This is a genomic window from Rhodococcus sp. MurmanLake-1 (genome assembly GCF_056945715.1).
Map to the genome: position 1 here is coordinate 1 of NZ_JBWZNF010000017.1, position 56,438 is coordinate 56,438.

Sequence of the window (56,438 nt, forward strand, 5' to 3'; positions counted from 1 at the left end):
AGGGTTTTTCCGGTGGCTGCAATGACATCCGCAAGCGCGTCGACGTCGTCTTTGGCGTAGAGGGTATCGACCAGGACTGCCTCCGTCGGTCCAATGATGATTGTTGCTGTCGTGGGCGAGAAAGTTCCACCGAAAGACAGTTCGATCGACTCTGTGACGTAGACCTCTAGCTCAAGGCCGAACTTCTGGGCAGGCACTGTGGCTTCTCCTAAAACTGTCGAGGAAGATGCGCGAAAAAATGGTTATGACGATTGGCATAACGACGCACCTGCAGTTATAACAGTCGTCATAGCGAGTCGTCAATCCCTTCCAGTTAGGGATGGATGCGTGGGTATTCGCCGCCCTTCGACGGGCCGAAGGACATGAGACGGGTGGGCTATTATGACGATGGTCATGACGGAAGCATCGATAGCGAGGCGAGCGTGGAACGAGGCACCCGTGTGCAGGCTTCAGGTGCGCGCGCGAAGATGGTGAAGGGCGCTGCTGACATGCTCAGCCGCCGCGGGCTGAACGCCACGACTGTGCGTGAGCTGGCGAAGCACATCGGCACGCCACTCGGCTCGACATACCATTACTTTCCTGGTGGGAAAGAACAGCTGGTGAGTGAAGCCGTGAAATGGGCGGGCGACGAACTCGCGCGATCGCTGACCGAGTACCTGAAGATGGGCCCGGTAGCCGGCCTTGAAGCCTTCCTCCTCATGTGGCAAGTCGCGGTCGCGGACAGCGACTTTCAGGCAGGGTGTCCGGTCGCTGCTGCCTCTGTGGAGTTCGACGAGAGCACTCCGGGCAGGGGCGCAGCCACCGTGGCCGCCGAAGTCTTCGCTTCATGGGAACGACTGCTGGCCGAGTCTCTGACAAGGGATGCTGGAGTGGAGGTCGAAACCGCGCGACAGCTGGCTACCTTCGTTGTCGCCACGATCGAGGGGGCCGTGATGCTTTGCCGAGCCAATCGGAGCATCGGCCCACTCACGGACTCGTCTGTGCAACTCCTTCGAATGATACGTCTCGCGATTGAAACTTCGGCACTACCTACAGAGACTTCGGCATCCTGAACATCGTGCTCCGATAGCCTTCTCTGAGGGTCGTCGATGCCAATCGTCACGCATGATTGCGATGCTGATGCCACTTGGAGTTCGGTGTCTTCGCAGCACCGTCCGAGTCGAATTACGAGGCCGCGTGATCATGTCAGTGCACCGTTTGGCGGACGACCTTCTGGAGGAATTCCACTGACCCGATCTGGATCCGACGCGACGCGGAAGGACGCCGACTTTGGGCGGGGCTCAGACCGTCGGCGACGCGCGAGCTGCCGCGGCCTTCGTTCGAATGGACGTGCACCTGTCCTTGCTGACCGGTGCTGAACGTGTGCACTGTGGACACTCCGACGGAAGGAGATCACCGTCACCGGCATCAACTACGGTCGAGATGGTGCAATCCTGGTCGGCGTCCGGGGTCGCTGGCCGCACATCCCCGCTTCCAGGGAATACGGCTACGGGCGTGTCCGAACATGTATTCGACCGCGCGGACACCTCGACGTCTCGGGTTCTCTGCGGCGGACCTCGTAACTCGCACAGACGACAACGAGTTGCCTCAGGCGGTTCCACCTCCGGCTAGCGGTAAGGGCCACCAACGGACCACGAAGGGCGGAGTGCGGACACCCCACCGTCAGGCAAGAAAGCCGCCCGACCGCTGGCTCCCGGAGGAGCTCCGTGTCTTGTACTACTGCGCGGTCGAACGCGTAGTGGTGCACCTGGAGGGGCTCGGACAGCTGCACGAGAATGATCCACAATATTTCGGACAACGAACGAGTAGGAACTTTGGTGCATGGCCAGAAAGGTGCCGTTCCGTCGCGCCGGATCGGCGCAGGACGAGACAACGAACGGGAAGAGCGGGAATGGTTGCTCACCCCAAGGCAAGTCGCGGCCCTCTTTCATATCAACCCCAAAACGGTTGCGCGCCGGGCACAGACAGGAAAAATCGACTTCATTACCACTCCGGGTGGGCACCGCCGCTACCGTCGCAACGAAATCCATTCCCTCGTGAGCGCTCTCAGTGTTCCAGTGCTTGCGTGTTCAGATGTCGACGCTGTCAACGAAACGCGCTGATGTCTTCTGCGCCTGTATAGGGCGCGTCGATGACCCTTGAGTGTCGGCGCTGCGGGGAGCCTGATCCCCCGCCGTGACACCTCTGCACGTAGGACGCGACGGATCGCCGCGGACAAGCTCACCTTCGACGTAGACGACGATCCAGACATTCGGTGGTTCCCAGTCAAGTGTTCCCGGTTTGATCGCCCTTCCCAGTCGTCACTTCACGTTGACGTCCGTGGAGCACGTGCCGGCCTGCGCGGGGAACGCATGCCCGGCATGAAGGTATGGAGGGTTCAGTTTACCTGTGCTGGATTGGATTTGATCTTACGTGGGTTCGAGCAAACTGCGTGTGCCCCTCGCGAACTGGGCGTGGGGCGGGGCTGGTGTCAGTTCGCTGGTTCAGGGCGGGGGAACAGTCGTGAGAGAACATCGGAGAGGGTGATGATGCCGACCGTCGTTCGTTCGTCGGTGACCACGGCCAGGTGATTGCGACTTTCCCGCATCGCCGCGAGTGCGAGGTGGACGGGGGTGTCGGACGCAAGGGTGAATGCCGGTCGCATGATGGATTCGGCGTGGGTGTGGTCGGGTTGGAGCAGGGTGTCGCGGACGTGCACGATCCCAAGGGGAACACCGTTGTCGCGAACGAGGATTCGTAGGTGTCCCGATTGTTTCGAGATCGCCCGCACCTGGTCCATGGTCGCGGAGCTGGTTACGGAGGTCGGAGCTTTGCTGCTCCGAAGCAGATCGCGGACGGTCAAGGTCTGCATGTCGAGGGCGCCGGAAAGTTGCGCGGAGTATCCGGCGTCGAGGGCTCCGACGTTGGTGGAGTGTTCGACCAGGTGCCGCAAGGCGTCGGGGTCCTGGCCGCTGCCGACGTGATCGACCGGTTGCACACCGACTTTGACGAGGAACCAGTTGGCCATCGAGTTCAGCGATTGCAGTAGAGGTCGGGTGAGCCACATGAATCCGCGCATCGGGATGGCGAGCAGTGTGGCTGATTTCTCGGGGTGGGCGATCGCCCAGGATTTCGGTGCCATTTCGCCGACGACCAGATGCAGGAAAGTCACGATGATCAATGCGAGAACGAAACCGGCGACGTCCGCGATCCAGAGCGGCATGCCCCAACTCGAGAAGGCAGGGGTGAGCCAGTGATGGACAGCGGGTTTGGTGATTGCACCGAGCGCGAGGGTACATACGGTGATGCCGAGTTGGGAGCCGGCGAGGAGCACGGTCAGTTCGGAGGCGCTGCGTAGAGCGGCTCGGGCGGAGCGGCTGTTGGGGGCGGCATCTTCGAGGCGGTGCCGTTTGGCGGAGATGAGGGCGAATTCGACGGCGACGAAGAAGGCACTCAGGGCTATGAGAGCGACGGTGACGGCGATGACGATCCAGGGGTTGCTCATCGGTTCTCCTCCGCGGTTTCAGTCCCGGCCACTGCGGTTGGGTCGAGGCGTAGTCGTAGTGAGGCGGGGACGTGCCGCTCGACGGACAGGACATCGATGACCAGTGAATATCGAGGTTGTTCGTCGTCGGAAATCAGGTCGGCAGGATCAGGTGGCAGTTCGACGCGGATCCGGGCTCCCTCGGGTGGGAGCTCGCCGTGATGGGCGATGGTGAAGCCGGCGATCGTCTCGTAGTCACCACCCGGGAGGTCGTGTCCGATGGTGCGTTCGACCTCGTCGAGGTGCATGCCACCGTTGACGGTCCAGGATCCGTCTTCGCCGGGGAGTTCGAGTGGGAGGTCAGGGTCGTGTTCGTCGGTGATTTCGCCGACGAGTTCTTCGGCGATGTCTTCGAGGGTGATGACACCGGCGAAGCCGCCGTATTCGTCTATGACGCAGGCAAGTTGGTTTCTGCTGTCGGTGAGTTCGGCCAGGGCCTTCGGCAAGGGAAGTGTGGTCGGGAGGATCAGGGCGGGGCGGGTGAGTGTGCGCGCGGTCAGATCAGTGGTCGGCGTCAGGTCGAGAACATCTTGGAGGTGGATGACACCGACTATGTCCTCGGAATCTTCCCCCACGACGGGATATCTGGAGTGCCCTCGCCCCATGAGGGTGAGGATGTGGTCGAGGGAGTCGTCGGCGTGGACGGTGTCGACATGGGTGCGAGGGATCATCGCATGCTCCACTGGGCGCGTGGGGAAATCGAGAATGCGATCGAGCATCGTCGACAATTCGGCCGGCAGAGTCCCGGTTTCGCGGGACTCGGCGACGATGTGCTCGAGGTCGCGGGCAGAGGCGGAGTGCTCGACGTCGTGCACCGGCTCGATCTTGAGTGCGCGGAGCAGCAGGTTCGATGCTTGGTCGAAGATCCAGATCAGCCAGCCGAAGAGTTTCAGGTAGAGGGTGGTCGAGCGGGCCAGCCACCGGGCCACAGGTTCGGGACGTGCGATGGCGAGGTTCTTCGGGAACAGCTCACCGAAGAGCATCTGGACCAGGGTCGAGAACAGCAGCGCCAGCACGGCACCGATGCCCAACCCCACGGCGGTGGGGATGCCGATGCCGCCGAAGATCGTTCCCAGCGACTGACCGATGAGAGGTTCGGCAACGTAACCGACCAGCAGACCGGTGACGGTGATGCCCAGTTGAGCTCCGGAGAGCATGAACGAGGTGCGGCGGGTCACCGCAAGAGCCCGCTTTGCACCAGAATCGCCCGTCTGGGCGAGAGAATTGAGCCGGGATCGGTCCACGGCCATGTAGGCGAACTCCTGGGCAACGAAGTAGCCGGTGACTGCGGTGATCAACAGAACGACCAGGACGCCCAGCAAGAGTGTCAGGGCGATCATCATGAGCCGGACACCTCGCCATCACATGCGGTGACGTAGTGGGGTGTGTCCGGCCTGGGTCTGTGACTGTCCATTGGTCTCTCTGTCGATGCGGAAGAAGCCTTGTTCTTTAATCTACGTTTACCTTGCCGGAAAAGTTCCCACCGATACCCGTACAGCCGCAAATCGCCCCGAGAGGCCCCAAAAATAATCCGCCCCCAAGGCCGCGACGTTGACGAGAACACCCTCGTTGTGTGCTTCGGTCCATGCTGTGCAGCCGGTCGATTTCCCCTCCTCGTGGCTGACGAGTTGGTCTCGCGGAGCCATCGCCGCATCGATCCGTGCTCCACTACCCCGCAGAAAAATTCCCCAGCAGACAACGTCCGCAACGGTATTCGGTGTGGGCGTACCTGCTTTCGTTTGGATCAATCGACCGTGCGTGAGGGATCCGGGATTTCGTGCGAACGATAGTTGGGGAGTCGCATAGCGGGAATGATGGCAGTTGCGCTGATGGCGGCCAGGACGAGAAGGCCGAGTTTGAGAGTTCTCAGTCGGGCATCCTCGTTGATTGCGATGGCCTCGTCAATCTGCTCCGGGGATGCATCCGTACTGCTGTCGAGGACTTTTCGAAGTTGGTCGTTGCTGGTGAAGTTGACGTTGTCGAGGTCGACCTGCGCGACGAGGGATTCGGGCAGTTGAACATTGTTGACGACTGCTTGACCGACACTGAAGCTCAGAATCGTGACCAGCAGCGCTCCGACGAGTGCGGTGCCCACTGCGGATGCGAGATTCTGGGTCGTGCCGCGGATGGATCCAACGTCTCCTGCGAGTTCTTTGGGAGCAGCTGTGACCAGGACGTTGAAGACGAGAGTCACCAGTGCGCCTTGGCCGATTCCGAACACGATCAACCCCGCGATGGTCGGGACGGTCTCCCAATTATTGGTCACGACATAGGCAAGCCAGACGAGGGCGGTGGTGGTGAGCGTGAATGAGAACACCCCGATGGAGCGGGGGCTGTACCGCTTGTAAAAGCGGACCACCAGTGTTGCCGTCACAAACACGGTGAGGTTGAACGGCATCATCGCAACTGCGGTGGCAAAAGGCGTGCGACCCTGGACGATCTGAATGTAGAGCGGGACGGTGAAGTTCAGCGCTGCTTCGAGAGCGACGACGATGAACATCGCGTACACCGCGGCGCGTTCACGTGAGCTTCCCAACACAGAGAGATCTACCAAGGGAACTTTCCCTTCGCGGATCCTCCGACGAGTCCACATGAAGAATGCCTGACCAAACACAACACCGAGGACGATCATTGCCGGAGCCGGCGAGAGTCCGAGCAGGTTGAAGGGCGCGTCCGGGGATGCGAAGAAAACCCCCACGCATTGAGGTTGTTGAAACCGAGGGTAAGCAGAACGACGCCTGCGCCGACGAGGCTCGCAGCGACCAGGTCGATCTTGATTCCGGCGTGGCCGCGATCGGCGCGGAGCGTGAAGCTGAACCCGAACACGATGACCGCGAGTACCAATACAATCCCGAACACCGGACGCCAACCGATCAGAGTGCCGAGTGCGCCACCGATGAAGAAGGCGCTCATCCCGGAGACTGCACGCGCAGAACCCAGCGAACCGATGGCGGTTGCTTGCTGTGATCCGCGATAGTTTTCTGCAATCAACGCAACCAGTGAGGGCACGATAATTGCCGCCGACGCGCCAGCCACGGCTTGGCCCGCGATGGCCCAGCCGATAGACGGGGCGAGGATCATCATCAGTGCCGAACCCCCGAAAGTCGCGACGACGACACGGAAGACCAGGACCCACCCGAGCCGCTGTCCGAGTTTCGCGCCGACCATGACAAATGCAGCAACGGCAAGGCCGTAGACGACGATCGTCGTACTCGCGGCAGTGGGCGCAACACCGAAGTCCTCGACCATGCCTCCCAGCGAGACAGGGAGTGCCGCCACGTTGAACGACATCAGGATTTGGGCGAAGAACAGGCCCACCATCGGTAACCAGGAACGTCGGCCTTCATCGACCGAATCGGCTTTCAGGTCAGTGGTCATCGGGAACTCTCTCGTTCAGTAGGGTGAACTGCGGAGGCAAAGACGTTGAGCCCGAGAGTGCGTGACAGGTACGCGGTGGCGCGTTACCCCCGCACACTGTTGCCTGCGGTGTCGAGCCGAGGGGAAAAGGTTCCGATGGCACCCTTTCCGGGGGCAATTGCGACGATTCCGCCCGACACACCAGATTTCGCGGGAAGCCCGATCTCGAAGAGCCACTCGCCTGAGCGTTCGTACATCCCGGTTGCCGCTAATACGGAGAGCGTGTCCCGGCACACGTGCGGCGAGACCACCCGCTCGCCGGTGACGGGGTTGACACCTCCGTCTGCAAGGGTCGCGCCCATAATCGCGATATCGCGCGCATTCACGTTCAGCGAACACTGCCTCGTGTAGGTATCAACGACGTCGAGAGGGGCACGATCGATTCGGCCGTAGCTTTCCAGCAGACGGGCGATCGCCTTGTTGCGTTGATTGGTAAGCATTTCCGAGTGGTAGACCTCGCCGTCCAATTCCAGTTGACGGCCCGCGAACTGTGAAAGTCCGGTGCGGATCCGCTCCCACTGCTCAGCGGACGTCGCTCCCGGGACGAGGGCGGTTGTCGCGAGCGCGCCCGCATTCACCATCGGATTCATCGGATGGCCGTCGTTCAATTCGATGGCGATGACCGAGTTGAACGACAAGCCAGTGTTGTTTACCCCCACGCGATCCCGCACAACAGAGTGACCGAGTGCGTCGCACACCATCGCGTAGACGAATGCCTTGGAAATCGATTGAATGGAGAATGCGGCGTCTGCTGCGCCGACGGTATGGACACCGCCTCCGGTCTCGGCCACTGCGATGGCGAACTGGTCGGGATCCGCTTCAGCGAGGGCGGGGATGTAGTCGGCCACCTTCCCCGCGGTTCGCGGCAGATACCGCTCGTAGGCGTCCACGACATGAGTCTCGATGTGATCCCACTCGGGAAGCGCACCCGTATGGACGACCTGCTCAACACCTTCTACATCGGCCTCCACCCGACCTCCTTGTGAGTTCAGCCTGGCAAATCAGTCTGATCGGGACTGTAGCCCCCTCACGCCGTTACGTCCGGGCAGTCGCCCGCCCATGTTTGCAGAGGCGACCGGTCGGGCATTAGTGATTAGGTCCGCTGGAGTGAACCCCCACCTGTTTCCCGGCGGACCGCTGATCTGCGTGTCGAGCTTTCATCGGTCCCGGCACGCATGGGTCCGCCGACTGGATGTTCACAACTGATGTCGGCGGACCGCCAAGACAGCGCGCCCGTCCCCGACAGTTCGTGCGCGCCGCCCACCGAGCCGCGGTCACACTCAGTGTCGGTGGGCGCCCTTGACCTGCGCGTCGGCAATGACACTGCACAGTTCCGATACGACCTCTGAACCTCGTACGTCCACAAGATGATCGCCACGAGACCCGCGCGAGTCCTCCGGCATTCTCGGTTTCCGGTGCACGTGACTTCTCGGCAGATCACTCAGGCTCACTGATGTTCATCGGTGACGCTGCAACGATGGATTCGACTACAGTGCAGACCATCCGTGGCATCCTGATGAGTGAGCTCGGGATTCCCTCGAGTCGAGTAGAAGTCGCCAACTTCGTGACACGTCGTTTCGTTGTGGGAGGGGATACAATGTGTTGGAAGAGTTCTCATTACGCGCATGAAGGATCTCCTGTCACGATCGTGACGGGGAACCGCGCGGCGGTATCGTTCAGTGCCCGTGGGCTGGGTCTCGCGGATGGTACTTATGTTCCTGACCGTGCGACCATCGGCTGGCGGGCGCACTGTTCCTGCGGTTGGGAAGCCTCCGAACTCGTCGAGCGTGTGAGCGACCCGCAGTTGCTCCGCGGCCCGAATCAAGTCCTCGATCAGTATGGTGGGCCCGCATTGCCGGAAATAGAAGACAAGTGCCACGCGCAATGGCTAGGCCATCTTCGCCAGGTTTCTACGGAAATTTCGGTAGCGAGATAGGCCGCTGTCGTACCGATACATGCTGCCGGGTGGCCTGCACTCGGATATGTGGTGTTCCACCGTGGGCCAACAATCGAGGGGCGGGGTTTTCGCTGACACCGCGATTGTCGGAAGTGCCGAGAACGGTCGGAAAGACTCCGAATCGCTTACGCCGAGAGCGGAATGATCTTGGCGAGGGTGTCGCCTAGCTTTGTCGGCCGCGAGGTCGAGTTCGTAGCGATCCTGGATGTTGAGCCAGAGATGGGCATTGTTGCCGAACGCCTGGGCCAGCCGTAGCGCGGTGTCTGCGGTGATCGACCGTTTTCCGAGCACGACCTCGTTGAATAGCCGTTTTCAGAGTTCCTGTTTGGTCATACTTTGGTGCGCTTGAGGTATGACCACAAAATTCACCATAAGTCTCCCTGACGAGGATGTGCACCTACTCGACGAGTATGTGCGTGATCACGGACTTCGTGGCCGGTCGGCAGGAATTCGAGCCGCACTCCGCCTTCTCTCGACGTCCGGACTCGAACGTGACTACGCTGCAGCCTTTGCTGAAGTTGACGTAGATGACGTGTGGGACGCTGTCACGGCAGACACCGAATGATTCGCCGCGCGCACATCCACTGGGTGGATCTGGATCCCGCGCAGGGTGAAGCGGCGAAACGACGACCGGCGGTGGTCGTGAGTAACGACCGCGCCAACGCTACTGCAGAAAACCTTGGGAGAGGCGTGATCACCGTGGTTCCGTTGACGACCAATACTGCGCACGTATTTCCGTTTCAGGTGATTGTCGAGCCCGACGAATCAGGTTTGGCACGAGCGTCGAAAGCGCAAGCGGAGCAAGTCCGATCGGTATCGGTTCGGCGTCTGGATCGTGAACCTGTCGGCAAGGTCGGGATCGAGACTTTTACACTACTCGAGGACGCGCTGAGACTGCACCTCGATCTGCAGTGAGTGCGGTTCCTATGTGCTCGCTGACCGACATCGACGTCCCGGCCGCGAGTCGCCCCACCTAGCACGAGATCGAGCGCGCACCCTCGCCGTGGTGGGCCACCATGACTGCACGCAGGGTTGGATTCGAATCCCGGCGCGGTGGGTCATATGAGTTATGGGCCGTCTCGTTGGTCTGCTGCGGCGCGCAGAGCCTCCGGCATGGCGCAGTAGCTGGGGCCGGCGGTCCACCCACCCTTCGGACGTTGATGGAAGACTCCGAACAGTGACTCATCGAAGCCGCAATTTCCTGGATATCGAAGCAGATTGATCGATTTTGATCGAGTTGATGATGCTTTCGAGCGCTGACCTATGTGAAAAGAGGTACATGCGGGGACGAATACGTCGCAGCTGTGCCGCCCGGGGAGTTTTCTCCGACCGATCGAGGCCCGCTTCGGTGTGAGATCTGACGAGCGTCCGCCCGCCCCGCCCGTTCTCGGGCACGCAGTCAGCGTGGAGGCAGTGATGCCAGGAATGCTGTGGTGTCGCGGGCGATCTCCGGCGACAGAGTGTGGTGCAGGTAGTGCTCACCTGGGAGTGGGATTACTTGTCCGGTATCGACGCTCGTAGCTTGTTGGCGGTGCAGATCGACCCACTCCGGCACATCGGTGTCGTTCGCTATTACGAACAGCAGTACCGGCAACGACTCAGGGTACGTCTTTCCGTTGGCTGACGCGAAGTTCGTCGGCGCTTGCTCCATTTCGCTCAACAGTGTCGGCGCTTGCTCCATTTCGCTCAACAGTGTCGGTGCGGCCGAATTCTTGTTGCTGAGCAGTTTCATCTGCTCCTTGGTCTGCTGGTCGTAGGGAAGGCCGGCGTAGGGGTCGTCGGCGATCGCGGTGATCAGGCGTGTGAGGCCGACATCGTGGGCGATGTCAATGGCCTTGGTAGGCAGTGGCTCGTCCCAGCCAGGTTGACCGGGCACGCTACTGTCGATTCCGACGAACGCGACGAGTTCATCGGGGTATTCGGCGGCGTAGGTGAGTGCGTAGATGCCGGCGATCGAATGACCCATCAGGACATACCGTTCGATTCCCAGATACTGCAGCGCCTCGTGTACTTCGCGAACGATGGTGGCGGACGAGCGGGCGGCGTCGGTTTGGTCGCTCAGACCGGTTCCGAACGGTTCGACAGCGACAACTTTGTACTGCGTGGACAATTCGGCGATGAGTGGTTGATAGTCCAGCCCTGGAGCAGCGGTCCCGAGGCCGGGCAACAGAACGATCGTTTCCGGCCCCTGACCTTTGGTCACCACGTTCATCTTTTTGCCGTCGACGGGTACGAGTTGACCGTAGGACGTGATGTCGGAGGCCTCGGAGCGTGTCGCGAAGAAGTTGTACGTTGCCGTGGTGGCGAGGAGGAGGATCGGAATCGCGATGATGACGGCGACTGTCACCAGGACGATTCTGCGTAGCTTGCGCATCGTGCTCTCATTTCAGAATTTGGCGAAGCCCGTTATGGCGCTTCGTAAGTGAGATCGGCTTGGCAATCTCGAGGCCCACTGGAAGTGCCACGACGTCACTGCCACCCGTGACGCAGGGTCACGGGTGCCTCGTAAACCTATGTCGCCCATGTGGTCCGTCACGTGTCACGTCGGGGTTTATTGGAAGATCACGAATTTCGTGATGCTCGCAGGTGGGGCGGGCGGTGGGCGCGCCCTGACGTCAGTGGCGCTCGTGCGACCGAGATGTAGTCGGCGCTCGGGTTGGGGAGTGTACTAGCTGGTTGCATCTTTCTGGATCAAGAGCATCGCGTCGTCGACTGGATCGAAGTACAGAGCCGGGTCGGCAACCAGCGCAGCCTCGGCACCATGAGTTTGCATGGTGACAACCCAGGCGCGATCCTCGTGTTCGACATAGTAGGCACCTGCAAGGACGCCGATGGAGCTGCCGCCCTTGAATCCGCCGTAGGTGAACCATTTCGCGGACTCCTCACTGAGCGCCGGATCCTCGGCCAGTATGTCTCGAACCGGTGCGCCGGTCTCGGTCTTCGCCATCTCTTGTAGCGAGACCAGCGCGGCACGCAGGTCCGCGGGCGAGGCGAACCAGTCGATGTCGAAAGGCCATGCGGGGGTGGTGAATGCTGACACAGGAATGTCCACCAGGCCGCCGGGTAGTGCCGCCAGTATTGCTCGACGCTCGTCCGGGGTTCCGTCGCGCCAGGCGACACGTTGTGCGCCATCGTTGCCCCAGCCGAGTTGGAATAGTGCGCGGGTCGGCTTCAGCGGAATATTGAGCGAAGGATCCGCCATGCCCATCGGGGTGAACTCGGCTTCGACCTGCTCGCGCCCGACAGCAGCGATCAGCATGTCGGTGGCGGTGTTGTCGCTGATCGAGATCATCTTGCCGGCGGTTTCCCGGACCGTGACTTCGGTTCCGGACGGCAGGTCCTGCATGGTCCCGCCGGGCATCGACTTGAGGTCGTCGGTGACGGTGAGCTTCTGATCCCAGGAGAGTGTCCCGTTCTCGACAGCCGTCGCAACTGCGCCGAGAACGTACAGCTTGATCGTTGACCCTGTGGGCCGCGGTGAGGTGTCGCCGACGCCGAAGACTGCGGCGTTCTTTCCGCCGGTGACTTCGGTGACGGTCAAGTTCGTCGGCGCGGGAAGTGCTTTGACAGCTGTTTCGAGCTCTGGCCACGATGCGGCCGGCACATGATCGTCTTTGGCCGGTGTGATCGCCATTCCCAGGACCAATCCGTTGCCGTCGACGACGACGTTGATGTCGAACGCGCCGCCGGTGGCACTGGTGATGGAAACGGTGCCGTCGGTATCACCTCCCGTGTAATTCACTGGTGTCCAGGGCTGTCCGGCTCGGATGGAGTCGAAGTCCGGAGGCGTCAGGACGACGGGTGCGGTGGGTCCGAAGTGCTCGGCGATTTCTTCCTGGGTCAATGGCGTGCTCGTGTTGAAAGCACCGAGAAGCCAGGTGATCTGCTTGCCGACGGAGCTGTCGGGGATCGTGACTGTCGCAGGTGTATCGGAGGCGGAGCTCGTTGTGCTGTTCTCAGAGGTTTGTGCAGAATCGGACCCGGAGGTACATGCAGCGAGGGCGAATACCGCTGCGGAGGCAAGTGCCACCAGCGTGAGCGGGCGACCCTTCCTACGTGTGTGTTCGAGTTTCATGGATTCATTTCATCAGCGGTCTCGTCGGTGCGCGACGGTCTGGGGTACTGAATCTTCTAGTGCTCGAGTACCGTACTGTCACCGTTTGCTACTGACAAATGTCACGACATGGGTGGGCTTTCGGAATGTGATTCGTCAAGAGCGTTGTAGTGCACTAGTTTTCGATCGATTGCAGGTTGTCTCGCGGAGCCCGGGTTGATGACGATTCGGATTTGGTGTGACCGGACGAAAAGCGGATCGTTTTTCTTGAGGATCGGCTGAGGCGCCGGTCACGGCTCCCGATCCGGTTTTGTGATCAACGCTCAACTGTACTGTCGAAATATGTTCGGAATCAATCACTTTCATAGTCGAGTGTGCTTGCGGGATAGCGTGTTGGGAACCTGCGGGCGTCTCGACGAGGACCCGCACTCCGTCACGTTGTGAGGCATGCCATGAAAGAGTTTCATTCTTATTGTGTTTCGGCCTCGGGGGAGGAAAGTAGGGAAGGCGATTTCAGTGCCGCTTTCCGTACTGGAGTTTCACGAAAACGGCGATGGCGATTTGTGCGTTACGGCTCGGTGAAAGTGGTGTTCTTGATCTGAATTGACGGATTGGCGACGAGGCCTGCTCGCTGCGGCAATTGCTCGGTCATAGTGCGGGGTTTCCGGATTACGGCGGTCTGAAGTCCTATCGCGACGCTGTCGCGGCAGGTGGGTCACCTTCGTCGCGTGGCAGGTTGCTTCCCCTTCTGCGACATTCGAAGTCATACTCGCACAGATCATCACACGCGGCGGAATGCGGAAGTCGGACCCACATTGTCCGATGGGAGAGGAACCGGTTACGAGGAGGTCAGGCCAGGGCGCTACGCAAACAAGAGCAGACAAGGAATCGCAGCCGTTCTTCAACACTATGGCAACCGTCGGTGGCGAGCCGCCTCCGTCCTACAGCGTCGCTCCACCCAGCCTATCCGCGTCATCCTCGGACGAACCCACGCGAGGAACCCGACGCCGAGCGCCAAACTCCGGACCGTGAGCGGAATTCGCGTGTGTTGATGTCACCGGCGGTATGTCTGAGGCCTCGATTAAGTGCTCTGAACGCGGGGGACGGCACGCCCTTAGCGTGGCGACCGCTCATGGATTGATCCCTTACGATTACAGAAGTCCTGTCGTTCGGAAGAAGTTGGTGACGGCATCGGCGTCGGTCATGCCGTAGACATCGACTGTGAGGCCGGTTTCCATGTTGACGTAGCTTCCTGACACCTGCCCGGAAGAACCATCACTGATGTTGACTCCTGCTGTGCGGGAGTCGTTTTCGACGAGGGTGTAGTTCCCGTAGTCGTATTCCCGGTATCCGAGAAGTGTTTTTTTCGCTTGTTTCAGGTCGAGGCTTGCTGTGAAGCGATTGCCGTATTCTGAGAAGCTTTTGGCGAGTTGGTTGGATTTTTTGATATCGCAGCTGATCACGAGGGCACCGTCGGTGGTGAAGGTGGATTGTCGGCAGTTTTCGGAGGCACCGCTCAAGGCTGTGGGGAGGGCGGCTTTGACGGTGTCGGCGTCGGTGACCGGTCCGGCAGTGGTGGTCGGTGCGGTGGTGGTGGTGCCGGCGGCTGCTGGGTTGTTCACGTTCGAGTTGTCCGGTGACGGCCGGAGAGCGATGGCAGCTGCCACGATTGCGCCGATGACGACGAGAGTGCCGGCGGCTGCAAGGTACTTGATTGTCTTGGAGCTGGACGGGCCCGAGGTGTGAGTTCTTTGGGTGGTGGCGTTCAGAGCGAAGGCGGGGTGAATTTGCGCAGGGGTGGGGTGGGCGTTCGGGCTTGCCCCGCTGCCAGGAGTAGCGAGCCGCGAGTTGGTGTAGTCACGTTGAACCCCGGCGCTGATGAGCGCGCCTTGGGCGACCACTGTTTTCGGGTCGTCGAGTGTCGCGATCGGCCCGAGGGCGGCGAGGCGTTGGTGGACGAGCGGGATCCGCGATGAACCACCCGTCAGGTACAGCGCCGAGAGCTGACTCGGATGAGTGATGCCAGCGTCGGTGAGTGTTTGTCGGGTCAACGCGACTGCACGGTCGACGGCTGCGGCGATGAGGGATTCGAATTCCGGACGAGTGATGGACAGAGTTTCCTGATGTCCGTTTCCGTTGACTGTGATCGTTGCGGATGGGCTCGAGGAGAGCAGTTCCTTGGCTCGTTGGATGGAGTCGTCGAGACTTCGGGTGACGTGCAAGGGTGCGGAGGTGCGGATGAAGTGCAGCAGGTCGGGATTGCGGTCATTGAGCATGTGATCGACCCACCCTCGTAGTACCGTGTCGAGGTTCTTGCCGCCGAGGCTGTTGTCGCCGCGAGCGGCGATGATGTCGAACGAATTGGCATCTGTTGCAGTGAGGACTGCGATGTCGAGGGTGCCGCCGCCGAAGTCGAACACCGCGATCTTCGTGCCGGCGGGCATGGTTTCGGTGCGTGAGTAGTAGTGCGCGGCGGCCCGGGGTTCGGAGACGGTACTGACCTGTCCGGATCCGTAGCCGACCCTGGCTGCAGCGTCGAGCAGCACCCCGACCTCGCGTGGTGACCAACCCTCGGGATGGGTCAGGACCAGATGGGAGGGAGCTTGGTCGCGGTGGGCGGCGGTGGCACGCCCGATCACGGTGTGCAGGACTGCGGCGACGGGCAACGAGGCGGGGATGTCGTAGCCGTTGACGTGCACCATGCCTTGGCCGACGACGCGTTTGGGGAAGGGGATGAAGGCAGCTGGGTTCGTTTCGGCCCGGTTCAGGGCGACGTCACCGACATCGATGGTCGCTGGTGATTCCACGAACACGGCCGAACTCATCAGGTTGCCCTGGTGGGTCAGAGGCAGAGTTTCCACTGCTCCGGTGACGATTCCGGTGTGCGCGGCGGCGGTATTCGATGTTCCGAAGTCGACGCTCAGCATCCAACCCGACATGATGTGTCTCTTTCCTGTGATTACTTCTGTGCCGCGCTGCGGTCAGTCTTGACTTGTGGTGTCGGCGTTATTGGTCGGTGACGGAGCAGAACATCCACTGGCTGTCTTCGCGGACGTATTCGACCAGGACTACGCCTTCGTCGGTGGTGCCATTTTTTTCTGTGATGATCCGTAGACGGACGGAGGCGTTGTCGCCGACGACGTTCGAGGAGATGAATTCCTTGACCGTGATCGTCAGAGTGCCTGTTGCGGGGGTGTCCTCGGGGGTCGTTGTCACGGCGATGTAGCCGGCGCATCGCATGGATTCGACGGCGGCTTTGTCCCCGGCACTGACGGCGGCGAGGTATTCGGTGGTCCGGTCCTGGACCGCTGTGATGTCGTCAGCGGTGCCGGGCGCGGTGTTCACCGTGCGGATGGGCGAGGCGTTGTGCGTGGTGGGGTCGTTGTTCGACGAGGTTGACAGCCATACCGCTACTCCAACAGCGCAGAGTACGACGAGTACTCCTGCACCGATGAGGACACCGCGAGAGCGGGACCGCGACGACTGCGACGCGCGGGTGCCCGCGGCCTCGAATGGCGAGGACTGCGAGCTGTGCGAATAGTCGTGAGTGGGAACGCTGCCGGTGCGGGCGGATTCCCCGAACGATGTTCCTCGTGTGTGCGACTGCTCACCTGCACCAGCACCAGCGGAAGTGATCGACGGAAAAGGGCCAGTCGCTGCATCAGACGATCGTGCGGTGGCGATCAGTGCGCCTTGAACGACTACTGTTTTCGGATCGTCGAGAGTGGCGATCGGACCGAGTGCGGCGATTCGGCTCTGCACCAGTGGGATTCGGGACGAGCCGCCGGTCAGGTACAGCGCTGTCAACCCTTGTGATCCGGTCAACCCTGCATCCACCAGAGCGGCATGGGTCAAGGTTGCGGCGCGCTCGATTTCCGGAGCGATGATCGATTCGAACTCGGCGCGGGTCAGGGTGAGGGTTTCGCGGCGGTCGTGTCGGCTGTCCACTACGGAGATTGTCGCGGACTCGGTGGAGGAGAGGAGTTCTTTGGCGCGGCGGATGGAGTCGTCGAGGGTCCGCAGGATGTGGGCCGGTGCGGCGGTCCGCAGAAAGTGCAGCAGCTCGGGGTTCTCGTCCTGGAGTTGAATATCGATCCAGCGGCGCACGAGCGCATCGAGGTTCTTTCCGCCGAGGCTGTTGTCACCGCGTGCAGCGATGACCTCGAAGGTGTCGGCGCTGGTGGCGGTGAGGACGGCGACATCCAGGGTTCCACCGCCGAAGTCGAAGACCGCGATCTTCGCGCCCTTTGTGAGGTGTTCGGTGCGGGTGTAGAAATGGGCGGCCGCACGAGGCTCGGACACTGTTACGACCGAGTCGTTCTGGTAGCCCAGGGCTGCGGCCGCTTCGCGGAGAACCTCGATTTCGCGCGGCGACCATCCTTCGGGATGAGTCAAAACCAGTCTGGCCGGTGGTTGGCCGCGGTGTACTCCGGTCGCTCGATCGAGGGCGAACCGCAGGACTGCAGCGACGGGCAACGAGGCGGGGATGTCGTAGCCGTTGACGTGCACCATGCCTTGGCCGACGACGCGTTTGGGGGAGGGGATGAACGCTGCTGGGTTCGTTTCGGCCCGGTTCAGGGCGACGTCGCCGACGTCGATTGTGGTCGGTGATTCAACGAATACGGCCGAGCTCATCAGGTTGCCCTGGTGCGTCAGGGGCAATGTTTCTGGTGAGCCGGAGCGGATTCCGGTGTGCGCGGCAGCAGTATTGGAGGTTCCGAAGTCGACTGCCAGAACCCACTCTGTCGCCGGGGGTGCCGCCAGTGGGTTGTGGTGGGGTGTGTTCATGCCTGCCTCCGCATGCTCGTGTAGGTGCGCACCAGTTCCGCCAAAGCTGCGTCCTCTGCGGCGGTGCGTGTGGAAATCGCCTGCCGCTGAACGTGAACCAGTCGTTCCCCGGCGTGGTGGGCGAGCTGACTTGGGCTGGTCTCGGGGTGCACGCCTAGGCGTTCGGCATCGGTCCGTCCGGAGAGTAGTCGTGTCAGTTCGGTGACGACGGGCGCGTGCGGGTCAGCGAGCAGCATCCCGCGCAGTGCTCGATACAGCAGCACAGGGTGCATCGCCGGATCGTTGCGTACCCAGTCGGTGATAGTGCGGATGTGTTCGCGGGCAGGGTGATTGACGGCGAGGAGGTCGAGTTCGGCGAGGATCCGATCGGCGCGGTGCAGCGCCGCGAAATCCTGTAGTGCACTCTCGAGCAGATGCTTCACTTGCGTGATCCCTGAATGTTCGGTGAGCCATTGATTCACCGCGTGCGCGCCCTGCCCCGCGACGGTGCGGGCGCCGAGGACGCCGTATTCGCCGAGCAGATCGAGTAGGCGATCGCGCATCACTGGCCCGAGCTGTTCGGGGCTTTCCGATTCGAGGAGGTCCATCAACTCCAAGGTGTTCGCCGATGCGAGGGTGTGCAGGGCGATGGCGTCGGCTTCGGAGACCTGCCCGGTGTGGCTGCTCTCGGCCAGGAGACCCGCGACCGGCACCACGGTGGCCACCGACTGCGCCAGTCGCTGCGCGAGCTTCTGAGCGTGAGTGTGCGCGTGTTCGATCGGGTTACGTTGCCCCAGTGCGCCTTCGCCGAAACTGTCTGCTCGGGAGAGCACACCGAGGGTGTTGAGTGGGGTGAACCCGAGTTCGCGCAGGAATTCGATCTCGTCGGCTCGTGGGGCGCTGTCGAAGAGGAACACGGCACCGTCTGCGTCGACGGACGCGGCGCGGGTTTGGGCGAACCCGTCGATCAACGCGGCCCTGGTGCGGTTTTCGTTCTCCACGGTCAGTGTCGCGAGGCCGGGAGTATCGACAAGGGTGAGGTTGGCCAGTGCTTGTGTGGGCAGGTGCCGGTGCACGTAGGCGATGTCCGCAGCATCGGCATCGAGGCTTACGGAGGTACCGGCTGTGAGTGGGATCGGGCGGTGCTCACCGTCGAGGTCGACGAGTTCGGCACGTGAGGGTGCCCCCGCTTGGTAGACGGTAACGACGTTGGTTGCTTCCAGTGCTGCCGTTTCAGCAACCGGCGCCCCGATCAGGGCGTTGACCAGTGTTGATTTACCTGCCTTGAGGCGGCCAACGATCACCACCCGCGGCGGCGACCACAAGATCGCACCGATGCGGTTGGCGTGATCGACGAGATCCCCACCGAGTCCGGCGAGGGAGTGCAGGCCGCGGTCGAGAGCAGTGCGGACCGCTTGTTGCCGGTCGAACTGCGCGGGATTCGGCGGGTACGACGTACTCATACGGGCATCGGGTCCGTCGGCGCGATGTTGACAGCGACTTCGGCGAACCGGATGATCCCAGCGGGGCCGACCCAGCCGGGCCGGACCAGGGCAGCGACGGTGCCTACCTGCTCCGGGGTGGCCGCGACCGCGCCGGAGACTGCCTTGTGGTGCGCAGAGTCGAAGAGGGCACCAGGGGTGGCGTCGAGCATGTGGACGTCTACCTGCGCGAGGTCTTCGCGGATCCGTTCACGGGCGGAGATGCCGCCGTCGAGGTCGTGGATACCGATCAGAGAGTTGACCAGGCGCCGATCCGCATCTATCGACCTCCCGTGTGGGACCGCAGCAGGTGCGGGCGCGGTGACAACACGTGGGCCATACCCGGCGCCGTTGTCATGGTCGGCGGTGGCGGGTGTTCGGGCGGTGCGCAGCATCCAGCCGGCGGCGACGCCTCCGGCACCCACCAGCACAATCAAGACGAATGCGAGCGTTGAGTTCATGAAATCGTCGCCTTCTCCGAGTCGGACACCGCTGTGGCCGGTGCGGATGCTGATGTGGGCGTGGACAGTCGGGTGATGAGGTTCTCCACTTCCGAGGATCGCGCCGTCACCACTCGCAAGTTGTTGTTGAGGCGCTTGAGCGTCGCATCACGCGTCGCGCCGTCCAGACGTGCAGCTTCCTTCGCGTCGGTCATCTGTTGCTGCACCCCGTCGATGCTGGTGCGCAGGTGCTCGCGGTAGCGGATCACAATTTCTGGCCGCGAGAGCGCCAACGCCCCCTCGAGCATCCGCGAAGTACTGACTTTCGCGGTCGCCACGGTCTCTCGCAGCCATGTCAGCAGGTTCGTCTTTCCTGCTCGCATCGCTTTGTAGCCGAGGTTCACCCCGACCCACACGACGCCGGCGATCGCCCCGACTCCGATCAGAGCGCCGAGCATCGAGGTACCGATCATGCCCATTGTCAGCACACTCGGGTCGAGTAGGCCTTGCTTCTTGCTACCGACCTGACCGGTCGTGAGGGGGTCGGATTGCATGGAGGCGATGACATCGACTTCAATGCTCTGCCATACGGTTTCGGAATCGAAGAGCGGCATCACGATGCCCCGCAGCTGATCGAGGAACACCTGCACCGCCGCGGTCATCGCGGCAAGGAGATCCGCTTCGATCTCACTGGTGAACACCTGCGGATTCTTGCGCAGTACTTCCATGCCGGAGGAGTTGATCCGGTCTGTCCACTTCGATTTCACGCCGTCGAGTTGTTCCTCGAGGCTCGTCAAGGCAGCTTGGCGGGCGAAGACGAGGTCTCGGCCGAGGTACTGCTCCCACTGCGTCGACTGCGCTTTCAGCTCGGTGAGCCGGTCCCGCTGCGCCTCCAATTCCGGTAGCGCGCCGGCGCCTTCTTCGGTGACGGCGATGTCCGCGGTGATCTTCGCGTGCACTTTCCGCAACCCTTCGAGCGCGGTCCGCAGGCCGTCGACCTGGGCGCGGTGGTCCGAATTTAGTGAGCTCTGAATGAGGGTGCGGAGAGCGGTGATCCCGGAGGCGTCCTCGACGGCGTCTCGGCGTATCGGATCTGCAATGTCGGCGGCCGCGAGAGCGCGCACACTCGAGACCCCGACCACGGGGATGGTGCGGCGCAGATGAGTACGAAGCAGGCGGCGGTTTTCTTCCACGATCGGTTTCCACCGGCGCAGATTCTTGTCCGTTTTCGTCACCACCACGATCACCGCTTCCACGGTCGCAGTGCAGGTTCGAATGAACTCCATCTCCGGTGCGGTCAGCGGGGAGGTTGCATCGCAGACGACCACGATGACACCGGCCTGCTGCGCCGACTGCACCGACAGCTGCGCACGGACTGCATCGAGGCCACCGGATCCGGGGGTGTCGACTACGACGAGACCTTGCAGATGAGGGGAGGAAACGGGCACGATCGCCCGGGTCGGGAGCACCTCGCCCTGCGTGTCGGCGACATGGCGCCCACTGGTGCTGACCCAGTCCGCGACCTCATCGAATCCGATGCGGCGCACCGCGCCGGGGAACACCAGATCCGCCGAACCTGGCGGATATTCAGCACCAGCGGGCACCAGCGAGATCGTTGCAGACGTGGTGACATCGACATCGACCGGCGAGACGCCCCGAACTCCGACGAGAGCGTTGACCAGGGAACTCTTACCTCGATTGACCTCGCCGATCACCACCACGGTCCGCTGATCGTGCCCGCCGGAAGTTTTCGCAGCCGCGGCATCGGCTATCGCCGTGAAGCCGTACGTGCGCAGGATTTTCGTCGCACCGGCCAAAGTGGATTCTGTCTGGCTGCTCATGTCGCTGCCAGCATCCGCTGCGGCAACGGAAGATTCGCCGGACTCCGCCACCTTCTGCCCCCTCCATCGCTCGTCCCACCCGATGTGCGACGTGTCATCGCCCAACCGCCCACCATTGGAAGCGAGCGGTCCGCCTCGCGGACAAAACCTTATCCGAGGTGAGCGCACAGTTTGTGCGGTGCATTCACAAAGTCAGATGCGCACAGCGCGCGGAAAGTTCCCACGAAATCCGAACGAACTTCAGCAGCCACGTCCAGGCGAGTGATCAAACACCTGACGAACGCGGATCACACTCGCCGCGCAACGGATCCCCACCTCAATTCAGAAGGCGCTGGGCAGGGCTGTGTTCTCATGCATCCTCCGCGACGGCGTCGATGGCAGATCCCTGCTGCATACTGCCCATATGACTGATCGCTGCGATGAAGAGTTGGCGATGTTGGCTGACATCCGAGCGTATATCCGCACCGCAGAAGGCCCGGATTTCCCCATCTCGACATCTGTGATCGACCGAGTGCTCGACGAACGCAACAACGCCCGCCTCGGACGATCCGCGGAATCCGATATCGGCCTGCCAGTCGACGGGCAGCAAGGATGAGCGCTCTCCACGAGAGACATCATCGAAGCAGATGAACAAATTTCGAGGCTGTGGGAACAAAACCCACCGCCATCCCATCTGATTGTCGAGGTTCCTTACCTGGTCGGTTCGGCCGGTTCAGGTCGATCACGCAGAAATGAGTGGGGACATGACAGTTCTGAGAGAGGGAAAGATGCGCGCGAAAACCTTTGCGCCCTTGGTGGCCACCGTAGCGGCAATCGTGTTGGTGACCGGATGCTCGAGCACCAGCGAAGGCCAGGCGAACGCCGAAAGTGAGAGCGGAGGCAGCGCGACCGTCGCTGCCCAGGGCGCCGCACCTGGGGAGATGGATCCCGGAACGTACCGCACCACTCCTCAAGCAGATTTCGGGACCGTGACCAGCGTCAACTCCGGCCGCTACGTCGAAGGGCAGCGGATGGCCGAATTCGTCGTGCTCCCCACCGAACTCGACCCGCTGCTGACAGGTCCAGTGGGGATGTCGACGTACGTCATCAAATCCGGCAGCGCACTGAGCGTCCTTCTGACAGGTAAGTCGCCGGACATCGCCGAACGCGAAGGCATGTTGACCGGGTTCTCTACCTCCCGCTCCTATGAGGACAAGAAGGCGGACAAGTCCATCGTGCACGCTGTGCTCCGGTTCCCGGACGCCGAATCAGCGCAACGGGCAGCGGTAGATATGTCCGCCGATGACGCGCTTCCCAGCGAGTATTTGCCGGGAGGGGTATCTACGAGCATCGACATCCTGCCGGACACACTGACCACCACTCGCGAGAGTTCCGACGGTACGTTCAGCTCGAATTCGTTCACCCCGCACGGGCAGTACATCATCTACACCTGGGCCAGCGCTCCGATCGCAGAAAAGGACTGGACGGCGCAGATCACCGCGAAAGCTCTCGAACAACAGGGTCCGATGATCGACAAGTTCCCCGCGACCGCAGCCGACAAGTTCGCCGAGCTACCGATGGACATCGACAAGGTGTTGGCGCTGACGATCCCGGAGGACGACGGCAACCGCACTACCAGCTCCGATGCCGTCTACGGGCCCCGTGGGTCGGCGCACTTCTCAACGAATCCGACATTGACGCTGGACTTCATGGACAAATCAGACACGACGTTAATGGCACGTTCGGGAAGTAATGTCTATCGGTCCGAAAGCGCTGAGGGTGCAGCGACACTGTTCGATTTGTTCAAAGGAGACATCGTCGACTCCGAAGGATTCTCTCCATCCGCCAACCCGCCCGGTGTCCCGAACGCGGCCTGCTTCACCAAGGACAGTCCGCAAGGAACGTACAACTACTGCATCGTCCACCAAGGACGGTACCTCGGTGAAATGAGTGCTCTCGACGACGAGACGAAGGTCCACCAGATGACCACTGCGCAGTACAAGATCCTCGAATCCGCGAAATAGCATCTACAGCAACAATATCCGGTGTACACCTTGAGAGGTGTGCGCCGGATATTGTTTTCGAGGTGACGGGGCACAGACCCACTTGGGGGGTGACGAATGGGAGTCGACCTCCGCCACGACACAGCCTCAACTATTCGGGGGGAGGGCTCTGCGTTGCCGCCGGGCACCATGGGTGCCGAGAAAAAGTTACACAGTCACAGCTGCTCCGGATGAGGCGTGAGGCTGCCTCAGTGACACGGTGATGCACGCGGGGTGTGGGCAAAAGACCCTACCGTCCTTCAGATTTCGCGGCAGCTGAGATGCTGTGGTGTGCCAAAAGTGCAATGGCATCGCCTTCAACGGTTGATCAGTGAACGAAGATAGAGGGAAACCTCATTAGTCATCGATGCCGTCGACCCGTTTGTTTGTCCTAGCCAGAACACCCGAAAGGCCCGGACACAGATCGACATGACGATCATCGCGGTGCCGCTGCTCCGAGCTAGTCGGGTACATCCGACCCGGGCGCGAGGATTCTTCGGGCAGGGACAGCCCTCGTCGCGAAATGGCGGTCAGCGGGTGGGCGCGAGCGCGGTGATGAGTTGTTTCCGGGCGCGGTTGATGCGGCTTTTCACTGTCTGGATGCCGACACCCTGGTGTTCGGCGATGTCCGCGTAGGAAAGTTCAGCGAATTCGCGGAGCACGATCGCGACCCTGAAATCTTCCGGAAGCTCAGCAAGGGCCGTACGGACAGCGTCGACGTCGGCGACGCGGTCTGCAGTCAGCGAGGCGGGGTCGTGCAGCTCGACGAGATCGTCCGGTGCAGTCGGGTCTGGGGTACGCCGTCGAATTGTTGCCAGGGCGGCGTTCGCGGCGATGCGGTGCAGCCAGGTGCTGAATCTCGCATCTCCCCGGAAGCGGTGCAGGTTCTGCCAGGCCGCGGTGATGGCGTCCTGGAACGCGTCCTCGGCGTCGTGATGATTGCCGGTGATCTGCAGGCATACAGCCCACGCGTGGGTGCGATGTCTGCCGACCAATTCACCGAAGGCACGGCTGTCGCCTTCGCGGCACAGCTGCAGTAACGCAGTGTCGTCCATCGGTCCCCTCGGTTGGTCAGCGGTCAGAATATATGCCCCAGGTTGCCCAGGCATGACACGGCCGATCACCTGTCCTTTTTGTGAGGATTCAGTCGGCGTGAGAGACGTCCGGGTGGCTGACACCGTGGGCGGCGCTGATGTCACATGCCGTCTCCGAGATCGATGTCATCGTTGATGTCCTCGTCGTCGCTGTCGTCGGGGACATCGACGTCTCCGAAGTACTCGAGGTCCGGATGAGCACCACCGCTGTCGCTGCTCACGGTGTCGTCGTCGAACGTCCCGATGTAGTCAACATCGTTTCCGGGGCTCACGGTGTCGTCCATCGGTGGGGCGAGTGTGTCGTCGGTAGGGGCGCTGTCAGGGTCGAGCGCATGCACGAGAGCCGCGGACCACACGTCTTCGGGCGGTTCCGGCAGCAACGACTCGCGTGGAATGCCGAGATCGTCGAACAGACTGCCTTCGTCACCGGACATTGTGGATCTCACTTTCTCTGATCATTCGGCCGCGGCCTGCGTGCGGTGAGTCATCGATGCGTCAGGGTAATGATCGCCCACGGCCTCGGAGCCAACGCAGCGACGGTCGGATCGACCGCGGAATCGGCAAGGTCGGCATCCGGCGCATCGGCGACGAGCATCTCATGCCCGGAGTCTGACCACGCATCCTCGAACCTGTCGATGGGGACCTCGAGTTGATTCCCATCCGGATGGCCAGGATCGGAGAGGATGACCACGCCACGTTCGGTATCGATTCCGGCGACTACAAGCGCATGATCCGGGGTGTCGTCTTCGACGGTTTCCTCACCGGGATACCAGATCTCACCGGAGTCGACCATCGCAACCACCCCATACCCGTCGGACAACTTCTCTTCCAGATCGCTGATCGAACTGGTTTCGAGATGGCACGGCACCCCTTGGTCCTCCATGAGGATTTCCATGCTCTTCGACGTCATCCCCTGCGACGGATCACCGTTCGGGAACAAACCGAGCTCGAGCGCACGGTCGACGAGCTGCTGCGGGTCGCTGATGTCGAGACCCGTGTATTCGGAAACGATCTGAGCGACGGACGACGGGCCGCAGTATCCGTCGACCTCCTGGTAAAACCAATCCGCCGTCCATGCGGTGGGCGTTCCGTATGTTCCGTCGTCAGGGCTCGGGGTTCCGTCGGTCTCTGGTGCCGGTGCCTCGGCGGGATCGGGAAGTGAGGCATCGTCACGAGGCGGGGGAGCGGGTGGCTCGGGCGACGGTTCGATGTCTATGTCGAGTTCGGGGACAGTCATCGTAGGCATGGCTGGCATCTCATTCGGACTAGGTACCGCGTCCGGAGCGTCGTCCCACATGGTGGGCATCGCAGGCATGTCGATCCCGGCGCTGTCCCCGAGGACATCGGCCCCGTCATCGGTCGGCGTCGGGTCGCCGGCGTAATCGGTGTCGGCGAGGTCGGTGCCGAAATTCTCGTCCATGTCTTTCCCATCAGATGTCGGCACCGAAGTGCGAATAACGAATTGCCCTGCAGAACAGCGAAACCGAAATCAGACTTCAGTCAGAGATCTATCGCGTCGGGAGCTGGTGGCGCGGTGTCAGGGGTCTCGGCGGGATCAGTGAAATCGGGTACCGGATTCCACTGACCGGTCTGACCTGGATCGGTGACGAACTCGTCGGCGAAGCCGTCGCCGTCCACGTCGATGCCCGCGAAGTCGAGAATTCCGTCATCGTTGGTGTCCACGATGACGGTGTCGACTCGGCCGTCGCCATCGGAATCGAAGTCCGCCTCGTCTGCGAGACCATCGAAGTTGGCGTCGAGGACGACACCGTCGATGCGGCCGTCGTTGTCGACGTCGATCTGGGTGACATCGGCGTATCCGTCGCTGTTGCTGTCGATATCGATCACGTCGAAACGTCCATCTCCTGCAGTGGATGTTTCCACGACATCTGCGACTCCATCACCGTCGACGTCGTGCGTGATCTGATCGACGTCACCGTCACCGTCCAGATCGATCTCGATGGTGTCGACGATGCCGTCGCCGTCGAGGTCGCGCGCCGAGCCGAAGCCACCTTCGGCGCCGGAACCCGATCCCGGAACTGTTGAAGGGGCCGCCGTGTCCGCGCCGCTGTCAGTGAAATGGGCGTCCTCAGGATTGCCCGTGATCTGAGGATTCGAGGAGGTGCCGCTCGGAGTAGCCATCGCAGAAGTCCCTTTCGCTGTGGTGTGACGCAGCGACCCTTTCGCTGATGTCGACAATCAGATGCACCACAACCACAGAAAGTTCCCGAGTGGATGAAATTGGTTGGTTCTGTAGGTTTTGCCCACCACTGAAGCAGGAGGTTCTCCTTAGCCGGAGGATCGTTGTCGGCTCCAGCATGTCGAGCAGTTCGGCCGCGATCATTCTTCGCTCGGTCGCGGCCGACCTTCGCCAGTGCGCCTCCCTGCACATTCGACACATGATCGGTGCCACCACCCCACAGGTAATACACATAACTGCGCTCGGGATGACTGTCAGAAACGCAGACACGCTCCGATGGAGAGATAAAGGGTGAGCCAGGTTTCTGGGACCCATCACAGTTCGGCAACCGGAGGAAGGATCTAGGTCCGGCCACCCAAGAGAACGCCGAAGCCCCTGCGGGACCTTCCGATATCGGTTCGTGCTGGGGGGAGTGGCGTTGTCTCATCCGTCGATGCCTCAGAAACGGCGTTGGCCCCGACACCTCAATGCATCACCGACGTTAACGGACCAACCCCAGAAGGGCTTTGGTGGCCGAAAAGCCGCCCGCGTTACTCGGCCAGGCTGCGGCCGGTCGATGGTGAGATCGGATGCGTCGAGGTTTTCGGCGTTGGATCGTTTTCTCGGAGGCTATGTCGTCGTATTGCCGTCGTACACGGTTCTCTGCAGCAGTGCATGATTGCCGACCAAGCGGCTGCTGTGTGTGAACGGGCGTTATTGGTCCAGCTTGCGCCCGGAATTCGATCTAGACATTCTCGTAAAGGTGGGGTGGGTAAGAAATCCTCCTACCCAACCCACCCTTGTTACCAGCGTCCCGTCACATTCTTTTGACAGTCATGATGCGGTGGCCTTCCCACGAACGTCATCACGAGGTGGGTGCGTCTTCCGGAGGCAGTAGGTGGGGGCATGTCTGTGCACCGGCCGCGCGCGCTGCTCGTTCCGCCGGATAGCCACCCGCGAGTTCCTCACGGGGGGTACTGTCGAGGGCGAGCAGCGTGTCACCCATGACCAGCGTCTGTTGGTGCATCCGTTCGAAGTCGATCGCGTCGGCGCCGAACGACGGAGCCCACAGGGACCACGGTCCGGAGATTCCTCCGATGGTCGGAATCAGTCGCTTGTGGAAGCTTGTGCCGAGGCCGCCGAAGCTGCAGAACATGGGCACTCGGGCCGGTTGCGGCTTGTCGAAGCCCCGCAGAACTGCCGTTCGGTCGAGGGGATGAGATTTGACCGCTGCTACCAATGCGTTGACCAGTGCTGGACTTTCCGTTCCGGCGAACCAGGAGTACGGCTCACCCGCCCCGGTGAATTCGAGTCGTTGACCGGGGCCGTCCGTTCGATCGACAGGCAGAATCTCCCGCGTGCCCATGTGCTCGACGGAGAAGTCGAAGGCGACGGATCCGCCGTCGTATTCCTTGTCCAACTCGCTCGCGTATCGATCCGTTCCCTCTTGCGACATGTGCAGATGTGCACTGGCGAAGACGAACTCATAGGTACGCGGACGGCATTCGAGCGGCAGACGCGAAAGATACTGCGCAAGTGCCAACACTGCGGCGCTGCCATTCTCCTGCACCCAGGTCGCCCCGTCGGTATGGGTGTTGATCACGATCTTTTCTGGGCTCTGCCCCGGGATCGTGGCGACCAGGTTTCGGGTAGGAGCAGTGTCGACGTCCGCCAGAACAGAGATCTTCGCTTCGGTTCCGGATTCTGCCAACTGCTTGAGGCGGACCGCTTCGTCGACGCCTGCCCACACCGCGGGCACAGTGAAGTGCGTGCCGGTGTGGGGGTCGAAGTAGCCTTGAATCTGTTCTGCAGGAACATTCCACGCGAGAATGAGCCCGGCTGCGCCCGCGAGTCCTGCTGCCAGCGGATCGTTTTCCAAGGCCGCGGTGAATGGGCGTTCGTAGTCACCCGCCAGCGGGAAGTCGGGTGTCATGTAGTGAGAGAATGCAGCGAAGGTCGCATACGGCACTGCTGGGCTCTGGACGTCGCGAATCACGATGCGCCCCTTTGAGTTCTCCGGTGTGATCGCGGTGCCGGGTGGAAGGTAGACCAGCGGAGCCGTACGACCTTCCTCGCCCGTAGGCAGTGAGTACGGGACCGCGCCTGCGGTCCGAAGGACTTCGGGTGCAGCATCGGGCTGCAGCACCGCCAGCGTGCCGGCCGCCACCAGGTCGCGGCCAGGGCCGTCTGTCGCCAGTGGCGACGGCTGCCAGCGCTTGATCTGATACTCGTCCGATGCGATCTCGACGCCTGGTAGTGCACGCATGCTGTCTTCGACCCAGTCGATCATGCTCTCGTGCTCGGCACTCGCCGTCGAACGGAGACCGAAGCCGGCAATCTTCGCGTTGAGTTCGCGCAGATCGTCAGCCGTGGCGAACGATGCCGGATCGATCGATTCGGGGCAGGCCGCGACAGGGCCCGCCGAACCGAACGAGCCTACGGAACCGGTTGAACCAGTGAATGGTTCCGCGTTCGCTTGGGCGAGGCTCGTGATTACGAGCAGTGTGGATGCCGCAATCGCGGGGATCACGCGACGAAGGATCATGAGGGAGTCTTTCTGTTCGAGCTATAAAAGTTACAAGGGTTTCTTTTATGCAGGTTCGTATGACGCAAGTCACGCCGAACTTCTTCGAGAAGCGCCATCCAGGAACTTTGCGGCCCGGTAAGGCGCAGTTCGATACAGCTCAGTGCTGCACGGTTCAGTGCGACACGGCTGAAAGCATGGCTTCGACCCACACGCCGGCCTCCACCGAAAGCGACTCGATCGACCCGCTTCCCGGCTCGTCGAGAGCATCGGACGCTAGCTGCCGAATTGCATATACGGCGCCGACATAAGCGCTCAGCGGAACTCGCGGATTGCCGGGGGCTCGCTCCCGCTCCGCTTTCAGTACTTCTGACATCCCGACCAGTGCCGCTCTTCGTTGCTTGCGCGCACGTCGCCCGAGCGCGTCCATCTCCACTTGAAATGCCCGGGCGACAACAGGGTCCGCGTTAAGCGCACTCAGATAGCCCTCGACGATATCGGAGATGGCGTTGCGGTCCCAAGCAAAGGTGCCGACGGGCAAGATCTCGCGGATACGAGTGAGTAGAACTTCGATGAACCGCCCGTACGCGGCAAAGACGCACGCATCCTTGTCGGGGAAGCACTCGTAGAACGCGGCTGGCGAAATCTTTGCTCGCTTGGCAATCTGACGGACTCCGACACCCTGATAGCCCGACTCCGCCATCAGTTCCGTCGTGGCGATCATCAACCGCTCACGCTGCGCAGTCAGAACGTCTTCCCTGCTCAGTTCATGTCTACCTCGCGGCAAATCGGGTGGAGTCGTGAAGAACACGCCCTCGGTAATTCTCGCCGTCACCACCCCGCCTCTCACCGCAGCATCCTCGACCTGACCGAAGTGAGAGTAGTCAACGGACCGCTGCGCAGTCATTTTCCCCGAGGCGCGGAGCCGCGGTTGTCACCACCCGTTCCCGGCAGATGCATCGCGTGGTGCGTCATGCCGGTCCATGCGGGCGCCTGGTTCTGTTGGTAGCAGAGAAGGTTGTATCGACGAATATGCCGAACGATGCCCGCCCCGGTCACAGTTTCCACCATCTGTTGACCGGGGTTATACACCGTCGACGACAACCAACTTTTAGGAATGGTTTCTTTGCTCCACGACACCGAGAAGTTAAAGATCGAACCGTCCGCAGCAGCCAGCCTCCCTGGAGCCTTCCAACTCGTAGCGCTCTTCGAGCTGGGGTGAGTTGTTCGCATTGACCTCAGAACGATTCAGCAAAGCAACGCATATTGCCTGGGCGACCGGCGGTGGATTCGTCCCGGACGCAGAAATGGAGAAGTACATTGCACGAGGAAGGGCAGCGTTCGTCCAGACAACCCGGATGAGAACGTACTGCGGCGCCCTACGCCCCGACGCCCCGAGTGAGGCGTTGAGACGGACGGCCGCGAACTAGTCGGGTGCCTGCTTGCTGAACTGGATCAGCAAGTGGGCAGCCGCATTGGGGAGTGCGGAATCAGTGCCGGCGGCCGGGAAAGCGTGGTGTTTCTCGGTTGGCAAACGCGGTCAAGCCTGCGCGGGCGTCATCGGAGTCGAAGGCCTGTTGCCCGTAGAGGGCCCCGGCGTTGAAGGCGGCTTCGAGTCGCATGTCGCCGAGTTGGAGTGCTTGAACAAATCGACGAGAGCATCGGTATGGGTTAGTTGCGGATGGTGCCCGGCACCCGGCAGCGAGATCAGCTTGATGTTCGGAAGTGACTCGAGCTGCGCAACCGCGGCCGGGTCGATTGGGTCTTTGCTTCCTGTGATGATGCGGACCGGGCCACTGAATCGCCTAAGCGCTTCTTGGAGTTCAGCACGCCACCGCTTCGATCCCGCACGGGCGAGATGCTCGGCCACGCTCTTGGAACTGCTTCGCTCGAGGTCACTGAGACTGGAAACGAGAGAATCCGCGCTCGCTTCTGATCCGGTCAGTTTGCGTGAGAGCCGTGCCGGGTCTGCGTGTCGCAAGTAGGCGCGTACGAGCGGCTTCAGTCTGGCCGAGGCACCCATCGGGGCCTGGAGGAAGAACGGTGCGATCAACGTGAGGGACTTCACCTGCGCCGGGAACCGGTCAGCCGCAACTACTGCAGCAGCCGCACCGATGGAGTGGCCGACGAGGTCAGCAGGTTCACCAGCTACTACCGCCGGCAGCCACTCATCCCAGTCCTGAACGCCGGCCCCGCTACTGAGGCCGAGCCCGGGCAAGTCGACGACCCGCCCCTCGATGCCGGCAGCTACCTCTGCCCACGTGTCCGCGTTCACGGGCAAGCCGGGAAGAATCACCCGACTCGATCCTCGTACGCCGAGCTCAAATGTCCTCAGGCCGCCGACGTCGACGAATCGACGGTCGGCGGACATGACGGCACCAAACCGATGCGCTGCCAGGTAGTCGGCCCACCGTTCGAGGGACACCAGCACGTCGGGCATCAGGATCCCGTGTCTGTCGGCGAACTCGACGGCGGACTCTGTCGGATAGCGGTCGGCGGACATGAAGGTGAGGGTCTCGGGATCGGCCTTGGTGATCTGCTGCGGGAGCCGCTTGATGACGCCGATCGGAATCCTGACCCGCGGGACCTTCGCACCGAGATGCCGACCGACGTGTGTGAGCAGGTCCGCTAGCGGTGGGGTGTCGTCGTGGAGAACCCAGTAGGCCATGCCCTCAGCAGCGGGATCGACCGCAGCTGCCGTCATGAAGGCCGCCAGATAGTCGACCGTGACGATCGGGAGAAACGTCGATTCGTTTCCAGGCAACGCTGCTGCGGTGCCGTTCCAAATCTGCTCGACTGTGCTGGCCAGCCCGATGTGCTGGTCGGATTCCCCGGTGGCGCTGTCGCCGATCACGCTGGACGGATTGACAATGGTCCAGGGAACTCCGTGCTTGAGGGCTCGGGCCTGGAAGATTGCGTCGGATTCCACTTTTGACGCTTCGTAGGCGCCAAGGTCCTTGTAAACCGCGGTGCGGTGATCGTCGGGCCATGGAACCGTTGTGGGGTCTTGTCCGCCGACGCGGTAGCCCGACACGTGGATCACGCGCTGCAGGTTGGGGAGGTCCTTGGCGAAGTCGATCAGCTTCTCGACGATGCCGACGTTCGCGCTGCGTGCCTCCTGGGCGGTCATTCCGAATCGGTAGGACCCGGCGCAGTTGTGGATCTCTGTGATGAAAGGGAACGCCGATGGGCCACCCGCGACGATTTCAGGAGCGTCGAAGTCGACGATCGTCGTGCTGATGCTCCGCGTCAGGCCATGCTCTCTGACCCATCGCTCGACACGGGCCCCGGACTCGGCGGTCCGAACTGCCGCCGTGACGTTCGTACCAGCCTCGGCGAGGGTCAGGACGAGGTGCCGACCGACCAGACCTGAGGCCCCGAAGACCAGGGCGTGACGGGAGACGTCGCGTGGAGTCATCGCGTTCCGCCAACGGTCTGGCAGCGCTGGTTGATGAGCTCCGCAACGATGTCAGCGGCCGAAATCAGGGGTTGCGTGTTTTGCGTAGCGCGAGAGACGATGACCGCCCCCTCGATCGTCGACACAACAACGGTCGCCAGGGATCGGGCCTCGTCGGGGACAACGCCGCTGGCCTCGAGAAACGCGGTTGTCAGGGCGATCCACGACTCAAAGGCAGCGGCGCACGCCTGCCGCAGACGCTCGTTCTCCGCGCCCATCTCCAGGGTGACGACAGAGACCGGGCAACCCCGCCGGAAGTTGCTCTCGCTGACGATGGTCGTCAGGGCCTCGATCGCGGCGCGTGCTGCCTCGGCCGCATCGACCCGGGAAATCGCGGCCTCTGCAATCAGCGTCCCGAATGCCTCCGTGGCGAGCTCAATCGCTGCGACGCCCAGGCCTTCCTTCCCGTCGGGGAAGTGGAAGTAGATCGACCCTTTCGGCGCTGCGGCGTGTTCGATCACGGCGTTCAGGCCCGTCCCGCTGTAGCCGCTGGTCTGGATGAGCTCGAGCATGGATTCTGCGAGCCGTGCCCTTGTCAGGTCTCCTTTGGATGCCATGAAGCCAATAATAGACCGGTCTACATATTATTTTCAACCGAGAGAATACGTCGACAAAGTTATGGAGCGTGTCGCGCAGGAGCGGGGGAGCCGGTCGGGAGAACCCATGCAGTGATCGTGCAAGTTTCCCCGGTCGGGATCGTCTTCGGACGGCACCGTGGATCTCGATGCTCGGTACGGTCGTGCTGCTCTGGAGAAGAGCCTGACCACCGGTGAATGATCCAGTCATGATGACCCTTTTCGAGCGGCCACCATGCGGTCACCGCTGTGCCGGTTGTCTGGTGTGCCGACCGCAGGTTGCGTTGACGCCGGAGGGTGGGTGCTGCACCGTTCGCGGCCACCGGGCTGGTCACGGTCACACCCACGACCATTCCCGGCGCGTTCGCACTGACCGCCGCCGAAGAAGATCGGGGCCGTGACCATCGATGATCTCACTGTGAGGGTGGAACCGAAAACACCGATCAGCCGCGTGATGTGGATGATGGGCTACGCCGGTGCTCCCGCGTGGTGGTCACAGCACACCGCACTCGCCGACACGGATACCGACCGGGTCGCGGCGTTGGCCGAAGTGTTCGTCGTCGCCGCCGAGCGCGCAACTGCCCGCGGGTTGCTCTCCGGCTACCGCGAAGTCGAAGACTCGGGCCCGGTCCTGCGCGGACGGCTACGGGCGGGCGATCAGATCACCCGACGATTCTTCGCTCGCACTGCCTGTGGAGGTTCGCTACGACGAATACGGGCGAAGACATCGCCGAAAACCAGCTGCTGCTCGCCGCCACCGTGATCCTGCTCGGTTCCGCGGTAGTGCCGCCTCGTCTGCAGACGAGGCGGGCCAGGGGGCGCCGCGCCCTCGCCGACGTCACACCGCCCAACCCTGGCGCCGAACCGCCGCCGGCATGGTGCGGGCATGGTGCGGGACATCGGTCCAAGTGTCGGTCGTCCCTCCGGTTTCCCGTCAGGCCAGACCTGCCCGGTGGGCGACAATCGCCGCCTGGACACGGTTATCGGCATGGAGTTGGACCAAGGTGGCGCTTACATGGGCCTTGACGGTGCCCTCCATCAGATGCAGCCGTCGCGATCTGACCATTGGACAGGCCTTCCCCCAGCAGTGTGAGGACGTCCCGCTCACGGCTCCTCAGTCGCTTTACTCTCGACTTGATCTGGTTGAGGCCGAGCGGGCTTGGGATCAGGGGTTGGCAGGGGAGCCAATGGTGCCGTGAACTGGGCGCCATTGTTCTATCGAGGTGTTCTCGATGAGGTTGTGTTGGGCGAATGGGTCTTCCAGTAGCAGTGCGTTGAGGTTTTCGATCGAGTCTGATTTGAAGATGAGGAGTCCGCCGTTGCCGCTGGCAAAGGGGCCGGAGCATTGCACGATGTTCCGTTCTAACAGGTCGGCGAGCCAGGTGTTGTGCGCTGGTCTGTGGTTGCTGCGTGCATCTGCTTTTGTCTTGTCGAAGGCGTGGGTCACGGCGAATGTTTCCATGTCTAGTCTTCCAATTATGTTGTAGGGGAGCGGTTTAGCGTGTGCCCGCGATTGCTGTCCTGGTGGCCGGGATCTGCTGGGCGGGGTTGAGGAGGATCGAGCGGGCGATCGGGTCTGCTTGGAGCAAAGTTCGGGAGTTGACGCCGGGGCGAGCGCCGATTGCGGTGACCCACTGGACTGATTCGATGGGTGGGCCGAAGGACGGTAGGTCTGCAATCCGGATCCTCGTGAATGGCAATGTGGTGAATAACAGTTCCGATATCGGGGGTTATGACGTTCGCGGCGGAACTGCAGTCAGCTACCCGTGGACCGCCGGGGACAGGGTGAAGGTTCAGTACAAACGAATCAGCCAGTTCGGCACCACTATCTTCACACGAAGCGGCTTCGCCGTTCTGCAAAAAAGGGTGCCACTACCGGGATTCGGTGGGGGCGTCTTTTGCTGTTTCATACGGCGTGATGGGCCGAATAAACAGGGCCGAGTTGGTTGGCCCCACAGTAGAGGTGGGGGCTCTGTTAGGTCTTCAGCGGACGAGGCGGTGCCCGAGAGGTACGCCGAAGGGCTGAGCCGCGGCTAGTGAACCGAGTGATCGGGCTACGAAGGCGATGACGAGAGCTCCGGTTGTGAGGCCAAGCGCTTTCCGTTTCACGACATCTCCGTTTCGAGGCCCGTTAGATTCTGCAGGTTCCGGTCGCAGAAAGTTGCCAAGGGTAACTAGGTCCGGGCTTTTCATTCTGTAACAGGGCAGCCCCGACGGCCACACAAGATAGGGGACCGTCAGGGCTGGTAAACGAACAACAGCAGCGCTATGCGTTTACAGTCCGACCATACCTGCAACGGTAGCCGTATCGTAACTTTGGGGTCTTTTTCAACTCCGACTTCACCCTCTGCCGCAATTAGGCGGGGTGCGTGAAGCGTGAGCTCACAGTGGCAACCCGAGACGAAGTCGAGAGCGACTCTCGGATCGAAATGACATCCGCAGGACAGGAACTTCGGTGATCTTGCTGCAGCCTCAGCCGTTCGGCCGGCGAGATCCATGGGCCGTCGTAAACCACGCTGCTGCAGCGTCGGCATTGCGTGCAGTATGCACCGTTCTTCATCAGCTAATACAACTCTCGCTGTCCGGGGCCCGACCCGTGAAAGATCTTAGTCGGCGCAGTCGAGGCGAGAGCTGTCAGCTCGGGACTGGGCAGCGTGGCTGACCGTGTTACCGGCGTCGAAGTGCCGCGGCAGCGGTATACCGCATGAGGGGAAGGCCAAAACTCAATCTCGTCGGGCATTTTCAAGATCCTGAAGGGCCACCAGCGAGTGTGTGATCAGCACGCTGGCGGCCCGGGGTGCGCCGAGAACCGAGGCGGAAGCGGCGCACCGTTTATGGTGCCCTGCCGACTATCTGGGGGGGGAGATCGCGTCGGCAGGGCATACGCCATACCCGAAGTTGAGGGTTCGAGCGATGCCGCCGACGAAAATCTACGGATCCGAGGGTTCCGATACCAGTCTTCGCGGCGTCACAGATACTTGAGTGTTGAACTATCCCAATTCATGGACAGCGCACGGGTACAACTGATCCGAGCGCGAAACTCTCGAACTGTTTCGCTGCGCGAATGTTCAGAAATTCCGTGGGAAAATAACGTCCATGGCTTCAGGATTCGCAGCTTGGGTTCGAGACCAAATCGCAGCCCGCGGCTATGAAAGTCCAGAGGAAGCAGCTCGGACGCTCGGTGTGTATCCATCGCAGATGCGTCAGTGGACAACAATCGCGCGGTCCCCGACCCCGCAGGTGCTGCGCCGCGTCGCAGCGTTGTTCGATGCGACGGTGCAGGAAGTGTTGATCGCCGCCGGGTTCATGACTGAAGATGAAAACGTGCCATTGTCACCGACAAGAGTGTCGCTGCAGCAATTGTCGAACAAGCAGATTCTCGACGAGATTCGACGCCGAACTGCCGGAGACGTGGGAGGGCCGCCGATTCCTGTGCGCGTGGACGGAGTTCTTTATTCTCCAGATGGCCCGCCCACAGCGTCCGTCAGTAACACCTAGGCGGGCCGCACACGCCGAGCCGGCAAAGGCGAACGTGCACGAGCGATACTACTTCGCGGGTATGGGGCCGAACCACGATTGGTGGTTGCATACGGTGCTCTTGTATCAGGCAGGCACTTCGCCTGCGGATCCATAGCGTCTCTGACTCGACGTGGCGGCGCGAGCGTTGGAGAGACCCACCCCCGGCGAGTACACAGCCGGAGGGCAGGCCTTGCGCGGCCGAACTGACCACTCAGAATCGCCGCAGCAACGAAATGCTATCCAATTTCCGCGTTCAAAATGCCAGATAGTACTTCGAGTTTGCGATCCAAGTGCGAAAATTCATTGCCGATAACTTGTATCCAGTCGTACTGGAGCTCGCATATACTGCGCTACAGTGCATCTGGACTTCATGGGCGAATGCTGTCATAGGTCGGACCGTTGTCGTCCAAAGATTCCTCGGATAGCATTTTCGGACAGGACTATTCGTCTCCGAGTGTGGCTTGTCCAAGCCGCCGGAGCCGCCGCTGTCCCGCTCCTCCTTCGATCGAGCCGAAGATGGTGAGCGAACAGATCGTGCCACAACCACTTTTTGTCGCCGATGATCTGCTACCGCTAATTTGCAATAGATAGCCACCCCGTCGTGGTGGGGCTGGAAGTGAGCCACAGGATTACTCGCCGGATGGTGAGGCCTGTTGCTCGCGTCATTTCACGAGATCGACGAACCGGGCGATTGAACTTTTACGTTTCGTCGAATACTCGCTGGTTCCTACCCTGGCTTGCGCCACCGTGGTGGCGCTGAACGGTGTCCGCGACAGATATCCGCCCGCCTCTTCGATCGCTTGAATTCACCGACCCGATAGTTGCCGCTCAGGGCAGTCCGAGTGCGATCGCGAGTGCTTTGTTCAGTTTGACCACGGTGGCGGGGGAGAGCGATCCCGCGGGCCTGCTTGCGGCGATTTCGTCGTCGAAGAGCTGGATGAGGTCATCCGCCAGGATCGAACCGACGAGAGGATCGGCGGCCCCGAGGGTGACGGCTGTCGGAACGCCGGGCTTCGGTGTGGTGGTCACGCGTGCGGCGAGGACTGTGTTCAGGTTGCGGTTGCGGACGTTGTTGGACACCACCACCCACGGCTTCTCGCCATGTCCCATATCGAACCAGTAGATCTGACCGCGAAGCGCGGCCGTCATTCGTTGTAAGCCTGGTCGACACGCTCGGCGTAGCGATTACGACGTGTTCGCTGCTCACTCAGACCCTCCGCTTGATCCTTGGCAAGCTCGGCATAGCCTGCCTCGAGCGCCTTCTCGCGCAGTGATTCGGCGCCCGCACGCAGCAGGGCTCGGGCGATCCCGGATTCGGAATTGTCACGGATGGTGATGTGCTGCTGCTGAGCCCATTCCCGCAGGATTTCTGCTTCGCGCCGTTCGGGGTCGGCGAACAGGGCGAGTTCCGCCTGGTCGTCGCTGTCGAGTGTTACGGGCAGCCGTTTCACATCCATGTTTCATATTATGACTCACATTGTGTGTCACGGCAATGAGTTTTCCGACATAGCCGAATTGTCGGAGGCATTGGTGCGGGCCGTACTGCTGCACTCCTACGCCGGGTCAGGACGCTCCGGCATCTTCATCGGATTCGGCTCAGCACCGGTACGCCCACTGACCGCTCTCTAACATCACCGTGCCGGCCTGCCCCCTGTCCGGGGCCGGGCCAATACGACCACGCCGCGTGGCAAGCTGATCTTCCACATCTTCGGCGCCCTAGCGGAATTCGAGCGTAACCTCATCCGTGAACGCACCATGGCAGGACTGTCCGCGGCTCGCGATCGCGGCCGCGTCGGAGGCCGGCCATCCTCGCTGACCGCAGCGAAGAAGCGGCAGGCGAACAAAATGCGCGGGGACGGCGTATCCATGACCGAAATTGCGGAAGTGTTGAACGTCGCCCTCAGCGCCCTGTACCGGAACTTGCAGTGAGAAAACAACTTTGACGTGATTTAGCGGGTTCGTGACTCGCTGAACAACTTGGCAGGGTTTTCTTCGAAGCTGACCTGCAGCCGCTATACCGGCCGCTGGAAAAACCTGTTCCCGCACCGGATGCGATCTCGCCGACCTCGATCGCTAGTCCTCGTACTCCGGTTCGGGCTCATCCACCCATGCCTGATACCCCGGACTCGTCAGTCGCAGGTGGATCGCGCTGGGGCTCATACTGAGTATGACGACCACTTTGGGCAGGTCCCACCGGATAGTTGCCTCAGGTCCGGGCTCGGAGTACGTGGGTATCGGAAGGACGGAATTCAGTGCCGCAGTGAGATTCGCGAACCCTGCGTTCCGCAGCGGGCGCACGACTGTCATGGGCGTAGCATCATCTGCCACGTCCGTGACGAAGATCGAGATCCAATCCATTCTGTGTTGCCGCCCAAACATGTTCGCCTTCGGCCGACTGACATGCAGGTTCGTCCTTATCGAGGCGCCAGCATGCCTGAGTTCGACGAGCTCCCATCCAGCCTGTGCGCAGAATGGTTCCAGGTCGTCGACGGCCCAGGTCCAGTCGAATTCTGCGGCGAGGCGGGCGATCCGGGTGGCGCCTTCGATGTCGACGTGCATGTGTGGATGCTAATTCCTTGTTGCTCGTTTTTGACGAAGGCCCAATGCCGCACAGTGGCGCCAAAACGAACGATTCTGAGGCACTGCCGTCGGTACCTCAGAGACGCATTCGGTCCTAATCCGCCTTCCCACATGCGTACTTCAATGCCTCTGCACGATCACATGGCTTGTCAGTTGCGGTCGACCGACTCCCAATCCAGTGCGTCAAGCTCGGTGTAATCGCCTTCGAGCCAGGCCCACAGCAGGGCCACGATCTGTGCTTCGTCGTTGACGACAGCCTGCCTGCTCGGAGCTGGCGGCGGCGCATCGCACCATTCGAGGTCGAAGTCGGTGGCGCTGTTGCGATAGGCCTGGATGAAACCGGGTTCGTCAGCTCGGGCCACGACCATGAAGGTGTTACCCCGCTGCAGTTCGATGCAACGCACCCAGTACTCGAGGTGCTCACGGGTCAGTGTCGTCAGCTCTAGGCCGCCCACACTCACGTCGAGATTGCGGTGGATGACAGGCACCGGATCCGGCAGACGGTCGTCCCACGGTCCGGCGAAGCGCGGATCAGAACTCATCTTCGTACTCCCAGCCGTAGTGCACCTGCGCGTGCGACACCAGCTGGGTAGCCCGCGCCGTCAGCATTTTCTCGAAGTCGGGCGCCCAGCGGTAGAACCCGCTGAAGATCAGCTTGTGATCGCCGGAATCGGCGTGCACGGACAGGTCCGCCCCCTTGCCCCGCATGCTGACGAATACTTCGTCATCCATTCGATGTTCCCGCATGACCTTGGTCAGCAGCATCGTCATGCCAACCTGCTCCCGGTCGTCGCGCAACCCGGAGATTTCCACGTGGACACCAATTTGCACAGACACGCCGCCGACTATATCCGCGCCCACCGACACCTCCGTCGCTGCGAGCCTCTGAGGAACCGAACTGATTCTGGGCACTGCCGTGGGTATATCCGATGAGATCGCGAGCTGCGAGCGGACCCGACCCGAAGCCATTTGGCTCGATCCTTAGAGTTCACTTTTCTCTACGACGGTGCTGCGCAACGCACAGCGGAGTATCCGACCTTGGAGGAAGCGATCCGGAGTATCGAATTGGGCCAGGTCGATCGCACGCTGTGGAGCATCCAGTACATGGATCGTGAGGGCGGAACCCGGGTCTACCGTTTCGCCGCGGAGCGCGGCGACAGTGATGAAAGGTAGAACCCGCGCAACTGAATGCACGGACCGAGAATGCGGCGTGACGCTGATTTGCGCCGTGTGATGGCGTAGGCCTGAGTACTGCAGGTGTGCTCGATTCCGTTTACCGATCGTCGGCACCCGGGATGCGCCGTGTCATCATCCGTGGCGGGCGAGATCAGACGGGCCGCGGGCGAGGCGGCTGCCGGGTAGGGGCTGTGTGAGAAGTATTCGAGGAGGGGGTTGACCTGGCTGCGCGGATCGACGGGTAGCCGTCCAGAGTGTGCCCATTTCTCAATGTTGTTATCACAGTGCGGGTTTAGCGCGTTTCTGTCGACGTCCGCGTGGGTAGATGGGGTGCAGGATGCGGTTGACCGGCGGGTTGCCTCGTTGGGTATCGCCGGGTCCGAAGGTTCCGCCCGGTTGAGACGACAGCCGGGGGAACCGCTCGGGGCTGGCAGTGTGGATTGGTCTCGTCTGGCGGGTCAGCGTCCGATCAGCGACCTACCAGAGAAGTGGCGGCGGCGAGAGATGTCTGCTCATTGATGGTCCACTACCCCTCGACCTGCAGTGAGGGACACGTTTGCCTCGAGGACAAGCCGGGTAGGGATAGTGCGATCCACCGGTAGCCGAACCCCCAAACTTCGTTACCGGTGGATCGCCAGTGTCGTACCTGACCTCTGCCGGGTCGCGGTACATACTGCCCGTCGGGTTTCGCTCTCGGAGCCCGACGGGGTTCTGTCCGTGAGCGCGCCGAGGGGAGGGGCGTGAGCGTTGAGGACGCATGCACGAGACGTCAGGCGCCGGTCGCTCGGGCGCTGGTGTGCGCGGCGCCGATCTGGGGTAGTTGCCGGACATGACTTCCTTGACTGCACTTGCGTTGACCTGTTCGCTCAAGCCGTCGCCGGCTCCGTCGAGCAGCGAGTTGATCGCCGATCAGGTTCTTGCAGAACTACGAAAATATGACGTGGTCGGCGAGAAAATTCGTCTGGTCGATTTCGATATCCGCCCCGGTGTCGACGCTGACATGGGTAACGGAGACCAATGGCCGAAGATCCGCGATCGTATCCATGGCGCCGATATCGTTGTGATCTCCACTCCGACGTGGTTGGGACAGATGTCGAGCGTAGCCAAGCGTGCCCCTCGAGCGCCTGGATGCGGAACTGTCGGAGACGGACGAACGAGGCCGACCGATTCTGTTCGACAAGGTGGCGGTGGCCGCGGTGGTCGGCAACGAAGACGGGGCCCATGCGATCGTCGCGTCCTTGTTTCAGGCGCTCGACGACTGTGGCTTCAGCATCCCCGCACAGGGGTGCACGTATTGGAACGGCGAGGCGATGACGCCCGGCGACTACAACGACCTCGAAACGATTCCTGATGCGGTGGCGTCGACGAATGCGACCGCAGCCCGCAATGCGGCCCATCTCGCGCGTCTGTTGCGAAGCCAGCCGTACCCCACGGCGCAGAGCTGATTGGGCGGAGGTTCTGGGGAACGGGCACTGGCGGAAGTGATGCTGTTCGCCCCGTTGTGTGGTCACCATGGTTGCTGTTCGTGAGTTGCGGCGGCGACGGTGAGCACACGTGCCACCTCGACCGGTGGTCGGCCCCACAGGAGTGCCACGTGTTCGATCGCGGTTATTGCGATGTCGAACAGAGTCGGTATGACGTTGGCGCCCAATGCCTCAGCTGCGGGCACTTGTTGATGCAGGTCGAAGTAGACGATGGCGATCGTTGCTTCGCGGAGATGGCGTGGCCCGGGAAAGACGGCGTGGCGGTGGGGGGTGTATTTCTCGATCACTGCCAGCGGGTGGCTGTCGAGCAGGAAGGCGAGCAGATCCAGCACTGTGGCGCACAGGATGGTCGCTGAGATGTACCACTGCTGATAGGTCAATCCTGGCGTGTCGCGCAGAGTGTCGCAGCCCTCATCGTCGTCGGTGATGTAAGCGCAGATCAATGCCGCACAGTGTTGAACGTGGGTTTCCCGCGGCATGTGCGACTCCTTGGGGGGCGGATATGTCTGCCGGTACCCGAAACGGGTGATCGGTGCACATCCGCACGTCCGCGCCCGCACCCGCGAAGCAGCCGCCGATCGCCGGGTACCGATGTCCGTACGGCGATGCCGATTTCCGTCTCCCGCAGACCCGAGGATGTCCTTTTTGTCGGTATGTGTAAAAGTCTTCGCTAGTGACGCGACGGGTGAAGGGAGAGCGGGATCGTGGAGGCATCGGAGGGGCCTGTTCCGGATATCTACGAACGGATCTCACATCTGGCGCGAACGGCTCATGGAACACTGCGGGGCGGTGTGAAGTCTGCGTCGGAGGTGCTTGAGGAAGTCACCGAGGGCGCGGTGAAACTGCGACGGTGTCGATCATGCCGGTGTGACGTTGGTGCGGCGTTCGCGGCCGGGGCATCGCCTGGACAACCTCGAATCTGTCGCGACGACGGGCGCGGTGCCGAGGCGCTTCGATGCATTGCAGCATCACTATGGTGAGGGCCCGTGTTTCGATGCGATCTGGTTCCGTCAGACGGTCCGGATCGACGATGTGGGGTCGGAGGCGCGGTGGCCACGGTTGATGGCTGCGGCGCTCGAGCAGACGCCGGTCCGGTCGGTGCTCTCGATCCAGCTGTACACCGACGGTCAAGAGTTGGGAGCGCTGAACCTGTTCTCCGACAACGCCGGTGGCATCGATGACGAAACCGAGGAGCAGGCGTTCAATCTGGCTACTCATGCGGCTATTGCGCTGTCGAGTGCACGGCGTGGCGAGCAGTTCAGTAGTGCTCTGGCTTCTCGTGATCTGATCGGGCAGGCCAAAGGGATGATCATGGAACGCTTCGACCTCGATGCGATTGCGGCGTTTCGGCCTATTCGGACCCTGTCTCAGGAAATGAACGTGCCGGTCATCGAAGTGGCACGCCGACTGGCTCTGCGGGAACAGCCCGTCGCGGACGGCAAGGAATAACGCCCTCGCGGATTCCGCAGCAAGCAAACGCACAGCCCACGACGAATCCGCGGTATGCCACCGGAATTGACGAAGCCGCCGGCACCGAAAAAGGTGTCCAGCAGCTTCACAGGGGCCGGTACCCGCCTTGCGCCTCGCGGCAAGTGGCCGCTCGAAGCGGGGCATGTGCACAAAGAACGCAGGTGGGGCCGTCGCGATAGGGTGACTTTCTGGAGTGGTTTACGGTGATGAATGAGGTGCACAACCATGGGATTCTCGGTCGAGCGGTTTGACCACATCGTGATCAACTGTCGTGACGTCGACGCCACAGCCCAGTGGTACGCGACAGTACTCGGAATGACGATCGAGCGATTCGGCCCTACGGCGCGCACTGCGGTGAAGTTCGGCAATCAGAAGATAAATTTGAGGCCTCTCGGAACGGTGGAGCAAGACCCGGGCTGGACCACCGGTGCCGTCGAGGCGGCAGGTTCCGAGGATTTGTGCTTCGTCACGTCGGCGTCGCCGGATGCTGTCAGTGCCCACCTGGAGAGCTGTGGGGTGGAGGTGCTCGACGGTCCCGTGACCAAACTAGGTGCCCTCGGAGAGATGGTGTCGCACTATTGTCGGGATCTGGAGGGCAATCTCATCGAGATTGCCGTCTATCCGAATTGAGCACGCCGAGAACGGCTTACGCCGTGGCAACCCGGTCCGATGCTGACTCAGTCGCGGTCGCATATTTTCGTAGCAAGCGAGTATCGCGCACGGCCCACGACGAATCCTCGGTCTCTCGCCGGAATTGACGAAGCCGCCGGAACCGAAAAGGTGTCCAGCGGCTTCACAGGGTCGATGCCCGTCTTGCGCCTCTCGGCAAGTGGCCGCTCGAAGCGGCATTTCTTTCGGTGGTACCCGGGGCAAAGAACGTCAGCACCGACAGCCTCTACAACGAACAACCCCGAAGAGTTATTCCGCACCGCTGACCAGTGCAGGCGATCATTTCCGGGGGATGATCGAGCGCAGCACGAAGCGGAAGATCGCCGCGGTTCCGGCTCCGACCGCGACACCGGCCACCACGTCGGCCCGAAGAACCCCGACGGTGACACCGAGGACTGTTGCGGCCACGATCGCCAACGCGACATCCGTGGGCGCCGGCCGAGGACTGGTGATCGCACTTCCCCTTCCTCGACAGTCGACGACGTACTCGCACAGATCATCACACGCCGTTTCACGCGGAAGTCGGACCCACGCTGTTCAATGGGACGAGAACCGATTACGGGGAGGTCAGGCCATGTGCGGGAGATATGCAAGCACAAGCTCGAGCAGGGAATTGCAGTCCTTTTTCGACACCATGCAGACCGTCGGCGACGAACTGCCACCGTCCTACAACGTCGCCCCCACACAACCGGTCCGGGTGATCCTCGAACGAACCCCACGCGAGGAACCCGGCGCCGAGCCCCAGCGCCAGCTCCGGACCGTCACATGGGGCCTGCTGCCCGCCTGGGCCAAGGATCGAAAGATGGCCTCCAAACTCATCAACGCTCGCAGTGAAACCGTCACGGAGAAACCGTCATTCAGAAGTAGTGCATCCAAACGGCGTGCCATCATTCCCGCGAACGGCTACTGCGAATGGATGAAAAGTGAAGCCGGGTCCAAGATTCCATACTTCCTTCACGGCGAGGACGACATCCTTGCAATGGCCGGACTCTACGAGTTGTGGCCCGATCCCGAACTGCCCGAGGATGATCCGAACAAATGGGTATGGACCTGCACGGTCCTCACGAGGCCAGCAACCGATGCCACGGGACACATACACGACAGATCCCCCCTGATTTTGCCCGAATCGTTCTGGGAACACTGGCTCGACCCGAACCTGACCGACAAAGGCGAAGTTCAAGCCATGATCAACTCCGTTCCTGAGCCGCACCTCGAACCGTACGAAGTCTCGACTGCTGTGAACTCTCCCAGGAACAACAATCCGAGTTTGCTCGACCCAGTGGCCTGACCGTAGCGATCCGGACCTTTCCGATACGGTTCTGATCGAACTTATGTTCGAGTATCCTGGGTGTGCGGGACGTACGCGCGGATGCAGGAAAGCGGGGCGACGATGAACCAACAGCCCCACTCATCAGCAACGACAGTGCTGACCAAGGCAGAAAAGCTCGAACAGCTACGCCGCAAGATGGCCTCGATCCCGGCCCGCTCCGACGGCACCGAACTCGCTACGCCGTCGGTCATGCTCAAACCCGTCGGCGAGCGCGAGCCAACTCCGATCGTGGCCACCACGCAATCAACCCTTCGGATGCTTCCCGTTCCGGAGCCGATCGGTGACCTGCTCCCACGCGGCGGGTTGGCCCGAGGAACCGTCGTCAGTGTCGACGGCGCAGCATCGGTCCTCATCGGACTACTCGCCACCATCACCGCAGACGGGGGACACGTGGCGGTGATCGGCATGCCTGGTCTCGGACTTCTCGCCTTCCACGAGCAAGGTGGCGACTTGGCGAAGGTCGCGTTCTCTCGGGTTTTCAGTTCTGTGGCGTGATGTCGTGCAAGGATGCATGAAGGGCGTTCTCGCACCGCTTCTTTGGGGGTGTGGCTGCTGTCGTGTTCTGTGGCGCCAGGAGAGGAGATGCTGTGAGGGCTTTTCTGGTGCGGATGCCGTCGGGTGGGCGGTATTGGACGGTGGTCGACGACGGTTACGACGTGATGGCGGTGGCGGACCGCTATTTGCGGGAGTTGCGGTTCGGGCGGGATCGAGCGGAGTCGACGACGAAGGCGTACGCGCAGAGCATCGCATTGTTCCTCCGGTGGTGCGATCGAACGGGTCGTCAATGGCGTACGGCGGCAAGGGATATGGGCCTGTTCATCGTGTGGTTGAAGTACACGCGCGTCGATAGCTCGTCAGTGGTGGCGGGGCCGGGCGCCGAACCGGTTCGGGGCGCTTCTCGGATCAATCACATTCTTGTTGCGGTTCGAGGCTTCCTCTCGTTCGCGGTGGTGGCGAAGGAAGCGCCGGGGGCGGTACTCGAGCAGCTCTACGAGCTCGCCGACACCCGTGATCTGCCGTTGGCAGCGCAGGGAGAGGACGGAATCCTGCGTTACCGCTTGCGAGCTCGTCACAGTCTGCGCGAACCCCGAACAGACGTCGATCGGGCAAGCGACGACGAACTCGTCGCACTGTTTCGGGTGTGTCGGTCGGCGCGGGATCGGTTGATCGTGTTGCTGCTTTCCCGTGCGGGGTTACGTCGTGGTGAGCTGGTGGGTGTGCGCCGCAGTGATGTGCATCTGCTACCGGATAATGCGGTGCATCGATGTCTGATTCGTGGGGCGCATGTGCACGTGGTGCGGCGCGAGAATTCGAATGGTGCGGTGGCCAAATCGCGTCACCCACGAGCGGTTCCGCTCGATTTCCTGGTGGTACGTGCTCTCGATCTGTACTTGCTCGAACGCGCGACGAAACCCGCTGCCGCAGAGTGCGACTTCCTGTTGGTCAATTTGTTTCGGGAGCCGCTGGGTGCCCCGATGACGGTGGGCGCGATCAACGAGTTGTTCGAGGCGTTGTGTGCGCGAGCGCAGCTGGGCCGGCCGATTTCGCCGCATCAGTGCAGGCACGGGTTCGCCAGCAATCTGGCTGATTCCGGCGCATTGATCGACGAGATACAGGTGTTACTCGGCCATGCGTCCCCGATGTCGGCGCAACCGTATCTTCATCCGTCACCGGATCGGTTGCGGGCCGCGGTCGAGCGGGTTCCGTCCCCGCGTTCGGTGATCGAAGGTTTGTCATGACGACCTCACAGGCGTTGCCTCTCTTCGATGACAGGGACGACGATGCCGTTGCCGCGTCGTTGTGGGAACAGATCAGACCCGACTTCCTGGAAGTGTTGGGATGGTCGCCGGAGCGAAGGGTCACGTACTTCCCACGTGAGCATCCGCAGTTGGGATGCAGGCAATGCGTGGTGACCGGTTGTGGGATCAAGGCCGACAATCCGCAAAGTTTGTGCCCTTTCTGCCGGAAGCGGTGGATTGCCGATGGCCGCCGGCCTGTCGAGGAGTTCGCGAAGACACCTCGACAGTGGACGCAGTCCGGTGCGGGCATGTGCGCAGTGCCGGACTGTGAGCGACCGTGGGCCTCGCGCCACGCAGTGTTGTGCCATTCGCACCACTGGTCGCGCGTGAAGACGGCGAATGTGTCATTGGAGGAGTTTCTGGCGCGGTCCGGGGTGGTCGCATTACCTTCGTTCGGACCGTGTCAGGTAGCGGCATGCACCCGTGACCGCAGCACAAGTGGGGCGTACTGCGTCAACCACACTCTGCATTGGAACCGTTTGATCGCTGATGCAGCGATCGGTGGGCAGGATGTGGACGAAGCGCGATTTCGGCGTACGGCTGCCGCGATTCCGACGGTCAACGAATGCAGCCTGCGAGGCCTGCCGGATCGCGTTGTCGCCGAGATACTTTTCGGCGTGCAACACCGAACGGAGTGGGGTGCGAAGACGCTGCCCGAGCACGTCCGCCCGCTGATCGCGAAACTGCTGGCCGAAGAGTGCCGGTCGATTGAGGAGGTGGATCCGACGCAGCTGGCGGAGAGTTCGAAGATCCTTTGTCGATACATCGTCAAGTCCGTGCGTCGATTGCGGTTGACTCCGGAAACAGAACGAGTCAAAGACGACTGGGACACTTCGGTGTTCGGTTACACAGGGACGCTGCGATTCGGGAAGATCTCGCAACCGTGGTTGCGGGAAGCGGCCAAGATCTGGGCGTACAACGATCTGCCTCAGCGGCGCTCACTGAACGCGAAAGCTGCCGCGCAGAACGACCTCCGCTCCCTGGCGAGATTGTCGGAAAACCTACGGTTGCAACGACCGAGTGACCACGGCAACGAACCGCAGCTGCTCTCACGTAGCGATATGTGTGGATTTCTGAATCGGTTGACGTTCTTGTGCGCGGACGGAACGATCAGCGCGAAAACCCGGCATGTCACGGTGCAGGATCTTCGTCGATTGACCGGGAAGATGAGGGCGCTGGGCCTGACCCGCCCGGGTCAGCCGATGCACGGACTTCCGGACGACTTCATCCTGTATCCGGAGGACATACCTCAGGAAGGCGATGTCGAGAAGGAATGCAGGGACCTTCCGATCGAGGTGATGCGGCATATCTGCGAGCATCTCGACGAATTGGAGCAGGCAAGCACGAGAGATATTCGAGTGGCCGTGGAGTTGATCATCGATACCGGACGGCGCCCGGACGAGATCTGCCGGCTCGACCTCGATTGCTTGGACCGGGACGAGCAGGGCAAACCTGTCCTCGTCTACACCAACTTCAAAGCCGATCACCGGGGTGCACGTCTGCCGATCGGCGAAGCCACTGCCGCCACGGTCATCGCCCAATGCGAGCGCGTCCGTGCCCGATTCCCCGATGAGCCGATCGAGACGCTCAAACTCATCTCCGCTCCCACACGAAATCCACACGGACGGCGAGCGTTGAACGACAAATACCTCGGCAAACGCCATCACGAATGGATCCTCACTCTCCCCGACATCAGCATCCCGATGACAGTGGAATCCAAAGGCAAACGGGTGACGAAAATGTTGCCGTTCAACAGGTCCCAGATATTTCTCTACGCCTACCGGCATACCTACGCCCAGCGCCATGCCGACGCAGGTGTCGGCGTGGATGTCTTGTGCCAGTTGATGGGTCATCGCTACATCGGCACGACACAGGTGTACTACCGCGTCGGCGAAGACAGACGCAGGGAAGCCGTCGATCGGCTCACGAGTATGCACTTCGACCGACACGGAACCCGGATCTGGCGTGAAGCGACCGCGCTACTCGATTCCGAACACCTCCGCCGCGCGGTCGGCGAGGTCGCTGTCCCCTACGGAAGTTGCAGCGAACCGAGCAATGTTGCCGCCGGCGGGCACGACTGCCCGATCCGGTTCCGATGCGTCGGGTGCTCTCATTTCTCGACCGATGTGTCGTACCTGCCCGACCTCGAAGGCTATCTCGCCGCGTTGCTGCGTAGCCGCGAGCGACTTCGCGGTACGTTCGTCGCTGATGACTGGGCCACGGCAGAAGCGATGCCCTCCGAAGCGGAAATCTCCCGCATCCGCCGCCTGATCTCACAGATCAAAGCCGAGGTCGACGACTTGCCGACCAACGATCGCGCTCAGATCGAAGAATCGATCGGAGTCGTGCGCCGGGCACGCACCACCGTCGTCGGCCTTGGGACACCGCAGGTCAGGCAACCGCTACCTGATGTGCGGCCGGACAGGAACATCTGAACAATGACGAATCCGATGATCGACGGTCGCCGCGCTGACACCTCTCGTCGCAGACAACGAGTACTGACCACACTCGAGACCGCCGTGGCGGACGGAATGCAGATCAGTGTCGCCGGGATCGCCCGAGCAGCAGGAGTGGACCGCACCTTCCTGTACCGCCACAAGGACCTGTTGGCTCAGATTTACACCGCACAAGCTGCGCCGACAATCATTACGGCGAGGGAGGCTGCGGTGACGCGGGAATCGTTGCACGCGGACCTCGCCAACGCGCAACAGCGCATCGCCCGCTTCGCCGCCCACAACGCGCTCCTGGAGCGGAAACTCTCCGAACTGCTCGGACGACAAGTCTGGGGCGAGTCCGGGCTCGGTGCACCCGCCGACGTAGAGGAACTCCAACGCCGCATCATCTCGCTTGAGCAGCAGGTTGTCGACCTCATCGGTCGACTCGAAGAACGTGATCAGGAACTCGACGCGGCCCGGACAGCCAACCGTGAACTCTTTGCGAATATGAACAGGATCTGAATGTCTCGTATTTGATTCGAAGGCAACAGTTTTGAATGTTCACCGATATTTCGGAGAACACCGAGATCGCAGAGGGGCGCGATTGGATGCAGTCAACGGCAGAGTCGAATGTGTTCGATGGAGGGTGGATGCAATGTTCGTTGGCTGCCGTATGTGTCCGGGCTACCGTAGTCGATGAGACGGACGGTCACGGTGGTGAGGTTGGCCTCGATGATCTGCGCCGTCAGCCATTGATCGCCGTCACGAAATTCCCAGTGTTGAGCCAGGTAGCTCAACCCGTGGTTGGTGAGGTATTCGGTAGCGGTTTCGTGTGTTGTCGCTTCAGTGAGGGGATAGCCGAAGAGCGTGCACGGCTCGAACAATCCAGTCGCATTTCCTTTCAGCAGTCCGATGAGTTCGCCGTCGTCGTCGCGATGCACAGGTTCAGGGGACCGCATCAGTGAGTGTCCTTCTCGGGTTGTTTTGTGCGGGCGAACGATTGCCCTCTCAGCTCTTGTGCAAATTGCGGATACATCGCGATGACCGCGTCGATGACTCGTTGAGTTTGCTCATGATGAAAGGAGATCCCCGCACGTTCGGCCGCGGAACCGTCGTAGCTGGTGAGATCTTGCCGTTCTCCTCGTTTCCACACTCCGACGACCTTTTGTGAATCGCTGATGACCTCGTCAGGTCTTCCATCGACCAGCACCAGGTCGGCTATGGCGCCAGGAATGATCCGCCCGCGGCCGACGAGTGCGAAGACCTCCGCCGGATCCGCGGTCGCAGCACGTAGTGCAGCAACAGGCGAGAGTCCCGCGGTCACCAGATGCTGTAGCTCCCTATGCAGCGAAGCTCCGTGAACCGTGCCGGGGTTCGGTGCGTCCGTTCCCGCGAGGATGGTGCAACCCGCTCGGTGCAGAGCCCCGACATTCTGTGCTGCGATCTCGAATGAAGGCATCTGCGGTGGCATCCACCGCGTCGATTGAGCTTCGAGTACGTCGATCCACGCCGGACTGAGTGCATCGACCAGAGCCGCTTGGGTGAGCAACGGCGCCGGTTCGCCGAGGGCCGGAAACCCGTCTTGGATGGAGAGAGTGGCGATGACAGCCGCCTTGGCCTCGACGATCGCGGCGATCTGGGCGCGTGTCATCTCATCCGTCGGTGCGTGAGCGAGAACATCGACTCCGCAGTCGACGACCTCGACCGCGTCGACAGCCTGATGCACGTGTGCAACTGCGAGCATGTTCTCCGCATGTGCCGCGTCGACGAGTGCGCGGATGGTCGGAAGTTCGAGTGATGGCAGCGTCATCCCGACCCCTTGGCCGCTCTCGTAGAACAGTTTGAGGTATGTTGCGCCTTCGTTGCGCCGGGCCCTGACGAAATCCGCCGCCTCCTGAGCGTTGCTGACATACGGGAACGGTGCGTACATCATCGACGGATGCCCACCGGGTGCGGTGGCACCGATACTCGAACTGAATACCGTCGCGTTTCCGCGATCGTCGCCTTCGCTGATGGCGCGCTGAACGAGTGGCGGCTTACTGAACATGTCCAAGATCGTGGTCACACCGAACGACAGTGATTGTGCTGGAGCACCGGGGAGCAGATGGACGTGCGAGTCGATGAGACCCGGAAGCAGAGTGCCTCCGCGTCCGTCGATCAGGTCGTCGTGGGCGCGAGCGATGGACGGATCGCCGAGGTCGACAATCGTTCCCAGTTCGAGTCGGACCGCTGTTGCAGCGGTGAGATCCAGGCCGTCGAAGACACGTACGTTCGTGATAGTTGTTCCCATGTCTGGGACGGTAGAAGTTGACACAATGTGAAGGTCAAGTCGTGGAGTGGGTGGGAGGATTCTGTGGCGGAACTGTCGATAGGACAGGTGTCTCGGCGAGTGGGAGTATCCGCGCGAACGCTCAGGCATTGGGATCAGTTCGGATTGTTCACCCCGACCACGGTGTCCGGCAATGGGTATCGCTGGTACGACGAAGCGCAGCTGCCGCGCTTGTATCGAATTATTGCGTTACGCCGCAGTGGATTAGGGCTGGACGAGATTCGCGATGTGACGGTTGGAGGTGACGGCGAAGCCGAGTCGCTTCGTATCCATATCGATACCCTCACGGTGGAGAGGGATCGTCTCGATCAACTCATCTCCACCCTCGAAGAACACGTCGTGTCGCTCGAGAGTGCGTCACTTTACGACGAGGAAAGGCATGAGCGAGAGTTCTCCGCGTTCACAAACCGGCTCGATGACAGATTCGGCAAGGCCGTGTCGGAGATCGCCGGATCTCTCCCGCCTACGGCGATGACCGAGGCCGATGTCGCGCACATGAGCGCTCAGCAATCTCGTCTACTGCAGAAATTCGCGGATTTCATGGCTACAGGAGCCGCGGCCACCTCCGCGAAAGTTCTTGATGTCGTCGCCGAACACTATGCTGCGGTGAGCCAATTTTGGACGCCTTCGGCGGCGGCTTATCGGGCACTGGGCACGATGTATGTGGACGATCCACTTCAGCGCGGTTTCGTGGAGGCGATTGACCCAGCCCTTCCCCAATGGCTTGCGGAGGCAATCTCAGCGTATGCCGAGCAGCGTATGCCGCCGTGATGCGTTGGATGGAAAGATCCGGTCCGTTACGGATGTGTGGATACCCGGCGGTCGAGTAGGCCGTTGACGATTCGAGACTCTCTGCACTACACCTCTGGCAAACTGTTGCGCCCGCACCTAAGCCTCTGAACTGCAAAATCCTCGCGCTGGCGGCGAGGAACAGATTCACACCCCTAGAGAAGTCGCGCTGGTGCCGCAGCCAAAGGACGCTGCAATCGACTGCGCCGCAATTTTGCTGGAGGGCTTCGACGTCGTTGTTCTGGGGCTCTCTGGTGGCGCTGTAACGCCCTCTCGCGGAAGGGCTGTGGCTGCGCGGGCAAGAAAGTAAGGGATCGCTGTTGATCGTCACAGAAGGGCAATGGGACGGTCCGGATCTGCGGATCTCGTCGCGAGTGTCCGGATATACGGGTCTGTCAGCGGGGCGAGGGCGTGTGACAGGCGTTCGGCTCGACGTCGCGGCCGTCGGTAAAGGATTCCAACAACGCGCAGGCAGCCTGGAGATCCGCGACGAGAGCGGACAGCTCCGCTGGGCAACCGTCGACGACAGCACGCGTGCTGCGACCCCGCCATTGAGGGCAGCGCAGTGATCAACACTGACCATTGGACCGAACGCTGGCCCGATCACCCTGTGATCAGGACATTCGACGAGCCGAGGGCCGTGAAAGTCGACATTGGCCGTGCCCTCCCGCTCGGGCGTGGGGGAGCATCACGCGCCGATCACGTGAGCATGCGCGTGAAAACATCCGCGCTCTACATGTCCGGCTACCTGGACGGCGTTTTGAAATACTGGGCGAAAATGCATTCTCTGCACTAGTCAAGCTAGGCGTCGATTCAGCTTCGATGGACACTCCAGAACCGGGCCTTGACAGTACTTGCGACTATCCCGAGCGCTCTGCCAATCTGCGATATGCAATCTCAAGAGCGATTCGAGGGGCGGCGATTGCAAGCCTGAGCTGCGCGATGAATCTGGTGGACGAATGGATGTTGAGGTGGCCGTACATGCGATGTTCGATCACTAGACCGTCAGATAGTGTCCATATTTCGGTTCCGATCTGTGTATGGCGGCTGCCGAATCCTCCAGTCCACGAGAGCACTACGGTGTTTGCGTCGGCACATTCGACGCGCTTGCGTACCGTAAGCCCGTACTTCTTCCAAATGTGCGCGAGTTCGGTGGCAGCAGCGGATATCTCTGCGATTCCGGCATGGACGTCGCGTGCGCCGTCGAAGACCCACTCCGCTGTGGCCTCTGGATGGTATAGAGCGATCCACTCGTCGAGTAGCGCGTTGTTCGTGATGCGCTCGGCAGACTCAGCGAATTTGATTGCAGCGGTTGAGTGGTTCACTTGCTTGCTCCTTGAATCTGGGGGGCTCATATCAAGTCTTCGAGACGGTCGGCAGCTGCCCTTGCGCCGTCAGTTGCGCGGAGGCGCCGGACGATCTCGGATGCAGCCGCTCCCTTCGAATGTGGCAACGAGGATCGTCGCCATCAGCTGCTCTTCCTCCGTTGAGGTGCGATGTACGGGGCTAGTGCTGAGCGCAGGGCAGCATCGAGTTGTTGAGGTGCGATGTCGGCAAATGGCTTTGCGCACGATGGATCGACCGTGTAGTCAAAGTTGTTGATAGTGGCTAGGTGCCGATTGAAGTGGTACGAGTCATCGGTGAACCGGGAGACGAGGAACGCGTCGATGGTTGGGTTGCTCCACGGCAGCCGAAGGATCGGTTTGTTCACTCCGAGCGTCCGCATCACTGCACGCACCAGTTCCTCGTGCGTGGGCTCTGCGGATGCTGGCACGTCAACAGATCCCATTGGTTGGTCGGCTACCCCCGCCCGTACCAGACAAGTTGACACCGTCTCGGAGTCAACGACGGCCATCCTGTTGTCCCGCCAAGGCCCCATCGGGATGATCGGAGCACGTTGCACCAGTTGGGCATACGGTCTCATCCCACGCGATCGGTCGCCGAGGACCATGCCTGCTCGCACTACCGTAAGCTCGTTGAGCCGTTCAGCAAGGGCGACCTGCACTGCCTGGCGATTCCGCTGGTAACGAGGAGGCTCGCCGATGTTGGGCGCCGGCAAGGTGGTGAAGAAGACACCTCTCTTCACCTCCGCCTCGGCTGCCGCGCTTGCGAAATTTCGCGCGGCTATCAGGTCGAGATCATCTTGGGCCCGAGAGTCGAGCGAGTGGACGAAGTAGTAGGCGACATCGATACCAGCAACAGCTTGCGCAAGTCCCGCACCCGTGACTACATCGCCGACATGGACCGCGTCAAGGCAGTCTGGCGCTCGTGCCTCGTCCCTTACGAGTCCGCTGATGTGATGACCTTGAGCGCCTAGCCTTCGGGCGACCGCCACGCCGTTATGCCCTGTCGCGCCGACTATGAGGACCCTCATCTAACGCTCCTGCTTGGTGGGATGTGTCTCGCTTCGGGTGAGTTGGTGCCCGCTGGACCACGGCCGCGCAGCGCCGGAACGCCACCAACTCCACCACTCCGATGGATGCCGGGGCAGTTCTGCCACAAGGGGAATCGGATCGAAGTAGGAGATCCTTTCGACTGCCTTGGCGCCGCGAAGTAGGAATCTGTCAACCCCACCCCACTCCACTGAGCGCGATGCGATGGTGGACGACAGGCGGATCTCGATGAAGAGCACTGTCGCATCCCCCTGCCAGCGCTCCACATGAGCCCTCAGATCAGGCGTCCATGACCACAGTCGCTCGAACTCCGCCTCGGCCGCAGCCAGGCCGACAAGCGGGGGCGAAAGAGGCTGTCTGAGCACTACATCATCGTGGAGGATCTCGTCCAAGCGGTTCGGTGCTGGCCTACTCCAGAAGTCTGCGAACGCATCGACGAAATCGTGCTGCGGGTCAGTCACGGACATCTCCTCGGATCGTGATGCGGCGTGTCCTCGCCGCGCAACGATCATCACATAACTTTTTGAAGTGAGCAATGCAGAATTGTATTCTCCAACTTTGAATAGTTCCCTGGCGTGAGTATCATCGACACCATGTCCAGGCGCACGTACAACCAATTCTGCGGTCTCGCCGGCGCGCTCGACGCAGTCGGCGAGCGGTGGACACTACTCATTGTGCGAGACCTGAGTGGCGGACCGAAGCGCTACTCGGACCTCGCAGGATCCTTGGAAGGGATCGGCACCAGCCTCCTGGCAGCGCGCCTGAAGCAACTGGAGGTCGACAAGGTCATCGTTCGGCGTGACCTTCCGCCGCCGGCTGCATCCACGGTGTACGAGCTGACCGATGCTGGCTGGGAACTTGTGGATGCGTTGGCGCCTATCGCTGTTTGGGGAGCACGCCACAGCCTCAGCAAGACCCGACTTCCCGATCAAGGCTTCCAGCCAGAGTGGAGCCTGGCATTCGTAGGTCGAGCGATGCGAAACGCCTTGAGCGACAGCGCCCCTCCTGCAGTCATCGAGTTCACAATCGACGGATCCACTGCGGTTGCGACGGTTGATCGGCACAACTCGGCGATTACGCCTGGGCATGCCCAAGGAGAAGTCAACGCGTCAATCGTCACCGACTCCGCGACCCT

At 61.6% G+C, this 56,438-nt stretch carries 54 protein-coding genes and 4 pseudogenes (1 of these 58 running past the window's edge); 23 read left to right on the forward strand and 35 right to left on the reverse strand.

Annotation, left to right across the window (positions count from 1 at the left end; translation table 11 throughout):
* Positions 1-197 (reverse strand): annotated as a pseudogene (locus tag AC2ETI_RS29120) (hypothetical protein); the annotation flags it as partial.
* 126 nt (positions 198-323) lie between these two features.
* Here AC2ETI_RS29120 and AC2ETI_RS29125 point away from each other — a divergent pair.
* Positions 324-1,052 carry a TetR/AcrR family transcriptional regulator gene (locus AC2ETI_RS29125; RefSeq protein ID WP_244891542.1) on the forward strand — a complete coding sequence of 243 codons (729 nt, stop codon included), beginning with the start codon at positions 324-326 and terminating at the stop codon, positions 1,050-1,052.
* 723 nt (positions 1,053-1,775) lie between these two features.
* Positions 1,776-2,102: a helix-turn-helix domain-containing protein gene (locus AC2ETI_RS29130; RefSeq protein WP_144440168.1), complete on the forward strand. Its 327-nt coding sequence runs from the start codon at positions 1,776-1,778 to the stop codon at positions 2,100-2,102.
* Between the two features lie 368 nt (positions 2,103-2,470).
* On the opposite strand, the gene AC2ETI_RS29135 is transcribed toward AC2ETI_RS29130, so the two are convergent.
* The 6 genes from AC2ETI_RS29135 to AC2ETI_RS29160 form a co-directional block, all read right to left on the reverse strand.
* Positions 2,471-3,484, reverse strand: a complete 1,014-nt coding sequence (locus AC2ETI_RS29135; RefSeq protein WP_030003060.1) for a hemolysin family protein — start codon at positions 3,482-3,484, stop codon at positions 2,471-2,473.
* Positions 3,481-4,866, reverse strand: a complete 1,386-nt coding sequence (locus AC2ETI_RS29140; protein ID WP_030003059.1) for a hemolysin family protein — start codon at positions 4,864-4,866, stop codon at positions 3,481-3,483. Before AC2ETI_RS29140 ends, AC2ETI_RS29135 begins: the two co-directional genes overlap by 4 nt.
* Positions 4,867-5,267: 401 nt before the next feature.
* Complete coding sequence (locus tag AC2ETI_RS29145; RefSeq protein WP_483634748.1) at positions 5,268-6,221, reverse strand: MFS transporter; 954 nt, start codon at positions 6,219-6,221, stop codon at positions 5,268-5,270.
* Complete coding sequence (locus AC2ETI_RS29150) at positions 6,152-6,901, reverse strand: MFS transporter (protein ID WP_483634749.1); 750 nt, start codon at positions 6,899-6,901, stop codon at positions 6,152-6,154. Before AC2ETI_RS29150 ends, AC2ETI_RS29145 begins: the two co-directional genes overlap by 70 nt.
* Positions 6,902-6,984: 83 nt before the next feature.
* Positions 6,985-7,911, reverse strand: coding sequence for a glutaminase A (glsA, locus tag AC2ETI_RS29155; protein WP_144440169.1), 927 nt, complete (start codon positions 7,909-7,911; stop codon positions 6,985-6,987).
* A gap of 917 nt (positions 7,912-8,828) precedes the next feature.
* On the reverse strand, positions 8,829-9,188 hold the full coding sequence (locus AC2ETI_RS29160; RefSeq protein WP_420876507.1) for a helix-turn-helix transcriptional regulator: 360 nt from the start codon (positions 9,186-9,188) through the stop codon (positions 8,829-8,831).
* 61 nt (positions 9,189-9,249) lie between these two features.
* Between AC2ETI_RS29160 and AC2ETI_RS29165 the strand changes: the two genes are divergently transcribed.
* Both AC2ETI_RS29165 and AC2ETI_RS29170 read left to right on the forward strand, forming a co-directional pair.
* Entirely contained in the window at positions 9,250-9,462 is a 213-nt protein-coding gene (locus tag AC2ETI_RS29165; protein WP_030003058.1) for a ribbon-helix-helix domain-containing protein, read from the forward strand.
* Positions 9,459-9,812, forward strand: coding sequence for a type II toxin-antitoxin system PemK/MazF family toxin (locus AC2ETI_RS29170; protein ID WP_030003057.1), 354 nt, complete (start codon positions 9,459-9,461; stop codon positions 9,810-9,812). Before AC2ETI_RS29165 ends, AC2ETI_RS29170 begins: the two co-directional genes overlap by 4 nt.
* 484 nt (positions 9,813-10,296) lie before the next feature.
* Here the strand turns inward: AC2ETI_RS29170 and AC2ETI_RS29175 are convergent, their stop codons facing one another.
* From AC2ETI_RS29175 to AC2ETI_RS29205, 7 genes are all read right to left on the reverse strand, one after another.
* On the reverse strand, positions 10,297-11,271 hold the full coding sequence (locus AC2ETI_RS29175; RefSeq protein WP_030003056.1) for an alpha/beta hydrolase: 975 nt from the start codon (positions 11,269-11,271) through the stop codon (positions 10,297-10,299).
* A gap of 294 nt (positions 11,272-11,565) precedes the next feature.
* Entirely contained in the window at positions 11,566-12,972 is a 1,407-nt protein-coding gene (locus tag AC2ETI_RS29180; protein WP_059016419.1) for a serine hydrolase, read from the reverse strand.
* Between the two features lie 1,130 nt (positions 12,973-14,102).
* Positions 14,103-15,890 carry an Hsp70 family protein gene (locus tag AC2ETI_RS29185; RefSeq protein WP_081051270.1) on the reverse strand — a complete coding sequence of 596 codons (1,788 nt, stop codon included), beginning with the start codon at positions 15,888-15,890 and terminating at the stop codon, positions 14,103-14,105.
* A gap of 67 nt (positions 15,891-15,957) precedes the next feature.
* Positions 15,958-17,739: an Hsp70 family protein gene (locus AC2ETI_RS29190; RefSeq protein ID WP_051636650.1), complete on the reverse strand. Its 1,782-nt coding sequence runs from the start codon at positions 17,737-17,739 to the stop codon at positions 15,958-15,960.
* Positions 17,736-19,181, reverse strand: a complete 1,446-nt coding sequence (locus AC2ETI_RS29195; protein WP_030003053.1) for a GTPase — start codon at positions 19,179-19,181, stop codon at positions 17,736-17,738. Before AC2ETI_RS29195 ends, AC2ETI_RS29190 begins: the two co-directional genes overlap by 4 nt.
* Complete coding sequence (locus tag AC2ETI_RS29200) at positions 19,178-19,660, reverse strand: hypothetical protein (protein WP_051636649.1); 483 nt, start codon at positions 19,658-19,660, stop codon at positions 19,178-19,180. Before AC2ETI_RS29200 ends, AC2ETI_RS29195 begins: the two co-directional genes overlap by 4 nt.
* Positions 19,657-21,480, reverse strand: coding sequence for a dynamin family protein (locus AC2ETI_RS29205; RefSeq protein WP_051636684.1), 1,824 nt, complete (start codon positions 21,478-21,480; stop codon positions 19,657-19,659). Before AC2ETI_RS29205 ends, AC2ETI_RS29200 begins: the two co-directional genes overlap by 4 nt.
* Positions 21,481-21,883: 403 nt before the next feature.
* On the opposite strand from AC2ETI_RS29205, the gene AC2ETI_RS29210 reads away from it, so the two are divergent.
* Together AC2ETI_RS29210 and AC2ETI_RS29215 are read left to right on the forward strand one after the other, a co-directional pair.
* Complete coding sequence (locus tag AC2ETI_RS29210) at positions 21,884-22,075, forward strand: hypothetical protein (protein ID WP_030003050.1); 192 nt, start codon at positions 21,884-21,886, stop codon at positions 22,073-22,075.
* 148 nt (positions 22,076-22,223) lie between these two features.
* Positions 22,224-23,483, forward strand: coding sequence for a DUF7373 family lipoprotein (locus AC2ETI_RS29215; protein WP_030003049.1), 1,260 nt, complete (start codon positions 22,224-22,226; stop codon positions 23,481-23,483).
* Positions 23,484-24,031: 548 nt separating this feature from the next.
* Here the strand turns inward: AC2ETI_RS29215 and AC2ETI_RS29220 are convergent.
* From AC2ETI_RS29220 to AC2ETI_RS29255, 8 genes are all read right to left on the reverse strand, one after another.
* Positions 24,032-24,556, reverse strand: coding sequence for an RNA polymerase sigma factor (locus AC2ETI_RS29220; RefSeq protein WP_030003048.1), 525 nt, complete (start codon positions 24,554-24,556; stop codon positions 24,032-24,034).
* 140 nt (positions 24,557-24,696) lie between these two features.
* Positions 24,697-25,041 carry a hypothetical protein gene (locus AC2ETI_RS29225; protein WP_144440171.1) on the reverse strand — a complete coding sequence of 115 codons (345 nt, stop codon included), beginning with the start codon at positions 25,039-25,041 and terminating at the stop codon, positions 24,697-24,699.
* A 38-nt stretch (positions 25,042-25,079) separates the two neighbouring features.
* Entirely contained in the window at positions 25,080-26,015 is a 936-nt protein-coding gene (locus tag AC2ETI_RS29230) for a C39 family peptidase (RefSeq protein WP_051636648.1), read from the reverse strand.
* Between the two features lie 80 nt (positions 26,016-26,095).
* Entirely contained in the window at positions 26,096-26,737 is a 642-nt protein-coding gene (locus tag AC2ETI_RS29235) for a hypothetical protein (protein ID WP_051636647.1), read from the reverse strand.
* A 902-nt stretch (positions 26,738-27,639) separates the two neighbouring features.
* On the reverse strand, positions 27,640-29,319 hold the full coding sequence (locus tag AC2ETI_RS29240) for a hypothetical protein (RefSeq protein WP_051636646.1): 1,680 nt from the start codon (positions 29,317-29,319) through the stop codon (positions 27,640-27,642).
* A 154-nt stretch (positions 29,320-29,473) separates the two neighbouring features.
* Positions 29,474-30,133, reverse strand: a complete 660-nt coding sequence (locus AC2ETI_RS29245; protein ID WP_051636682.1) for a TetR/AcrR family transcriptional regulator — start codon at positions 30,131-30,133, stop codon at positions 29,474-29,476.
* Between the two features lie 705 nt (positions 30,134-30,838).
* A complete protein-coding gene (locus tag AC2ETI_RS29250; RefSeq protein WP_244891543.1) occupies positions 30,839-32,716 on the reverse strand; it encodes an alpha/beta fold hydrolase in 1,878 nt (625 codons plus the stop codon).
* Positions 32,713-33,312, reverse strand: a complete 600-nt coding sequence (locus AC2ETI_RS29255; RefSeq protein ID WP_030003040.1) for a TetR/AcrR family transcriptional regulator — start codon at positions 33,310-33,312, stop codon at positions 32,713-32,715. The genes AC2ETI_RS29250 and AC2ETI_RS29255 overlap by 4 nt, the downstream gene beginning before the upstream one ends.
* A 415-nt stretch (positions 33,313-33,727) precedes the next feature.
* Here AC2ETI_RS29255 and AC2ETI_RS29260 point away from each other — a divergent pair, with 415 nt between their 5' ends.
* Complete coding sequence (locus AC2ETI_RS29260) at positions 33,728-34,093, forward strand: 5-methylcytosine restriction system specificity protein McrC (protein ID WP_144440172.1); 366 nt, start codon at positions 33,728-33,730, stop codon at positions 34,091-34,093.
* 402 nt (positions 34,094-34,495) lie between these two features.
* Here AC2ETI_RS29260 and AC2ETI_RS29265 read toward each other — a convergent pair whose 3' ends face one another.
* Positions 34,496-34,792, reverse strand: a complete 297-nt coding sequence (locus AC2ETI_RS29265) for a YciI family protein (RefSeq protein ID WP_030003039.1) — start codon at positions 34,790-34,792, stop codon at positions 34,496-34,498.
* A gap of 1,634 nt (positions 34,793-36,426) precedes the next feature.
* On the opposite strand from AC2ETI_RS29265, the gene AC2ETI_RS29270 reads away from it, so the two are divergent.
* Positions 36,427-36,828 carry a transcriptional regulator gene (locus AC2ETI_RS29270; RefSeq protein ID WP_030003037.1) on the forward strand — a complete coding sequence of 134 codons (402 nt, stop codon included), beginning with the start codon at positions 36,427-36,429 and terminating at the stop codon, positions 36,826-36,828.
* An 849-nt stretch (positions 36,829-37,677) separates the two neighbouring features.
* Here AC2ETI_RS29270 and AC2ETI_RS29275 read toward each other — a convergent pair.
* Both AC2ETI_RS29275 and AC2ETI_RS29280 read right to left on the reverse strand, forming a co-directional pair.
* Positions 37,678-37,998 (reverse strand): type II toxin-antitoxin system PemK/MazF family toxin, encoded by a 321-nt coding sequence (locus AC2ETI_RS29275; RefSeq protein ID WP_030003036.1) that lies wholly within the window; start codon positions 37,996-37,998, stop codon positions 37,678-37,680.
* Entirely contained in the window at positions 37,995-38,306 is a 312-nt protein-coding gene (locus AC2ETI_RS29280; RefSeq protein ID WP_051636644.1) for a hypothetical protein, read from the reverse strand. The genes AC2ETI_RS29275 and AC2ETI_RS29280 overlap by 4 nt, the downstream gene beginning before the upstream one ends.
* Before the next feature lie 10 nt (positions 38,307-38,316).
* On the opposite strand from AC2ETI_RS29280, the gene AC2ETI_RS29285 reads away from it, so the two are divergent.
* Together AC2ETI_RS29285 and AC2ETI_RS29290 are read left to right on the forward strand one after the other, a co-directional pair.
* Complete coding sequence (locus AC2ETI_RS29285) at positions 38,317-38,478, forward strand: protein-tyrosine phosphatase family protein (RefSeq protein ID WP_158510669.1); 162 nt, start codon at positions 38,317-38,319, stop codon at positions 38,476-38,478.
* Positions 38,479-38,604: 126 nt separating this feature from the next.
* Positions 38,605-38,778 carry a helix-turn-helix domain-containing protein gene (locus AC2ETI_RS29290; RefSeq protein ID WP_338051112.1) on the forward strand — a complete coding sequence of 58 codons (174 nt, stop codon included), beginning with the start codon at positions 38,605-38,607 and terminating at the stop codon, positions 38,776-38,778.
* A gap of 144 nt (positions 38,779-38,922) precedes the next feature.
* Here the strand turns inward: AC2ETI_RS29290 and AC2ETI_RS29295 are convergent, their stop codons facing one another.
* The 3 genes from AC2ETI_RS29295 to AC2ETI_RS29305 form a co-directional block, all read right to left on the reverse strand.
* Entirely contained in the window at positions 38,923-39,408 is a 486-nt protein-coding gene (locus AC2ETI_RS29295; RefSeq protein ID WP_030003033.1) for a DUF6301 family protein, read from the reverse strand.
* A 170-nt stretch (positions 39,409-39,578) separates the two neighbouring features.
* Entirely contained in the window at positions 39,579-39,971 is a 393-nt protein-coding gene (locus AC2ETI_RS29300) for a hypothetical protein (protein WP_030003032.1), read from the reverse strand.
* Positions 39,961-40,266, reverse strand: a complete 306-nt coding sequence (locus AC2ETI_RS29305) for a hypothetical protein (protein WP_144440173.1) — start codon at positions 40,264-40,266, stop codon at positions 39,961-39,963. The genes AC2ETI_RS29300 and AC2ETI_RS29305 overlap by 11 nt, the downstream gene beginning before the upstream one ends.
* A gap of 132 nt (positions 40,267-40,398) precedes the next feature.
* Between AC2ETI_RS29305 and AC2ETI_RS29310 the strand changes: the two genes are divergently transcribed.
* Both AC2ETI_RS29310 and AC2ETI_RS29315 read left to right on the forward strand, forming a co-directional pair.
* Complete coding sequence (locus AC2ETI_RS29310) at positions 40,399-40,602, forward strand: hypothetical protein (protein WP_030003030.1); 204 nt, start codon at positions 40,399-40,401, stop codon at positions 40,600-40,602.
* An 832-nt stretch (positions 40,603-41,434) separates the two neighbouring features.
* Positions 41,435-42,050: pseudogene (locus AC2ETI_RS29315) on the forward strand (flavodoxin family protein).
* Between the two features lie 62 nt (positions 42,051-42,112).
* On the opposite strand, the gene AC2ETI_RS29320 reads toward AC2ETI_RS29315, so the two are convergent.
* Positions 42,113-42,568, reverse strand: a complete 456-nt coding sequence (locus AC2ETI_RS29320; RefSeq protein ID WP_030003029.1) for a hypothetical protein — start codon at positions 42,566-42,568, stop codon at positions 42,113-42,115.
* 388 nt (positions 42,569-42,956) lie between these two features.
* Between AC2ETI_RS29320 and AC2ETI_RS29325 the strand changes: the two genes are divergently transcribed.
* Positions 42,957-43,538, forward strand: a complete 582-nt coding sequence (locus tag AC2ETI_RS29325; protein ID WP_144440174.1) for a GAF and ANTAR domain-containing protein — start codon at positions 42,957-42,959, stop codon at positions 43,536-43,538.
* 246 nt (positions 43,539-43,784) lie between these two features.
* Positions 43,785-44,189 carry a VOC family protein gene (locus tag AC2ETI_RS29330; protein WP_030003028.1) on the forward strand — a complete coding sequence of 135 codons (405 nt, stop codon included), beginning with the start codon at positions 43,785-43,787 and terminating at the stop codon, positions 44,187-44,189.
* Positions 44,190-44,507: 318 nt separating this feature from the next.
* On the opposite strand, the gene AC2ETI_RS29335 is transcribed toward AC2ETI_RS29330, so the two are convergent.
* Positions 44,508-44,636, reverse strand: a complete 129-nt coding sequence (locus AC2ETI_RS29335) for a hypothetical protein (protein WP_276328053.1) — start codon at positions 44,634-44,636, stop codon at positions 44,508-44,510.
* A gap of 166 nt (positions 44,637-44,802) precedes the next feature.
* On the opposite strand from AC2ETI_RS29335, the gene AC2ETI_RS29340 reads away from it, so the two are divergent.
* The 5 genes and pseudogenes from AC2ETI_RS29340 (at position 44,803) to AC2ETI_RS29360 (ending at position 50,314) form a co-directional block, all read left to right on the forward strand.
* Positions 44,803-45,516, forward strand: coding sequence for an SOS response-associated peptidase (locus AC2ETI_RS29340; protein ID WP_030003027.1), 714 nt, complete (start codon positions 44,803-44,805; stop codon positions 45,514-45,516).
* Positions 45,517-45,618: 102 nt separating this feature from the next.
* Positions 45,619-46,023, forward strand: a pseudogene (locus AC2ETI_RS29345) (hypothetical protein); the annotation flags it as partial.
* A gap of 122 nt (positions 46,024-46,145) precedes the next feature.
* A complete protein-coding gene (locus tag AC2ETI_RS29350; protein ID WP_483634750.1) occupies positions 46,146-47,297 on the forward strand; it encodes a tyrosine-type recombinase/integrase in 1,152 nt (383 codons plus the stop codon).
* Positions 47,294-49,792, forward strand: coding sequence for a tyrosine-type recombinase/integrase (locus AC2ETI_RS29355; protein ID WP_483634751.1), 2,499 nt, complete (start codon positions 47,294-47,296; stop codon positions 49,790-49,792). The genes AC2ETI_RS29350 and AC2ETI_RS29355 overlap by 4 nt, the downstream gene beginning before the upstream one ends.
* A 3-nt stretch (positions 49,793-49,795) precedes the next feature.
* Positions 49,796-50,314, forward strand: a complete 519-nt coding sequence (locus tag AC2ETI_RS29360; protein WP_483634752.1) for a DUF6262 family protein — start codon at positions 49,796-49,798, stop codon at positions 50,312-50,314.
* A 92-nt stretch (positions 50,315-50,406) separates the two neighbouring features.
* Here the strand turns inward: AC2ETI_RS29360 and AC2ETI_RS29365 are convergent, their stop codons facing one another.
* Entirely contained in the window at positions 50,407-50,751 is a 345-nt protein-coding gene (locus tag AC2ETI_RS29365) for a hypothetical protein (RefSeq protein ID WP_483634753.1), read from the reverse strand.
* A complete protein-coding gene (locus AC2ETI_RS29370) occupies positions 50,751-52,082 on the reverse strand; it encodes an amidohydrolase family protein (protein WP_483634754.1) in 1,332 nt (443 codons plus the stop codon). The genes AC2ETI_RS29365 and AC2ETI_RS29370 overlap by 1 nt, the downstream gene beginning before the upstream one ends.
* 87 nt (positions 52,083-52,169) lie before the next feature.
* Between AC2ETI_RS29370 and AC2ETI_RS29375 the strand changes: the two genes are divergently transcribed.
* The 3 genes and pseudogenes from AC2ETI_RS29375 (at position 52,170) to AC2ETI_RS29385 (ending at position 53,706) form a co-directional block, all read left to right on the forward strand.
* Positions 52,170-52,892 (forward strand): MerR family transcriptional regulator, encoded by a 723-nt coding sequence (locus AC2ETI_RS29375; protein WP_483634796.1) that lies wholly within the window; start codon positions 52,170-52,172, stop codon positions 52,890-52,892.
* Positions 52,893-53,070: 178 nt separating this feature from the next.
* Positions 53,071-53,479: pseudogene (locus tag AC2ETI_RS29380) on the forward strand (hypothetical protein); the annotation flags it as partial.
* Positions 53,480-53,550: 71 nt separating this feature from the next.
* A complete protein-coding gene (locus tag AC2ETI_RS29385; protein WP_483634755.1) occupies positions 53,551-53,706 on the forward strand; it encodes a hypothetical protein in 156 nt (51 codons plus the stop codon).
* Positions 53,707-53,770: 64 nt separating this feature from the next.
* Here AC2ETI_RS29385 and AC2ETI_RS29390 read toward each other — a convergent pair whose 3' ends face one another.
* The 3 genes from AC2ETI_RS29390 to AC2ETI_RS29400 all read right to left on the reverse strand — a co-directional run bounded on the left by AC2ETI_RS29390 (position 53,771) and on the right by AC2ETI_RS29400 (position 55,764).
* Positions 53,771-54,235: a nuclear transport factor 2 family protein gene (locus AC2ETI_RS29390; protein WP_483634756.1), complete on the reverse strand. Its 465-nt coding sequence runs from the start codon at positions 54,233-54,235 to the stop codon at positions 53,771-53,773.
* A 143-nt stretch (positions 54,236-54,378) separates the two neighbouring features.
* Complete coding sequence (locus tag AC2ETI_RS29395; RefSeq protein WP_483634757.1) at positions 54,379-55,284, reverse strand: NAD(P)H-binding protein; 906 nt, start codon at positions 55,282-55,284, stop codon at positions 54,379-54,381.
* Positions 55,285-55,764: a nuclear transport factor 2 family protein gene (locus tag AC2ETI_RS29400; protein ID WP_483634758.1), complete on the reverse strand. Its 480-nt coding sequence runs from the start codon at positions 55,762-55,764 to the stop codon at positions 55,285-55,287.
* Between the two features lie 114 nt (positions 55,765-55,878).
* Here AC2ETI_RS29400 and AC2ETI_RS29405 point away from each other — a divergent pair, with 114 nt between their 5' ends.
* Positions 55,879-56,438: the 5' portion of a winged helix-turn-helix transcriptional regulator gene (locus AC2ETI_RS29405; protein WP_483634759.1), read on the forward strand. 124 nt of this gene lie beyond the right edge of the window; the window shows 560 of its 684 coding nt (coding positions 1-560); the start codon lies at positions 55,879-55,881; its stop codon lies off the right edge, out of view.

Bases quoted from the DNA above. Each gene is read 5' to 3' on its own strand.
- AC2ETI_RS29355 (WP_483634751.1), top strand. From the start codon at position 47,294: ATGACGACCTCACAGGCGTTGCCTCTCTTCGATGACAGGGACGACGAT.
- AC2ETI_RS29340 (WP_030003027.1), top strand. From the start codon at position 44,803: ATGTGCGGGAGATATGCAAGCACAAGCTCGAGCAGGGAATTGCAGTCC.
- AC2ETI_RS29255 (WP_030003040.1), bottom strand. From the start codon at position 33,312: ATGGCATCCAAAGGAGACCTGACAAGGGCACGGCTCGCAGAATCCATG.
- AC2ETI_RS29210 (WP_030003050.1), top strand. From the start codon at position 21,884: ATGACTGATCGCTGCGATGAAGAGTTGGCGATGTTGGCTGACATCCGA.
- AC2ETI_RS29265 (WP_030003039.1), bottom strand. From the start codon at position 34,792: ATGGAAACATTCGCCGTGACCCACGCCTTCGACAAGACAAAAGCAGAT.
- AC2ETI_RS29365 (WP_483634753.1), bottom strand. From the start codon at position 50,751: ATGCGGTCCCCTGAACCTGTGCATCGCGACGACGACGGCGAACTCATC.
- AC2ETI_RS29130 (WP_144440168.1), top strand. From the start codon at position 1,776: ATGATCCACAATATTTCGGACAACGAACGAGTAGGAACTTTGGTGCAT.
- AC2ETI_RS29175 (WP_030003056.1), bottom strand. From the start codon at position 11,271: ATGCGCAAGCTACGCAGAATCGTCCTGGTGACAGTCGCCGTCATCATC.
- AC2ETI_RS29250 (WP_244891543.1), bottom strand. From the start codon at position 32,716: ATGACTCCACGCGACGTCTCCCGTCACGCCCTGGTCTTCGGGGCCTCA.
- AC2ETI_RS29275 (WP_030003036.1), bottom strand. From the start codon at position 37,998: ATGACGGCCGCGCTTCGCGGTCAGATCTACTGGTTCGATATGGGACAT.
- AC2ETI_RS29320 (WP_030003029.1), bottom strand. From the start codon at position 42,568: ATGCCGCGGGAAACCCACGTTCAACACTGTGCGGCATTGATCTGCGCT.
- AC2ETI_RS29290 (WP_338051112.1), top strand. From the start codon at position 38,605: ATGGCAGGACTGTCCGCGGCTCGCGATCGCGGCCGCGTCGGAGGCCGG.
- AC2ETI_RS29300 (WP_030003032.1), bottom strand. From the start codon at position 39,971: ATGAGTTCTGATCCGCGCTTCGCCGGACCGTGGGACGACCGTCTGCCG.
- AC2ETI_RS29215 (WP_030003049.1), top strand. From the start codon at position 22,224: ATGACAGTTCTGAGAGAGGGAAAGATGCGCGCGAAAACCTTTGCGCCC.
- AC2ETI_RS29140 (WP_030003059.1), bottom strand. From the start codon at position 4,866: ATGATGATCGCCCTGACACTCTTGCTGGGCGTCCTGGTCGTTCTGTTG.
- AC2ETI_RS29185 (WP_081051270.1), bottom strand. From the start codon at position 15,890: ATGTCGGGTTGGATGCTGAGCGTCGACTTCGGAACATCGAATACCGCC.
- AC2ETI_RS29170 (WP_030003057.1), top strand. From the start codon at position 9,459: ATGATTCGCCGCGCGCACATCCACTGGGTGGATCTGGATCCCGCGCAG.
- AC2ETI_RS29370 (WP_483634754.1), bottom strand. From the start codon at position 52,082: ATGGGAACAACTATCACGAACGTACGTGTCTTCGACGGCCTGGATCTC.
- AC2ETI_RS29165 (WP_030003058.1), top strand. From the start codon at position 9,250: ATGACCACAAAATTCACCATAAGTCTCCCTGACGAGGATGTGCACCTA.
- AC2ETI_RS29200 (WP_051636649.1), bottom strand. From the start codon at position 19,660: ATGAACTCAACGCTCGCATTCGTCTTGATTGTGCTGGTGGGTGCCGGA.
- AC2ETI_RS29280 (WP_051636644.1), bottom strand. From the start codon at position 38,306: ATGGATGTGAAACGGCTGCCCGTAACACTCGACAGCGACGACCAGGCG.
- AC2ETI_RS29395 (WP_483634757.1), bottom strand. From the start codon at position 55,284: ATGAGGGTCCTCATAGTCGGCGCGACAGGGCATAACGGCGTGGCGGTC.
- AC2ETI_RS29240 (WP_051636646.1), bottom strand. From the start codon at position 29,319: ATGATCCTTCGTCGCGTGATCCCCGCGATTGCGGCATCCACACTGCTC.
- AC2ETI_RS29285 (WP_158510669.1), top strand. From the start codon at position 38,317: ATGACTCACATTGTGTGTCACGGCAATGAGTTTTCCGACATAGCCGAA.
- AC2ETI_RS29220 (WP_030003048.1), bottom strand. From the start codon at position 24,556: ATGGACGACACTGCGTTACTGCAGCTGTGCCGCGAAGGCGACAGCCGT.
- AC2ETI_RS29125 (WP_244891542.1), top strand. From the start codon at position 324: ATGCGTGGGTATTCGCCGCCCTTCGACGGGCCGAAGGACATGAGACGG.
- AC2ETI_RS29190 (WP_051636650.1), bottom strand. From the start codon at position 17,739: ATGAACACACCCCACCACAACCCACTGGCGGCACCCCCGGCGACAGAG.
- AC2ETI_RS29360 (WP_483634752.1), top strand. From the start codon at position 49,796: ATGACGAATCCGATGATCGACGGTCGCCGCGCTGACACCTCTCGTCGC.
- AC2ETI_RS29235 (WP_051636647.1), bottom strand. From the start codon at position 26,737: ATGGCTACTCCGAGCGGCACCTCCTCGAATCCTCAGATCACGGGCAAT.
- AC2ETI_RS29180 (WP_059016419.1), bottom strand. From the start codon at position 12,972: ATGAAACTCGAACACACACGTAGGAAGGGTCGCCCGCTCACGCTGGTG.
- AC2ETI_RS29330 (WP_030003028.1), top strand. From the start codon at position 43,785: ATGGGATTCTCGGTCGAGCGGTTTGACCACATCGTGATCAACTGTCGT.
- AC2ETI_RS29150 (WP_483634749.1), bottom strand. From the start codon at position 6,901: ATGACCACTGACCTGAAAGCCGATTCGGTCGATGAAGGCCGACGTTCC.
- AC2ETI_RS29230 (WP_051636648.1), bottom strand. From the start codon at position 26,015: ATGGACGAGAATTTCGGCACCGACCTCGCCGACACCGATTACGCCGGC.
- AC2ETI_RS29135 (WP_030003060.1), bottom strand. From the start codon at position 3,484: ATGAGCAACCCCTGGATCGTCATCGCCGTCACCGTCGCTCTCATAGCC.
- AC2ETI_RS29270 (WP_030003037.1), top strand. From the start codon at position 36,427: ATGGCTTCAGGATTCGCAGCTTGGGTTCGAGACCAAATCGCAGCCCGC.
- AC2ETI_RS29295 (WP_030003033.1), bottom strand. From the start codon at position 39,408: ATGCACGTCGACATCGAAGGCGCCACCCGGATCGCCCGCCTCGCCGCA.
- AC2ETI_RS29195 (WP_030003053.1), bottom strand. From the start codon at position 19,181: ATGAGTACGTCGTACCCGCCGAATCCCGCGCAGTTCGACCGGCAACAA.
- AC2ETI_RS29205 (WP_051636684.1), bottom strand. From the start codon at position 21,480: ATGAGCAGCCAGACAGAATCCACTTTGGCCGGTGCGACGAAAATCCTG.